The organism is Pseudomonas sp. F007, assembly GCF_057814275.1.
In genome coordinates, this window is sequence record NZ_JBVATA010000008.1 from 57,672 (window position 1) to 115,215 (window position 57,544).

The window sequence follows — 57,544 nt, forward strand, 5'->3', positions numbered from 1 at the left end:
TCCGGGCGCTGGTTCTTCGGGTCCCAGCGGTGCTGGTCGGAGCGGAAGGAGAAGACGCGTTCCTTGGCCCGGGATTTCTCTTCGTCGCGTCGTGCGCCGCCGAAGGCAGCGTCGAAACCATAGTGATCGAGTGCCTGTTTCAGGCCCTCGGTTTTCATGATGTCGGTGTGGATCTGCGAGCCGTGCTTGAACGGGCTGATGCCCATTTCGAGGCCGTCGGGGTTGGTGTGGGTCAGCAGGTCGACGTTGAGCTTGGCGACCATCTGATCGCGGAAGCGATACATCTCCTGGAATTTCCAGGTGGTGTCGACGTGCAGCAACGGGAAGGGCGGCTTGGCCGGGTAGAAGGCCTTCATGGCCAGGTGCAGCATCACCGCGCTGTCCTTGCCGATGGAGTAGAGCATGACCGGGTTGTCGGCTTCGGCGACCACCTCGCGCATGGCCTGGATGCTCTCGGCCTCCAGTCGTTGCAGATGGGTTAGCGTCATGAATTTTCCTCTCGCTTTTTGTTGTTGTCGGTGGTCAACGTACAACCGCGGCGAGTCGGACTTTTGCGCGAGTTGATGTTTTAACATCTGGCGCAACATCTGCAGCATGGGGTCGTGGGGCAGGGCCGGGATCGCTGTGGAGGGCGGGTTGTCAGGGGCCTGGTGCGCGGCGTGCTGGCTGATCTGGGTCGCCAGTTCGCGGGCACCGCTGAGCATCGCGCTGGCTTCGGGCAGGTGGAACAGCTGCAGGCGTTCGGCGTGTTCGCCGGCCCAACTGATGAAGCTCGCGGCGCGTTGCCAGTGCATGCCCGAGAGCAGGGCAAACACCTTGCGTTCGGCCGAGCGCGAGAGGCGCTCGAAGAACCCTTGCAGGTGCGGCGCGCGCAAGCTGTCTTCGTAAGGCAGCCAGAGCACCTTGCCGCGATTGCTCACTGCACGCAGGACGCCATGACTGAGTTTTCCCTGCTCGTTGCGCGCGCCGTAGTCGTCGATCCAGTGGATCTCGCCATTGTGCGTGCGCGCCTGTTCGAGGATGTCGCGGTAGGTGCTGCGCAACCATCGCTGCACCGCCGGTGAAGCATTGGCGATGCGTTTGCCCGGGCGTTCGGCATTCAACTGCCAGCGTTGCAGGTAATGGGCGGCGGTGCGTTCCGGCAAGTCGATACCGTGCAGATGCTTGACCAGCGCCTGCATCGCTTCCAGGTGCCAGAGCAGGAAGGGCAGTTGGTGTTGCTCCGGCGGTGTGCTGACCAGTAACTGATAGATCTGCTGTTCCTGCTCGGCGCTCAGGCTGCGGCCCTCACCGGGCTTGCGTCCGCGCTCGCGCACCGGCACAGCCGACCAGCCGCCAGCTTGCCAGGCTTTGTAGGCCGAAATGATGGTCGGCGAGGAAAGCCCGGTGTCCTGGCTGATGGCCTTGAGGGTCTTGCCGGCGATGCGCAGTTGCACGGCACGCAGGCGCAGGTGGTTGATCTGGGACACCGATAACGGATTGCCGTGGGACACGGGAGCTCCTGTTAAACATCCATTTGCGCAGTGGCGGGGGGGGTGGATGCCGGTACTGTTGCCGGTACCGCAAAAACGCGCATAGGCCGAACGGACCATGTGCCGAACAAAAACAGGAGAGGTTTGATGAATGAGTCAATGAGTGTGCTGCTGGAACAGGTCATCGCGATTGCTCGCCAGGCGGGCGAGTTGGTGATGGAGGTCTACGGTTCGGATTTCGCGGTGCGCGGCAAGCTCGATGCCTCGCCGGTAACCGAGGCCGATGAGCGGGCCGAGGCGTTGATCCTGCAGGCGCTGGCGCAGATCACGCCGATGATTCCGGTGATTTCCGAGGAGGCCGCCGCGGCCGGCCAAGTGCCTGAAGTCGGCCGGCGTTTCTGGCTGGTGGACCCGTTGGACGGCACCCGCGAGTTCATCAAGCGCAATGGCGAGTTCACCGTCAATATCGCCCTGATCGATAACGCCGAGCCGGTGCTGGGGGTGGTGCTGGCGCCAGCGCTGCAGCGCTTGTTCGCCGGTGCCCGAGGCTGTGGCGCCTTTATCGAACAGGCCGGGCAACGCCAGCCCATCCATTGCCGCACCGTGTCGGCAGAGGGCCTGGACGTGGTCGCCAGCCGTTCCCATGGCGATGCCGAGGCACTGGATAAATTCCTCGGCGGGCGCAAGGTACGCTCACTGAAAAGTGCCGGCTCATCGCTGAAAATCTGCCTGGTGGCGTGCGGCGAAGCGGACCTGTATCCGCGCCTCGGGCGTACCATGGAGTGGGATATTGCCGCCGGGCACGGGGTGTTGCTCGCGGCCGGAGGACAGATTCGCACCCTGGAGGGTGAGGTGCTGGGTTATGGCAAGGCTGGGCTGGATAACCCGCATTTTTATGCGCATGGCTTGTATTTGCAGGAGCTGTAGGCGCTGGCTTGTCGGGACGCCGCATCGCAGCGAACCAGACGCCTCGGTACGTCAGGGGCAACGCCTTCGCCGGCAAGCCGGCTCCTACAGTGGGTTTGGGTCGCTCGCAGATTCTGTGGTGCTTGCACAACCCCCTGTAGGAGCCAGCTTGCTGGCGAAAAACGTCAACGACAACGCGGATTGTCTGGGTGTACGCGGTGTCTGGGCAACCATCGCGAGCAGGCTCGCTCCTACAGTGGTTTTTGGGTCGGTCACAGGTTCTGCGGGGCATGCACAACCCCCTGTAGGAGCCAGCTTGCTGGCGAAAAACGTCAACGATAACGCGGATTGTCTGGATGTACGCGGTGTCTGGGCGACCATCGCGAGCGGGCTCGCTCCTACAGTGGGGATTGTGTCGGTCACAGATTCCGTGATGCTTGCACGATCCCTGTAGGAGCGAGCCTGCTCGCGAAAAACGTCAACGATTACGCGGGTTATCTGGGTGTACTCGGTGTCTGGGCAACCATCCCGAGCAGCGGAGCGCCATCCAGGTTTTACCGGGACAGATGCCCACTCAGGTCCCCGCTCATTTCCAGGTGTGAATAATCACGGAAACTGAAGCGCCAGATCCCGTCCACACACTCGAACTCATCCACATAGCGGCCGGCCGCAATAATCTGCAGCGGCAGGCTGTCAGTGGCCTGCAGCACCGTGTACGACGAACGCACGGTTGCCGTTTGTCCCGCCTGGTCAATCTCGATGATCGGGTTGCTGATGATGTGCTTGCTGCGCGGTGTGCCGCAGGGATACAGCTTCAGGCGCTGCTGCCAGATCCCCAGCAGGGCCTGGTGGTCGATAAACCCGTCATGGTTGTGCAACTTGATCCGCGCATGGCGGAACAGCTCGGCCGCGGCGACCAGTTGGCCGCTGTCCAGGTAGTCGGCATAGCGGTACAGCAGATTGCACAGCTCAATGGCGTTGTTGTTCATGAAGTCACCTCATAAAAAAGCCGCTGCGACCCGGGCAGGTGGCAGCGGCGCGATGGCTTGGAAGATCGATCAGGCAGTGACGCTGGCGTGGGCGTTGACCAGCGCCGCAGGCTGCCTGATCTGCTGCCGATAACGCGGCAGCGCCAGGGCCAGGAACACGCTGGCCAGCACCAGCATCGACACTGAGGCCGCCAGGGCATAGCGCAACGATTCACTGCCCAGGGTCGGAACGAAGAAGTCGCTGAGCATGCCGACGAACAGCGGGCCGACGCCGACGCCGAGCAAGGTCATGGCCATCACGAAAATCGCCGTGGCCTGGGCCAGGCGGGTCGCCGGGAACAGGTGGGTGATCGCGCTCAGGCACGGTGTCGCCCACCACACGCCGAAGAAGCCGAAGGCGCTGTAGAACAGGAAAGCTTGCGGCACCGCGGTGCTGCCGATATAGAACGCCGTGCCCTGGGGCCAGAGGAAGTAGGCGAGGGCGAACGGAATGCTGATCAGCGTGCCCAGCAGCGGTACGCCGATCTGCCAGCCGGCATCGCGCCGGGCCATGCGGTCGGTGAGTACGCCGCAGACCAGGGTGCCGATGGTCGAGCCGGTGCCACCGACCACACCCACCAGAAAGCCGGCCTGCTGCAGGTTGAGGCCGTGGGAGCGGATCAGAAAGCTCGGGCTCCAGGTGCCGATGGCGTAGCCGGCAATCGCCGCCGCGCCGCCGGTGAGCACCAGCCAGATGAACGAGGGCATGCGAAACAGCTCGACCAGGGTCGCCAGCCAGCCGTCCCCAGCCGCCACCGAATTGCTCACCGGCACCACCGTCTTGGGTGCGCGCACCGTCAGCAACAGCAGCAAGCCAAGGAAAATCCCCGGCGCGCCGATCAGCAAGAAGGCGTAGCGCCAACCGTGGTGCTGGGCGATCCAGCCACCGAGGCCGAGGCCGACAATCGCTCCCAGGCTGGAGCCGAGCATCAGGAACGCCAGCGCCGTGGAGCGGCGGTTGGCCGGGTACAGGTCCGAGACCATCGCCACCGACGGCGCCGTGCCGCCGGCCTCGCCAACCGCCACGCCGATGCGCGCCAGCAGCAGGGTCAGGAAGTTGCCGGCCATGCCGCAGAGCATGGTCATCAGGCTCCAGGCGATGCAGCTGAAGGCGATCACCGGCTTGCGCCCGACCCGATCCGACAGGCGCCCCAGCGGGAAACCGAAGACGGTATAGAACACCGCGAACGTCACCCCCGACAGCAGGCCGATACCGGTGTCGGAAATACCGAATTCAAGCTTCACCGGCTCGATCAGGATCGCCATCAACTGGCGGTCGATGTAATTGAACACATAGATGCTGGCGAGCACGAACAACGCGTAGTGCGTGCGCCATGTCACGGGGGGGGATTGGTTCACTGCGGGTGCTCCGGTTCTTGTTCTGGTGGTCGCGATGCTCGGTCGCCTGCGGTTTATTTTCATCGTCCATTCAGACCATTTTCGGCAGGTGGGGCCAACCGCCCGACACCATAGCCGACCTAGTCTTGTCGGACGATGTTTCGTGTCTGCCCAGCGTCAATCATTGCGCTCATCTTCGCTGGCGTGGCGAGTCCACGACAGCCTGCAAACAATAAGAAGCTGAGGAATTGCAATGAGCGTCTTGTTCGAGCCGGTCACCCTGGGTGAGCTGCAACTGGCCAACCGCATTGTCATGGCGCCCATGACCCGCAGCCGGGCCCTGGCCGATGCCGTTCCCGGCAGCGACATGGTCGAGTACTACCGCCAGCGCGCTAGCGCCGGGTTGATCGTCGCCGAGGGCACCGCGCCCTCCGCCAGTGGCCTGGGCTACTGCCGCACGCCGGCGATCTACAGCGTCGAACAGATGGCCGGCTGGCAACGGGTGACGGACGCGGTGCACGCCGAGGGCGGGAGCATTGTCCTGCAACTGATGCACGTCGGCCGTGCCGCCAGCCGCCACAACAAACCGCAAGGCGCGGCCACTGTGGCGCCGTCGGCACTGCGCGCACGGACCCAGGTGTTCAGCGACAGCCACGGCCTGGTGGATACCGACGAGCCCGAGGCGTTGAGCCTGCAGGGCATCCAAGAGGTCATCGAGGACTATCGCCAGGCCGCTTTGAACGCACGCCTGGCCGGTTTCGACGGGGTCGAGTTGCACTGCACCAGCGGCTACCTGCCGATGCAGTTCATGGCCTCGGGCAGCAATCAGCGCAACGATGAATATGGCGGCGATGCCCAGGGCCGGGTGCGCTTTGCCCAGCACGTGATCGAGGCCATGGCCAGCGCCATCGGTGCCGGACGCGTGGGCTTTCGCCAGTGCCCGGGCAACCCCTACAACGACATCGACGACCAGGACCCGGCCGCCACGGCTGCAGCCTTGTGTCAGGCAGTGGCGCACTTGCCCCTGGCCTACCTGCACATCATGCGTTCGCCGCTGGAGGGCCTCGATGCCTTTGCCCTGGCGCGTCAGCACAGCCCGCAACAACTGATTCTGAATGACGGTTTCGACGGTCCTTCGGCCAGCGCCGCCCTCGCGTCGGGCGAGGGGGCTGCCGTGTCGTTCGGTCGTCACTTTATTGCCAACCCGGACCTGGTGGAGCGCCTGCGCCATGGCCTGGCGCTCAGCCGCTTCGATCGCAAGACCCTGTACACCCCGGGCGCCGCCGGCTACTCGGACTACCCCGTCAGCCAGGAGCGTGCGTAATGAACCAGCAGCAATTACCCATCGGCCTGGTGAGTCATCCGGTCCCGCGCGAACACACTCAGGCGTTGCTCGACCAGCGCTCGGCCGCCGCCGGGCTGATCAAGCCCCGCGACCTCTACACCCTGGCCGATCGCCTCGAACAACAGGCCCTGGAGCAGGGCGAGCGGCCCCTGCTGATCTACGGCGAGCAGACCCTGAGCTACGCCGAGGTCGATGCGCGGGCCAATCAGATGGCTCACACCTTCTACGCCAACGGCCTGCGCGCTGGTGATGTCTGCGCCCTGGCCATGGAAAACCGTCCCGAGTTTTTCTGCAGCTGGTTCGGCCTGGTCAAGCTCGGGGTGGTGGTGGCGTTCATCAACACCCAGGTCAGCGGCAAGCCGTTGCTGCATGCGCTGCAGACCACCGAGGCCAAGGCCTTGCTGGTGGGCGAAGAGTGCCTGGCCAATATCCAGGCCACCGAGGGCATGCCGCAGCTGCCGTGCTGGCTGATTCGCGACAGTGAAAATCCCTGGAGCGGCGCTTTGCCCAAGGGTGTCGACGGGCATTTCGACAGCCGCCTTGCGCAAGCCCCGCGCACGGCGTTCCCGCGCGAAATTCGGGCGCACATCGAAGCGCAAACGCCGACCCTGCTGATTTTTACCTCGGGCACCACCGGCCTGCCCAAGGCGGCGCGCTACAGCCACATGCGCTGGATGTCCTCGGGTGACGTCATGCACGTGACCCTCAATGTCACCCAGGACGACGTGTTCTATTGCTGCCTGCCGCTGTACCACGGCGCCGCCGCTACCTCGGTGACGTCCACCGCGCTGCGTGCCGGTGCGGCGATTGTCGTGCGGCGCAAGTTCAGCGTGCGCGAGTTCTGGATCGATGTGGCGCGCTATCGCATCAGCATCTTCCAGTACATCGGCGAGATCTGCCGCTATCTGCTCAACCAGCCGGTGCGCGACGGCGAGCGCGAGCACAGCCTACGTTGCATGCTCGGCGCCGGGCTCGCGCCGGAGACCTGGCAGCGCTGGCTGGAGCGCTTCGGGCCGATCCAGGTGTTTGAAGGCTGGGGCGCCACCGAGGCGAACGCCGCGGTGATCAACGTCGACAACTATTTCGGCTCCTGCGGACGGGTGCCGGACTGGAACAAGACCAATCTTCGCCTGGTGCGCTATGACGTCGAGAACGACTGCCACCCGCGAGACGAGCACGGCTTCTATCAAGTCTGCAACGTCGGCGAGGTCGGCGAGGCCATGGGCTTTATTGTCGATCACCCAGAGATCGGTGGCGGGCGTTTCGAGGGCTACACCTGCAGCGAAGCCACTGAAAGCAAGATCCGCCGCAACGTGTTCCGCGAGGGTGATGCCTACTGGAGTTCCGGCGATCTGCTGCGCCAGGATGCCGACGGCTACTGCTATTTCGTCGACCGCATCGGCGACACCTATCGCTGGAAAAGCGAGAACGTCTCGACCCAGGAAGTGGCCGACGGCCTCGGCGATCTGCCGGGCCTGGAACTGATTAACGTCTACGGCGTGCAGGTGCCGGGTCAGGAAGGCCGTGCCGGCATGGCTGCGGTGCTGATGCAGGCCGGCTGCGAGTTCGATCCGGCGGCGCTGTTCGAGCTGGCCGATGCCCGCCTGCCGCGCTACGCCGCACCGGTGTTCGTGCGGGTCACCCAGGCCGCCGACCTGACCGCCAGCTTCAAGCTGCGCAAGGTCGATCTGCAACGCCAGGGTTATTGCCCTAACCGTTGCGCCGACCCACTGTTCATCCGCGACGAAGCCGCGCGCAGCTACGTACCGTACTCGGCAGAGGCCCTGGCCCGTGCCGGCCTCGCGCCTTTCGCGGTGACTAGCGATGACTGAGCTCGACGCCAACGGCCATGAACTGCGCGACGGTCTGCGCTATCCCTGGGTGCAGCCGCCGGCGTCGGGCCAGGCACGAGAGGTCGCGCCGGGCGTGTGGTGGCTGCGCATGCCGCTGCCGTTTCGCCTCGACCACATCAACCTCTACCTGCTGCGCCACGGCGACGGTTGGGTGGCGGTGGACACCGGGATGAACACCGAGCAGAGCCGGGAGGTCTGGGACCGGGTGCTGACGGAAGTCTGTGGCGGCCTGCCGCTACGGGCGGTGGTCTGCACGCACTTTCATTCCGACCATGCCGGCGTCGCCGCCTGGCTCAGCGAGCGTTTCCAGTGCCCGGTGTACATGACCGTCAGCGAGTTCCAGTCGCTGCACGTGCGCTTTCCCGCCGATCAGCCGCCGGGCTGGGACTTTCTCGATTTCTACCGCAAGGCCGGGGTCAGCGACGCGGACAGCCGCGAGATGTTCGCGGTGATGAGCAACGCGCATTTCCTGCCGGCGCCGCTCAATCATTTCCGTCGCCTGCAAGAGGGCAGCCTGCTGCAGATCGGTGGCCGCACCTGGCAGGTGGTGATCGGCCGGGGTCATTCGCCGGAGCATGCCTGCCTGTATGCCGCCGCCGATGGCTTGCTGATCTCCGGCGACCAGGTGCTGCCGCGTATCACCTCGACCGTCGGCGTGCACGCCACCGAACCCCTGGCCGACCCGCTGCGCGACTGGCTGCAGTCGATCGAGCAGCTGCGCGCCTTGCCCGACAGCGTGCTGGTACTGCCGGCCCATGAGCGTCCGTTTTTCAATCTGCATCAGCGCCTGGATCAACTGGAGGCCCATCACCAGGGCCACCTGGCGCAAGTGCTGGCCAGCTGTGACGAGCCGCGCACCGTGCTCGAGCTGATGGCCGTGTTGTTTCCCAGGCTGTCAGGGCGTTTCGACGAACTGATGGCCCTTGGCGAAACGTTGGCCCATGCCAACTACCTGGTGGCCGAAGGGTCGCTGCAGCGTGAGGAGGACCGGGGGCTTTATCGCTACCGGTGCGCGGTAAGGGGAGCGCGCAAGGCTTCTGCGCTCAAGGTGTTTTGAGCCGGTTGCACGGCGCCAGTGTTGAACAGTCCAGGCAGCCACCCGGCTGCCGTTGAGGAGAGTCAGTGTGATCAACAACAACAAAAATAACTCCAGGGTCATCGTTTCAGGCGTGTTTCAGGTCAGCGGTATCGCGGCGGCCATGGCGCTGGCGTCGAGCCCGACCTGGGCCGGCGACACCCTTGAATTCGACAACGGCCTGACCATGGACTGGGCAGTGACCACCAGCTACGGCATCGGCGTACGTACCGCCGATCAAAGCCGTCGGCTGCTGTCGGTCAACGCTGACGATGGCAACCGCAACTTCGACCAGGGCGGGCTGACCACCAACCGTGTCGGCGCCCTCGGCGAGCTGATCCTGCGCAAGGACAACTACGGTGCAGTGGTGCGTGGCAGTACCTTCTACGACGACGTCTATCACCAGGAAAACGACAACGATTCGCCGTCCACGGTGAACAAGACCGGGCGCAACGACGAGTTCACCAGCGACACCCGCTACTACAGCGGTGGCCGTACCCGTCTGCTGGATGCCTATGTGTTCAGCGGCTGGCGTTTCGACAACGACACCATGCTCGACGTCAAGGCCGGCCGCCACATCGAGTCCTGGGGCGAGAGTTTGTATTACCCGGGCGTCAACGGCGTGCAGAACCCTTCCGACGCGGTCAAGGCGGCGCAGCCCGGGGTCGAGGTCAAGGAAGTGCTGTTGCCGGTGGGCCAGTTCTCCGGCTCGTTCCGCCTCAATCCGCAACTGACCTTCGGCGCCTACGTGCAGTACGAATGGAAGGGCACCGAACTGCCGCCGGTGGGCAGCTACCTGTCGAGCAGCGACGTGGTCGGCCCGGGTCGCGAGTTCATCTACGCCAACGGCCAGAAGATCGCCTATCGCGGTACCGATGACCCGAGCGACAGCGGCCAGTGGGGCGTGCAGGTGCGCTATCGTCCGGTGCCGGCCCTCGAGCTGTCGCTGTTCCACATCAACTATCACGACAAGAACCCGGCCACTGCGCTGGTCGGCTACAACCCGCTGCCGGTCGGTGGTGGCCTGCTGGCCCTGGCGTCCAACGGCTATCGGATCAAGTACTTCGAAGACATCAAGCTGACCGGTGTCAGCGCCTCGACCAAGATTGGTGATGTGCAGATCGGCGGCGAATGGTCGTACCGCGACGGCGTGCCGGTGATGGTCAATACCGGCCTCGGCGCGGTGCCGGCCAAGGGCAAGGGCCAGCAAATGCAGATGTCGGCGATGCGCATCCTCGGCGACCGCCCATGGGCCAGCCAGACCACCCTGACCGCCGAAATCATTCGCACCCAGGTGGACAGTGTCGAGGCGACCTCGGCGGCGCCGAATCTGCAGGGCCTCAACCTGCTGCCCTCGGTGGCCGGCCTGGTGGCGCCTTCCGATGACTACACCTTCAGCACCCCCAGTGGCTGGAAGACCAAATCCTCCAGCGCCTACACCGTCGGCGCCTCGTTCAGCTATCCCGGTGTGGCCCAGGGCTGGGACCTGGAAGTGCCATTCAGTTTTTCCAACGTGTTCAGCGGTGCCACGCCCATGGGCGGCAGCATCGCCGGGGTCGCCGGCGATCGCCGCCTGAGCGCCGGCACCACCTTCAAGTACCTGGGTAACCTGGAACTGGGCCTCAAGTACATCGCCTACCTCGGCGAACCGGACCCGATCAAGCGTCCCTTCGCCGACCGCGACTACGCCACCTTCTCGGCGAAATACAGCTTCTGATCGACCTTCGGGCCCGTGCTGCGTTGGCGGGCCCTCCAATCATTCTGTCATTGCCGCAGCCCGGCGCTGCGGCAGGGAGGCACCATGGGACTCAAAGGACACGCGGCCATTGTCGGCAGCGCGCAATACAAACCGGAAAAGTACGCCACCGCGCCGAAGATGTTCCATCTCGAGCAGGTCGCCGACCTCGCGGCCCAGGCCCTGCGTGATGCCGGGCTCAAGGCTTCGGACCTCGACGGGCTGGTGATCAATGGCCCGCACTTTCACGAAGCCTCGGTGTTCGTGCCGGCGATGGCCGCCGAATACCTGGGCCTGCGCCTGAACTTTGCCGAAGTGGTCGACCTCGGTGGTTGCACTTCAGTGGGCATGGTCTGGCGTGCCGCTGCGGCGATCGAACTGGGTCTGTGCCAGGCGGTGCTCTGTGTGATTCCGGCGCGCATGGCGCCGTTCGGTCCCGACGAAGACCCGAGCTGGATGGCCCGCTCGATGCGTTTTGGCGGGCACAGCACAGCCTTCGGCGCCCCCGAAGCGGAGTTCGACCTGCCGTACGGGCACATGGGCCAGAACACCGGTTACGCGATGATCGCCCAGCGCTACGCGGCGCAGTACGCCTACGACCAGCGGGCGATGGCGAAGATCGCCGTCGACCAGCGCACCAATGCCCTGGCCAACCCCCAGGCGATGTTCTACGGCCAGCCGCTGACCATCGAGCAGGTGCTGGCGAGCAAGATGGTCGCCGATCCGCTGCACGTCCTCGAGATCGTCATGCCGGTGGCCGGCGGCGCCGCGTTGATCATCACCAGCAAGGAAGTGGCGGCGCGGGCACGCAAGCGTCCGGCCTTTATTACCGGGTTCGGCGAGCACCTGGCGTTCAAGTCGCCGTCCTATGCCGAAGACATGCTCAACACCCCGATTGGCCCGGCCTCGCGCCAGGCCTTTGCCATGGCCGGGCTCAAGCCCAGGGACATGGATGCTGCGCAGATCTACGACTGCTACACCATCACCACCTTGCTGACCCTGGAAGATGCCGGATTCTGCGGCAAGGGCGAGGGCATGGCGTTCGTTCGCGAGCACGACCTGACCTGGCGTGGTGATTTCCCGATGAACACCCATGGCGGGCAATTGAGTTTCGGTCAGTCGGCCTCGGCCGGTGGCATGAGCCAGGTGATCGAGGCGGTGACGCAGATCGCCGGTACCGCCGGTGAACGCCAATTGGGTCGCTGCGACAGCGTCTACGTCTCCGGCACCGGCGGCGTGATGAGCGAGCAGGGCGCATTGATTCTTCAGGGAGCATAAGCACATGTCCAACAACAAACCGATGCCGGTCGCCACGCAGATTTCCGCTCCCTTCTGGGAAGGCCTGAAGGCGCGCCGCCTGTTGATCCAGCAATGCAATGCCTGCAATCACTGGAACTTCTACCCGCGCCGGCATTGCCCCAAATGCCTGGAACATGACCTGGCCTGGCGCGAAGTCGACGGCACTGCGACGCTCTACAGCTACACCGTGACGCGCATCGCCACCTTGCCGGACTTTATCGATGAGATGCCGCAGAAACTGGCGGTGGTCGAGTTGGCCGAGGGCGTGCGGATCAATACCAACCTGGTCGGTCTCGACGAGGATGAGATCAGGATCGGCATGGCGCTGCAGCCGGTGTTCGCCGAGGTGGATGCCAAGGGCAATCGACTGTTGCGCTTTACCGGGGTGGACCAGGATGCAGCCAGTCTTGAAGCGCTGTCGGGGCAGGACAGCGAGCCGGCACCGGTGGCAGCCGAGCAGTCGGCGGCGCGGCAGGTCGATATGAATGACGGCCCGGCGTTGCAGGCGTTGGTCAGCGAGCAGTACAGCGACTGGAGCAATGTGGTGGTGGTCGATCAGGCGCTGATCGATGCGTTTGCCCAGCTCTCGGGGGATGACTACTGGATCCACACCGACCCGGAACGCGCACGCCTGCAAAGCCCGTTCGGCGGCACCATCGCCCATGGCGCCCTGGTACAGGTGCTGCAGTCGCGGATGAAACTGGCACTGGGTTTCGAGATCAGCGGCTTCACCACCCAGATCAACTACGGCTCCGACCGCCTGCGCTTCCCGGCACCAGTGCCGGCCGGCTCGCGCATCCACTCGCGGGCGCGGGTGAAGAAAGTTGAAGTGCTGCCGCGGGGCACCCAGCTGACCCTGGAGTTGAATATCCATGTGGTCGGGCAGGATCGGCCGTCGGTGATCAATGATCTGGTGATCCTGTATATCGCGTGATCCTGCGGGTTATCCCGGATTCTGTAACCGCCCCCAATCCCTGTAGGAGCTGGCTTGCCAGCGAAAAAACCTGAGGGCGCCGCGTACATTCAGACAGCGCGCGCCATTGTTGACGTTTTTCGCGAGCGAGCTCGCTCCTACAGGGGAGCCGGGTACACCCCGGATTCCCTGACCGCCCGCGATCCCCGTAGGAGCTGGCTTGTCGGGTCGCCGCATCGCAGCGAAGGCGGAGTGTCAGGCGAAGCAGTTGTTAAATGTGCCGGCCTCTTCGCTGGCAAGCCAGCTCCTACAGGTTTCGGGTCCATTCCGACACACGCCCTTTGCATAAGCCATTTGGACGATGTGCCCCCCCGGCCTTGCGCCGACTATCACAGCACAGGCATGCCCTAGCGCTTGCCCTGGCGCCTGACAAGAACAAGAGGATTTGGCCCTATGACTTGCCCCCTGCACGCGTGCCCAGCACAGGAGCGTCGCCCATGCGCTCGGTGATCGGTTACATCGTCTGCCTGATGGTCGCCCTGACCATTGGCTACACCTTTTCCCCGAAAGCCCCGCCCCAGGCCGAAGTGTTGGCCATGCGTCCGGATCGGGTGCAGATCAATGGCCTGCTCAATCTCGGCGCACGGGTGGTGGCGGTGGGCGAGCGCGGCAGCATTCTGCTCAGTGACGACCAGGGTGTCAGTTGGCAGCCGGCCAGCGTCGCCACCCAACGCAACGCCACCTTGACCGCCGTGGTCGCCCTCGACGCCAAGCGCTTGCTGGCGGTCGGGCATGATGGCTGGATCCTGCGTTCCGAAGACGCCGGCAGCAGTTGGCGCGAGATCCGCTACGACAGCGACCTCGGCGAGCCACTGCTGGGCATCTGGAGCGCCGGTGGCGACAACGTCATGGCCTTCGGCAGTTTCGGCAAGTTCTACCAATCGCTGGACGCCGGGCAAAGCTGGACCGCGCTGCCCCTGGACATCGACAGCGCCCACTTGAACAGCATGGCCGGTGGCGACGATGGCCGACGCATGCTGGTGGGCGAACAGGGCCTGGTCTTGCGCACCACGGACGCCGGCCAGCATTGGCAGACGTTGCCGGCGTTCTACAGCGGCTCGCTGTTCGGCATCGTGCGCCTGAGTGCCACTGACTGGGTGACCTACGGCATGCGCGGGCATGTCTTCGTCAGCCACGACTTTGGCGACAGCTGGACGCCAATCAATGTCGGCAACCAACTGCCGCTGTACGGCCATGCACTGCTGCCCGATCACTCGGGCCTGGTGATTGTCGGCGCCGGCAGTTCCGTGGTGCGACTCAACGCCAAAGGTGCGCTGGTGGGTGTCGAGCGCCTGGCCGGGCTCGGCACCTTGACCTCGGTGACGGTGGTGGGCTCGCGCCTGCTGGTCGGCGGTGAGCGCGGCGTATTGCAGGGAACAGGTGGCAGCGTGGCTGCCCGAGTGGCTACTCAGGCCACCCAGTGAAGGAGAAACGGGCAATGAATCAAGGCAAACACTGGGTGACGCGCAGCGTCGATACCTGCGCCGATTACCTGATGGCCTGGCGCAAGGGGCTGCTGTTGCTGTTCGTCCTGGTGACCCTGGGCCTGGGCTACAGCGCCACCCACACGCAACTGGACCCGGGCTTCAACAAGCAGATTCCGGTGCGCCATGACTACATGATCAATTTCCTCAAGTTCAGCCGCTACTTCACCGGCGCCAACCGATTCTTGGTCAGCGTGCGCTGGAAAGGCGAGGGCGACATCTACAACGCCGAGTACCTGGAGACCCTGCGCAAGGTCACCGACGACGTGTTTTTCATCTCCGGGGTCAGCCGCCCCAGCGTGACGTCGCTGTTCACCGCCAACGTGCGTTACATCGAGATCACCGAGGAAGGGTTCTTCGGCGACGTGGTGGTGCCGCCGCGTTTCAGCGGCACTCCTGAAGACCTGGCGCAGGTGCGCAGCAACACCGCCGCCTCGGGCCAGGTCGGACGCCTGGTCGCCAACGACCTCAAGTCGGCGATGGTGCGTGCCGACCTGCAGGACATCGACCCCAAGACCGGCCAGGCAGTGTCCTATGTCGACATCGCCAAGCGCCTGGAGGAGATCCGCGGCAAGTACAACAGTGACGACATCGAGATCAACATCGTCGGCTTCGCCAAGCTGGTGGGCGATGTGGTTGAAGGGTTGAACACGGTGATCGGCTTCTTCGTGGTCGCCTTCGTCATCACCGGTCTGCTGCTGTGGTTGTACTCGCGTTCGCTGCGCCTGACCGTGGTCGCGCTGGTGGTTGCGCTGCTGCCGGTGGTCTGGCTGCTCGGGTTGTTGCCACTGCTGGGCCTGGGTATCGACCCGATGTCGATCCTGGTGCCGTTCCTGATTTTCTCCATCGGTGTGTCCCACGCGGTGCAGATGACCAACGCCTGGAAGCAGGATGTGCTGGCCGGCAATTCGTCGCGGCAGGCGGCACGTTCGGCGTTCTGCAAAATCTTCATTCCCGGTTCCCTGGCGTTGTTGATGAACGCCCTGGGTTTCGCGGTGATCATGCTGATCGATATTCCCATCGTCCATGAACTGGGGGTCACGGCCTGCATCGGCGTGATGCTGATGATCATCACCAACAAGCTGATGCTGCCGATCATCATTTCTTATCTGCGCCTGGAACCCGGCCTGTTGCGCCGTGCGCAGGCCAAGCCCCAGGGCCGGCATCGCCTGTGGTGGCGGCTGTCGGCACTGGCCGAGCCGGGGCCGGCGCTGGGGGTGTTTGCCATCAGCCTGTTGTTGCTGGTGGCCGGGGCCTGGAAAGCCCGCGACCTTGCCGTGGGCGATATCGGTGCCGGTGCGCCGGAGTTGCGTGCCGATTCACGCTACAACCTGGACAATGCGAAGATCATCGGCAGCTATTCGATCGGCCTCGACGTGATGTCGGTGTTCGTCCAGGTCAAGGGCGTCGACGAAGGTTGCCTGTCGCCGGCGGTGATGCGTGCGGTGGAGGCCTTCGATTTCCGCATGCGCACCGTGGCTGGCGTGCAGTCGATCCAGAGCGTGGCGGACATGGGCAAGCGGGTGATTGCCGGCAACAACGAAGGCAACCCGCGCTGGGCCGCAATCCCCGGTTCACCCCGGGGCCTGAGCCAGGGCGCACGGGCCTATGTGCCGGATGACGGGCTGGTCACCGACGGTTGCCAGCAGATGCAGATCCTGGTGTTCCTCGCCGATCACGAAGGCAGCACGGTCAGCCATGCGATTGCCGAGGCCAAGCGGATCATTGCCGAAGTCAGCTCGCCCGAGGTGGAATTTCTCCTCGCCGGCGGCAACGTCGGGGTGATGGCGGCCTCCAACGAAGCGGTGAAGCGCGCCGAGGTCATCATGCTCGGGGCGCTATTCGGATCAGTGGCGCTGTTTTGCTGGCTGACCTTCTTGTCGATCCGCGCGGTGCTGTGCATTCTGGTGCCGCTGGCGATTGTCGCGATCCTCTGCAACGCCCTGATGACCCTGCTGGGAATCGGCCTCAAGGTCGCGACCTTGCCGGTGATGGCGCTGGGTGTGGGGGTGGGGGTCGACTACGGGATTTACCTGTACGAACGGATCCAGCACGAAATGCTGCGCGGCGCGAACCTGCGCGAAGCCTTCTACGAAGCCATGTGTCAGCGCGGGACGGCCGCGGTGTTTACCGCCGTGACCATGTCCATCGGCGTCTGCACCTGGGCCTTTGCGCCGCTGAAGTTCCAGGCCGACATGGGCGTGCTGCTGTCGTTCATGTTCCTGGTCAATGTGTTGGGGGCGATTTTCCTGCTGCCGGCGCTGGCCGCCTGGTTCAACCGCGGACGGCCGTTGGTGACCCAGCGCGAGCGTGCAGCGGCGCCGGCACAGGGGCATTTTCCGCTGAAAAACAGTCCGGCGGCGCGGGACTGAAGGTCACTGAAAATAAACCGCGCAGCCTCTTGTGGACTGCGCGGGTGCTGGAGAAACTGGGGCCGGTCCCGTAGCGGGCCACCCCGGCAAGATGCGACTTGAGAGGGGTGCCCCGAGCGCCCCCGGGTCGAAATTATAAAAATAATAAGGGGAAGGCCATGTCCTTGCCCGTGCGAGGTAAAGGCTATGCAGAATGCGCTCTTGACCCATGAAGCCCTGGCGAGTGTCGGCCTGGACCTCACGCGCTACAACGAGTTGGTGGGGGAGATCTACGACGGTGCGCTGGAACCCAAGCGCATGGCGCATGCCCTGCGCAGTTTTCTCAAGCTGTTCGACGCCAATTTCGTCACCCTGATCCTGCGGGTGCCGGACCAGCCTGATACCGGCTTGATGATCATCGTCGGCGAGATCGAAGGCGCCGGTGAAATCAACTACATGACCTACCCGCAGACCAATTCGCCGTTCGGCAACCAGCCGCTGGACCAGGTGTTCACGGTGGACGACATCATGACCGCCGCGCAGTGGGAGCAGCACGGCTACTTCAAGACTTTCTGCGGCCCCCATGACGTGTACCACCTGATGGGCGCCGATATCTCCACCCCGGACGGCGGCAAACTGCGCTTTCGCATGACCCGGCCCAAGCGCTTGCCGAACTTCAACGGCCATGAGCGGGCACTCTGCGCCAGCTTCCTGCCGCACCTGCGCCGTGCCTCGCAACTGCATAACCTGCTGGATCGCAGCGAGTCCCTCGGCGAGTTGTACTCCCAGGCCATCAGTCGCCTGTCGGTGGCGACCCTGGTGCTAGACGAGAGCGGCAGCGTGCTGCAGAGCAACCCGGTGGCCGAGGAAATCCTCGCCCGCTCCGACGGCCTGAAGCTGGTGGGCGGGCGCCTCGAGGCGACCTATCCGAGCGACAACCGCGAACTGCAACGGCTGATTCGCAGCGCCTTCGACCCGGATGCGCCAAAAGGAGCCGACGCGATGTCGGTGACTCGGCCTTCGGGCCTGGTCAACCTGGGGGTGGTGGTCGAATCGATTCCCAGCCTCGACTGGGCCGAAGAGAAGGGCCAGCCGGCCGCGCTGGTGTACATCCGCGATGCGTCGAGCAAATCCCTGGCCAGCGAAGTGGTGACCAAGCAGCTGTTCAACCTGACTCGCGCTGAAACCGCGCTGGCCATGGAACTGGCCAACGGTTTGTCGCTGGAGGAGGCCGCCGAGGTCCTCAACATCCGTCGCAATACGGCGCGGGCGCATCTGCGTTCGATTTTCTCGAAGACCGGTGTGCGCCGCCAGACCGAGCTGGTGCGGATCATGCTCAACAGCGTGGTGGCCCTGGGCAAACCCAAGCTGGCGTTGAAGGTGGTGGATAAAATCAAGGTGCCGCCGCCCAAGCTGGCGGTACCGGTCTACCGCCAGGCCTGATCCTGCCTGTCCGGCGCCGGGCGGTCCCGCCCGGTGTCGCGCCGTTTTTCTAGTCTGCCCGGACGATGCCGCCGCGTGATCGCCCTGTCGATACTGGGTGGACCCCTCACGGAGAATAACCATGCCTACAACAGCTATCACCGGCAGCGCCTCGGGCATCGGCGCCGCGGTTGCCGCCGCCCTGCGTGCCGCCGGGCACCAGGTCATCGGGATCGATCGTGGCAATGCCGAAGTGCTTGCCGACCTGTCGACTGCGGCAGGTCGCGATGCGGCCATCCACCAGGTCCTTGAACTCAGCGGCGGGGTGCTTGATGGCCTGATCTGCTGTGCCGGGGTCGGCGTCACGGCGCCCAACTGCGGGCTGGTGCTGGCGGTCAATTATTTTGGTGTCAGCCAGTTGCTCGAGGGGCTGCAGGGCGCCCTGGGCCGTGGTCAACAGGGTGCGGCACTGGTCATCGGTTCGGTGGCGGCGACCCATTGCGGGCCGGATGGCCAGCCGCTGATCGAGGCCATGCTCGGCGGAGATGAGCAGCAGGCACTGGCGTTGGCCAACAGCCTCGGTCAGCCCCATGTGGCCTATGCCGCGTCGAAAGCTGCAATCACCCAACAGGCCCGGCGCCTGGCGGTGGAGTGGGGCGGGAAGGGGCTGCGACTTAATGTGGTAGCGCCGGGCGCGGTGGAAACGCCGCTACACCAGGCGTCGCTGGACGATGCCCGGTTCGGCCAGGCGACCCGGGATTTTGTCGCACCGCTGGGACGTGCCGGTCGCCCTGAAGAGATCGCTGCCGTGGTAGCTTTCCTGCAATCGCCGCAGGCGTCGTTCGTCCATGGCAGCGTGGTGTTTGTCGATGGCGGCATGGACGCCATGGTCCGCGCCGCGCGCTTCTGATAAGGAATCTGCATGAACAAGGTGGCATTCATTACCGGCGCCAGCCGGGGTATCGGTCGCGAAGCAGCGCTGGCGTTTGCCCGCGCCGGGTTCGACGTGGCCATCAGCGCGCGCACGCTGAATGAGGGCGAGCAACATGAGCATGCCCTGCGCGACGCCGCCGGGGCGCCGTTGGCCGGCAGCCTCAACGGCACCGCCGAGGCCTTGCGCGAGCTGGGTTGCCGGGTGCTGGTGGTGCCGATGGACTTGCTCGACAGCACCTCGGCCCTCGCGGCCTGCGCAGCGGTGCTGGCCGAGTTTGGCCGAATCGATGTGTTGATCAACAACGCGATCTATCAGGGCAGCGACCTCAACGCCAGCTTCATGGACCTGCAGCCGCAGACCCTGGAGCGGATGTTCCAGGGCTACATCCTGACCCCGTTCCTGCTGACCCGGGCTGTGACCGAACATATGGTGACGCGCGGCGGCGGGGTGGTGATCAACGTCACCTCCGGCGCTGGCGAGAGCGATCCACCGGTGGCGGCGGGCAAGGGGGGGTGGGGCTATGCCTATGGCGCGGGCAAGGCGGCGGTGTCGCGGTTGTCCGGGGTGCTGACCACCGAGTTGGGGGCCCAGGGTGTGTGTGCCTATACCTTGAATCCAGGGGTCGTCACCACCGAAGCGCTGAAGGCAACCATCGGCGACAAGGGCCTGATCGCCCTGCGCGCCGGCAGTGCCCCGCCCGAAGTACCGGCCGCGGTCATGCTGTGGCTGGCCACCGCCGACCAGGCTCCCGAGTTTCAACGGCGGACCATTGCGGCGCAGCCGTTTGCGCTGGAGCAGGGGATTGTGGCTGATTGGCGATGAGGATGACGCGATGCGGCTGATGGCCGCATCGCGAGCAAGCTCGCTCCTACAGTGGATTTTTGCTCGATCTCAGATCCTGTGCTGCCTGCAGAACCCTGTAGGAGCTGGCTTGCCAGCGAAGGCGGTAGACCGGTCGCCATCATCAGCGCCTGGGACACCCACATCGCGAGCAAGCTCGCTCCTACAGTGGATTTTTGCTCGATCACAAATCTTGCGGTGCCTGCAGAACCCTGTAGGAGCTGGCTTGCCAGCGAAGACGGTAGACCGGTCGCCATCATCAGCGCCTGGGACACCCACATCGCGAGCAAGCTCGCTCCTACAGTGGATTTTTGCTGGATCGCAGATCTTGCGGTGCCTGCAGAACCCTGTAGGAGCTGGCTTGCCAGCGAAGACGGTAGACCGGCCGCCATCATCAGCGCCTGGGACACCCACATCGCGAGCAGGCTCGCTCCTACAGTGGATTTTTGCTCGATCTCAGATCCTGTGCTGCCTGCAGAACCCTGTAGGAGCTGGCTTGCCAGCGAAGGCGGTAGACCGGTCGCCATCATCAGCGCCTGGGACACCCACATCGCGAGCAGGCTCGCTCCTACAGTGGATTTTTGCTCGATCGCAGATCTTGCGGTGCCTGCAGAACCCTGTAGGAGCTGGCTTGCCAGCGAAGGCGGTAGACCGGTCGCCGTCATCAGCGCCTGGGACACCCTCTTCGCGAGCAGGCTCGCTCCCACAAAAGCCCATCAAACTGCCCTAGAACCGATACTTCGCCGACGCCGTGATGCTGCGGGGTGCGCCGTAGGTCAGGGCGCCGTAGGCGTCGAAGACGTCGAAGTACTTCTGGTCGGTGACGTTGTCGGCGTTGAGCTGGGCCGAGAGGTTGTCGGTGATTTCGTAGCGGGCCATCAGGTTGACCAGGGCGTAGGCGTCCTGCTGGATCTTCTCCTGGTTGCCGGCCGGGTTGGTGGCGTAGGTGTAGATCGAATCCTGCCAGTTGACACCGCCGCCGATGGTCAGCTTGTTGAACGCGCCGGGCAGGCGGTAGGTGGTGAAGGTGCGCAGCAACCTGGTCGGGTACAGGGTGTTGACGTTGTCGCCCTTGGCATCTTCGGCGGTGAACTGGGTGTAGCCCACCGAGGCATTCCAGTCGGTGGCCAGTTCGCCCGAGACTTCCAGCTCGAAGCCCTTGCTGGTGGCGCCTTCGCTGGCTTCATAGGCGTAACCGCCGACCGGATTGTTCGGGTCGATCAGCACGCCGGTGCTCTGCCCGAGGTTGTCCTGCTTGATCTGGAACACCGCCGCCGAAGCGTTCAGGCGACCATCAAAGTACTCACCCTTGAGACCAATCTCCGTGCTTTCGCCGACAATCGGATCGAGCACCTGGCCGCTGCTGTCGCGCACCGATTGCGGCAGGAAGATTTCGGTGTAGCTGGCGTAGGCCGAGAGGTTCTCGGTGAGGTCGTAGACCACGCCGGCGTACGGCGTCAGCTCATGGTCGACGTCGATCTTGCTGACTTCCGAGTAGATGTCATCGCTGGTCTTCTCGTACCAGCTCTCGCGGGCGCCGAGGATCACTTTCAAGTCGTCGGTGACGTTCAGGCGGGTCGCCGCGTACAGGCCTTTCTGCCGGGTCTCGCTGTAGCCGTACTCGCTGCGTGGGGCCCAGGCCGGCTCCGCGAAGTCGCCGTTGTAGGCGTCGAAGTTGGCCACGCCGCCGAAACCGGATTGTGCCACATGGGTATCGGCGTCGAATTTCTGCTTGCTGTCGACGTAACCGAAGGCCAGCTCGTGCTCGCGACCGAGGAAAGCGAACGGGCCGTTGAAGCGGATGGCGTAGTCGTCCTGGGTGGTCTCGGTCATGTAGCGCGCCGGGAACGAGTCCATGCCCGAACTGCCGTTACGCCCTGGGTTACCCGACAGGTACAACAGCGCGGAATCACTGCTGCGCTCGCCACGGTTGTAGCTGAGGTTGACCTGCCAGTCGTTGGCGAAGGTGTGGTCGAGGTTGACGAAGTAGGTGTCGTAGGTGGTGTCCCACTTGCTCCATTTCGCCGAGGTGGTCTTGGAACGGCTCCAGTTGGTGCGACCGCCGTCGGCGTACCAGACCGGCAGGCCGCCCCACATCGGTGAATCGGCGTTGCTTTCCTGGTGGCTCAGGCCGAACCACAGGGTGGTGTCGGGCGTCAGGTCGATGTCCATGGTGCCGTACAGCGTCTGGCGCTTGGTCGAGTTCATGTCGATCCAGCTGTCGCCTTCAGTGCTCTCGGCCACCACACGGCCACGAATCGTGCCTTCCGGGTTCAAGGCCGAAGACACATCGCCTTCCACGCCATAGGTGTCCCAGGTGCCGCCGCTGAGTTCCAGCGAACCCGTGAGCGCCGAGCTGCTGGCGCGCTTGCGCACCATGTTCAGCGACGCCGAAGGGTCGCCGGCACCGGTCATCAGGCCGTTGGCGCCGCGCACCACTTCAACGCGGTCGTACATCGCCAGGCTGCTGAAGATTTCGCCGCCACTCCAGGGTTGTTCGTAGATGGTCGGCACGCCGTCGATCATCAGCGAGTTGAGCTCGAAACCCCGGGCGTTGAACTGCGCACGGCTGGTTTCGTAGCGGTTGACCGAGACCCCGGTGGCGTTGTTCACCACATCGAGAATGGTCTTGAGGTCCTGGTCCTGGATGCGTTGCTGGGTGACGACGCTGACCGACTGCGGGGTTTCACGCAGGGACATGCTCAACGGCGTGGCGGTGCGCGCGGCTTCGGTGGTGTAGGAGTGGCTGTCCTCGGTGACCGCATTGGGTTCACGTGTGGCTGTCTCCGTGACAGCGATAGGGGCCAGGGTCACAGAGCTTCCAGTCTCTGTCTGTTCCGCCGCCTGGGCGAAAGGCGCAGTGCAAACGATGCCGGCTGCCAGCATGTGGATGGCGAGCGCCAGCGGGCGCATGGCCAGGGGCGAGCGCGACAATTCGGCGGAGTGTGAACGCGAGAGCAGTGGAAGGGACATTCGGACTCACATTATAGGATGGTGTTATTTGAGAATTACTGTCATACGCAAATGTAAGTAAATGCTTAAAGCGCTTTGTGCGCATTTGAGAATAAATATCAGGCGTGTCGATTCAGCAGCACTCGTGGCGGCGTCCGGGGCGCCGCCACGAACGGATTACTCAGCCTTGAATGAACGCCAGCAGGTCGGCGTTGATCACCTCGGCGTGGGTGGTCGGCATGCCGTGGGGCAGCCCCGGGTAGGGCTTGAAGGTCGGGTGCTTGAGCAGTTTGACCGACAGCGGCGCGGAGTCGGCGAACGGCACGATCTGGTCATCCTCGCCGTGCATCACCAGGGTTGGCACCTCGATGGCCTTGAGGTCCTCGGTGAAGTCGGTCTCGGAGAACGCCTTGATGCAGTCGTAATGGGCCTTCGCGCCGCCCATCATGCCCTGGCGCCACCAATTGTTGATCGCCCCCTGCGAAACCTCGGCCCCGGGGCGATTGAAGCCGTAGAAGGGGCCGGTCGGCACATCGAGGTAGAACTGCGCACGACCCGCCACCAGCGCTGCGCGGAAGCCATCGAAGACTTCCAGCGGCAGGCCACCGGGGTTGCTCGCCGACTGCACCATGATCGGCGGCACCGCGCTGATCAGCACCGCCTTGGCCACCCGTCCCGGCTTGGCCCGGGCGGTGTAGCGTGCGACCTCGCCACCGCCGGTGGAGTGGCCGACGTGGATCGCGCCCTTGAGGTCGAGGGCATCGGTCAGGGCGATGACATCGGCGGCGTAGGTGTCCATTTCGTTGCCTTGCCAGGTCTGGGTCGAGCGTCCGTGTCCGCGGCGGTCGTGGGCAATCACCCGGTAGCCCTTGAGCAGGAAGAACATCATCTGCGCGTCCCAGTCGTCGGCGCTCAGCGGCCAGCCGTGGTGGAACACGATGGGTGTGGCGTCTTTCGGGCCCCAATCCTTGTAGAAAATCTGCGTGCCGTCCTGGGTGGTGATGAAGGTCATGGCGGTGATTCCTTGTGGTCGGGTGTGGGTTGGCCGCCGGCTATTGCAGCCGACGGACGCTGACGCGTACCGATTCCTCAGGAGCATGGGCAAAGTGGGTACGTGGGTCGCCGTGGGGCAGGCGACCGGAAGCGGGCGCCTGAAAAGGGTAGTCGCTGGTGGGTGGATGTCACGCCACCCGCGACTTTGGTCTAAACCCCCGGACAGCCGGCACTGCGCAACGCCTGCAGCAAGGTCGCGGCATCCAGCCCCGGCACGCGATGGCCGTTGCCTTCGACGGTGTCTGCCGCCAACAGCGCATTGATGATGGCTTCCTCGACGGCTTCGGTGGCCGCCAGAAACAGCTCGCTGATGTGGTCGTTGTTGACCATCCGCAGATTGTCGGTAGTGGGTGCGCCCTTGCGCTCGTAGGCGGCGGGCGGCACCTGGTTGCCGGTGGCGAAGGCGATGAACAGGTCGCCGCTCTGGTCTTCGTTGCCACCGCCGGTGCGGGCAATGCCCAGGCTCGCGCGCTGGGCCAGGCGCGTGCACTGGTGGGGCAGCAGCGGGGCGTCGGTGGCCAGGCAGACCACGATCGAGCCCATGCCGGGGTGCGGGAGATCGGCCTTTACGAAGGGCGAGTCGCGCTGTTCCAGGTAGCGCCCGACCGGGTAGCCGTCGACCCGTAATTCGCGGCGCTTGCCGTGGTTGGCCTGGACGATCGCACCGACGGTCCAGCCGCCTTGCTCGCTGCCCAGGCGCCGCGAGGCGGTGCCGATGCCGCCCTTGAATTCATGGCAGACCATGCCGCTGCCACCGCCCACCGCGCCTTCGGCGACCGGCCCGGACTGGGCGTTTTGCGCCGCTATGGCCACGTGTTCGGCTGTGACGTGGAAGCCGTTGATGTCGTTGAGCAGGCCGTCGAAGGTTTCCATCACCACCGGCATGTTCCAGTAGAGGCGGCCGTCGTCCGGTTGCTGCTGGCGATCCAGGGCGATCAGCGCATCGCGCACCACGCCGACGCTGTGGGTGTTGGTGAAGGCGATGGGGCTGGTCAGCAAGCCGGCTTCGCGAATCCATTCAAGGCCGGTGGCGTCGCCGTTGCCGTTGAGCACGTGGACCCCGGCAAAACACGGCTGCTGGCCGGTGGAACCGGGGCGCGGCTCGATCAGGGTGACGCCGGTGTGGATGTCGCGACCTTCCGCGCTGCGGCCGCGCACGTCACAGTGGCCGACCCGCACACCGGGCACATCGGTAATGGCATTGAGCGGGCCGGGCTGCAGTTGGCCGAACTGGATCTTCAAATCGCGGGCCCGTGGCCGTGTTGTCTGGTTCATCTTGGTTCTCGTATTCAAGGGATGTCGGGGCAGGGCGCAGGCTCAATTGCCGGTCTTCACCGCGCTCCAGACGCGGGTGCGCACGCGCTCCATTTTCAGCGGCAGCGGTTCCAGGGCGAACAGGGTGTCGAGCACGGCCTTGGACGGGTACACCCCGGGATTGTCGCGAATGCTCGGGGTGACCAGGGCCGTGGCGTCCTTGTTGGCATTCGGGTAGCTCAGGTAGTTGGACGACTCGGCGATCACCTCGGGGCGCAGCATGTAGTTGATAAAGGCCAAGCCTTGTGCCGGGTTCGGCGCGTCGTTGAGCTGGACCAGGCTTTCGACCCAGACCGGCGCACCTTCGCGGGGAATGCTGTAGACCAGCTTGCGTTGATTGCCGGCGGCCTCGGAAGCTTTCTGCGCATCGGCGACGCCACCGCTCCAGCCGAGCACCACGCAGATATTGCCGTTGGCCAGGTCGGTGATGAATTTCGAGGAGTCGAAGTAGGTGATGTGCGGGCGCAATTTCAGCAGCAGCGCCTGGGCCTTTTTATAGTCTTCGGGATTGCTGCTGTTGTAGGGCAGGCCGAGGTAATGCAGGGCAATCGGCACGATCTCGTTGGGCGCGTCGAGCATCGCCACGCCGCATTGGCTGAGCTTGGCGAGGTTGTCTTCCTTGAAGATCAGGTCCCAGGAATTCACCGGGGCCTGGTCGCCGAGCAGTTGCTTGACCTTGTCCGCGTCATAGCCGATGCCGGTGGTGCCCCACAGGTACGGCGCGGCGTATTGGTTGTCCGGGTCGTTGCGTTGCAGCTTGGCGAGGATCTCGGGATCGAGGTGCGACCAGTTGGGCAACTGGCTGCGGTCGAGCTTTTTCAGCACCCCGGCGCCGATCAGGTTCGGCAGCAAGTCGGCGCTGGCGACCACCACGTCGTAGCCGCTGCGCCCGGCCATCAGCTTGCTCTGCATCACATCGCTGTTGTCGAACACGTCGTACACCGAACTGACGCCGGTGTCCTGCTGGAACTGCTTGAGGGTGTCCGGAGCAATGTAGTCATACCAGTTGTAGATGTGCACCACCGGTTTCGCCGCGTCGGCGGCGTGGGCGCAGGCGAGGCCGAGACTGAGCAGCGGGATCAGCGCCCGTTGCACAAAGCGTGGGGTGTTCATAGCGGTGCTCCAGGGTGGGGGATCAGCAGTTCGCGGCGTCCGTCGGCGTGTTCGATCATCTCGCCGGGCAGCTGCAGGCGACGTTCTTTCAGGTAGTCGTAGTCATGGCGGGCGCTGTGCAGCAGGTCCAGGTCAAGCTCGATGACCTGGCGGCATTCCTCGGCGCCGGCTTCGAACAACAGCCGACCGTGGGGATCGACCACCGCACTGCCGCCGACGAATTCCAGACCGTCACTGCTGTCGCCGACCCGATTGACCATCACCGCAAAGGCCTGGTTTTCCTGGGCGCGGGCCATGATCGCGGTGTGATGCACCGGGCCGTAGGGGCGCATGTTGCCGTTGGTCACCAGGATCAGTTCGGCCCCCAGTTGTCCGAGGGCGCGGGCGCTTTCCGGGAACTCGATGTCGTAGCAGATCAGCAGGCCGACGCGGATGCCTTTCCACAGTACGCTGCTGTAGCGATCACCGGCGCTGAACAACTTGCCTTCGTCGAGCCACAGGTGGGTCTTGCGATAGCGCAGGGCGACCCCTTGCGCGGTGATCAGCAGCGAGCTGTTGTAGAAGCGTTCGCCCTCGCGCTCGGCAATCCCGATCACCACGTCGACCTGATGCTCGCGCACGGCATTGATGATCGCCTGCACGCTCGGGCCATCGACGGTCTCGGCGACGTCGGCCAGTTGTCCGGCATCGGCGAAGCCCATCAGGTGGGTCTCGGGGAACACCAGCAGGTCGGTGTCGGCGGCACAGGAAGCGATGGCCTGCACGGCGCGCTTCAGGTTATAAGCGGTATCGCCATCGCGACCGCCAAGTTGTACCAGTTCGATCTTCATCGGCATCCTTCGACCCGTGGGGTGGGCGGGCAATCGCTGCCGGGTCTTGGCGTCAGTATGCAGAGCGGGAAAATCCCGACCAATCACATCGATGGGGTAACCCCATAGGGGTAGACAGGTGAATATCAGCTTGCAGGACATGGCCTGGCACCAGGCAATCGGCGGCCTGGTGGAGGCGCTGGACCGGCCGAATTTCTGGCTGGCGCTGGTGCGCGTGCTAGACCATTACATCCCGGCGGACAGTTGGGTGGTGCTGGTCTACAGCCAGGGCCGGCCGCAGGTGCTGGCGGAAAGTCCGGGCAAGGATGGCGGCGCCGATCCGCTGTTCCAGGACTACCTCAAGGGCCTGTACCAACTCGATCCGTTCTACCTGGCCAACCGCGAGGCGCCCCACAGTGGGGTGTTCTGGCTGGCCGACGTGGCGCCGGAGTGTTTCGAGCAGACCGATTACTACCAGCGTTATTTCCGTCTCAACGTGGTGGCCGATGAGGTCCACGTCAACGTCCAGCTCGATGACCAGCGCACCCTCAGTCTGTCGCTGGGCAGCGAGACGCGCTTCGACCCACCGCAGATGGCCTTGCTCAACCTGATCAAGCCCTGGCTCGCCGGGCTGATGCGCCAGCGCATGGCTTTCGAAAGTGAAGTGCTGGAGCAGGCCACGCCGACGCGCCAGAGCTGGGAAAACTGGCTGGCCCCCAGCGACCTGCAGCTGGAATCACCCCTCACCAGTCGCGAGCTGGAAGTCGCCCGGCTGCTGCTCAGCGGCTGCTCGAACAAGGAAATCGCGCGCAAGCTGACGATCTCCGCCGAGACGGTGAAGGTTCATCGCAAGCACATGTACGGCAAGCTCGGGATCAAGTCGCAGACCGAGTTGTTTGCGCTGTTTTTGCGCGCGCAGGGGTAGGGTTACACCCCCTGTAGGAGCTGGCTTGCCAGCGAAAAACGTCAACGATAACGTGCGCTGTCTGAATATACGCGGCGCACACGGGTTTTTCGCTGGCAAGCCAGCTCCTACAGGTTGGGGCGTTGATGATCAGGCCGCCGGCACCAGCACGCCCTTGCGCACATGATTGACCGTCAGCCCCAGTCCGCCGCCCACCAGCAGGATCGCCGCCATCACGTACATCGCCGCCTGGGTGTTGCCGGTGACCTGGGTCAGCCAGCCGACGACGATGGTGCTGAAGAACCCGGCGACGTTGCCCAGGGTGTTGATCAGCGCCACCCCGGCGGCCGCTGCGGCACCGCTGACCACGGCCGCCGGCAAGCCCCAGAACACTGGCAGGCTGCTGATCATTGCGGCGGTGCCGATGATCAAACCGAGCATGCCCAGTACCAGGTTGTCGCCAAACAACGTGCCAAAGGCTACGCCCAGGGCGCCGATGGTGGCGCAGATCGCCAGATGCCAACGGTACTCACCACGGCGGTCCGAGCTGCGGCTCACCAATACCATGCTCACTGCGGCGGCGGCGTAGGGCAGGGCGCTGAGCACGCCGATGGCCCAGGGTTGTTGCACGCCGCTGTTGCGGATGATGGTTGGCAGCCAGAAGCTGATCACGTATTGCCCCAGCACCAGGCAGAAATACACCGCGCCCAGCAGCCAGATCTGCGGGTTGAGCAGACCGTCGCGCAGGCGATGGCTTTGCTTGGTCGCGGCCTCGCGGTCGATGGCGGCCTGCATGCCTTGGCGTTCCTCGGGCGTCAACCAGTGGGCATCGGCGATGCGGTCACGCAGCAGGAAGAACACCGCAGCGGCCAGCCCGACGGCGGGCAGGCCTTCGATGACGAACAGCCATTGCCAGCCGGCATAACCCTGCACACCATCGAGGTGCTGCAGGATCAGCCCGGAAATCAGCGAACCGAACAGGCTGGAAATCGGCAGGGCCATGATGAACAGCGCGGTCATCACCCCCCGGCGCTGACTGGGAAACCAGGTGGTGAGGTAGAAAATGATCCCGGGAAAGAAACCGGCCTCGGCGATGCCGATCAGCAGCCGCAGCACGTAGAAGGTCATGGGCGTTTCGATGAACATCATCGCCGCCGACAGCAGGCCCCAGGTCACCATGATCCGGGCGATCCAGCGCCGGGCGCCGAAGCGGTGCAGGGCGATGTTGCTGGGGATCTCGAACAGCAGGTAGCCGATGAAGAAGATTCCGGCGCCGAGGCCGTACACCGCCTCGCTGAACTTCAGGTCGTCGAGCATTTGCAATTTGGCGAAGCCGACGTTGACCCGGTCCAGGTAAGCCACCAGGTAGCACAGCACCAGCAGCGGAATGATCCGCCAGGCGGTCTTGCGGTAGGCCGATTCGAGCGCGGCGTCGGGCAGGGTGCCCGGGGGCGTGGCAGTCTGTTGCATGGCAAGCCTCATTATTGTTGTTGTCGAAGCAATGGCTGGAACGGGGTCAGGACGGGTCGATCAGGCGGGTCGCCGGCCATTCGCCGGAGCGGCACATGTCGCGCACCACCTGGCCGATCAGGGCGCTGATCAATTCGCGCAATTTGCTGCTGGGCAGCGCCTCGCAGACGCAGATGCCGAGGGTGCGGAACATCACCCGCGGGGTGATCGGGTGGGCTACCAGGCGGCCTTCGGCGACTTCGCGCAGGGCCAGGTTGAGCGGCATGATGCTCGGGCCGATGCCGGCTTCCACCGCACTCTTGAGGATGTGCACCGAGTTGACTTCCATGGCCACCCGCGACGGCGGCAGCTGTTGCTCGGCCAGGGCCTGGTCGACAAAGGCGCGGGTGCTGTGGCTGTGGGCGCGGCTGGGAAACACCAGCGGTTGCGCCACCGCCTCGGCCAGGGTCACGTCGCCAGCGGCCGGCATGTCGGGGGCATCAGCACGGTGGATCAGGTAGAAATCTTCCTCGATCAGCGGGCTGAAGCTGACTTCCGACGGCAGGCCGATGCGGGTGAACAGGGCGATGTCGACTCGGCCGCGCACCAGTTGATCCACCAGGTTGCCGGTGAGCTCTTCATTCAAGTGCAGTTGCACTAGCGGGTAGGTGCGGGCCACGGCTTGCAGCAGAGGCAGGGCGAGAATGGTCGCGACGCTTTGCGGCAACGCCACCACGATCGAGCCGCTGAGGGCCGCCGCATCGGGATTGACCGCCGCCTTGGCCGCGTCCAGTTGCTTGAGCATGCCCTGGGCGTATTCGTAAAAGACCTTGCCGGCTTCGTTGACCAGGATCCCGCTGTTGCTGCGATGAAACAGCTGCGCACCGAGCTCGGCTTCGAGCGCCGACATCTGTTTGCTCAGGGCCGACTGCACCACATGAATGTCCCGCGAAGCCCGGGACAGACTGCCGGCGTCGACCACCGCGATGAAGTATTTGAGTTGCCTGATTTCCATGAGCGTTCCTGCTGCAGCGGGGCGGTTGCGGTCACTCGGCCGGCGTGCCACGGGCGAAGATCTTGCCCGGGTTCATCAGTTGCCGGGGGTCGAGGGCGGCCTTGATCGCGGCCATGATAGCCACCGCGTGCGGCCCGTGCTCCTGCTCCATGAAGCCTTGCTTGGTCAGGCCGATGCCGTGCTCGCCGGTGCACGAACCCTGCATCGCAATCGCCCGCTCGGCCAGGCGGTGGGCGACGTCTTCGGCGCGCTGTATCTCGTCCGGATCATTCGGATCGACGAGGATCACCGCATGAAAGTTGCCATCGCCGACATGCCCGAAGATCGGCGCCAGCAGGCCGTTTGCCTGAAGATCGGCGGCGGTGGCCTCGATGCATTCGGCCAGGCGTGAGATCGGCACCACGGCGTCGGTAGTCAGGGTGCGGCAGCCGGGGCGCAGGGCGGTGGCGGCGAAGTAACCGTCGTGCCGTGCCTGCCACAGGCGGCTGCGGTCTTCGGGATGGACTGCCCAATCGAAGTCCTGGCCGCCGTGTTCGTCGGCGAGCATGCGGACCATGTCCACTTGTTCCTTGACCCCCGCTTCGGAGCCGTGCAGCTCGAAAAACAACGACGGTGCTTCGTGCAGACTGGTCTTGCTGTAGGCATTGAGCGCGCGGACGGTGAGGGTGTCGATCAGTTCGATACGGGCAATCGGCACCCCCAGCTGAATGGCCTGGATCACCGTGCGCACCGCCTGGTCGACGCTGGGGAAATTGCACACGGCGGCGCAGATCGCTTCCGGAATCGGGTGCAGCTTGACCGTCAGTTCGGCCACCGTGGCCAGGGTGCCGCCGGAGCCGATCAGCAGGTGCCCGAGGTCATAGCCCGCCGAGGATTTACGTGCGCGACCACCGGTGTGCAGCACGCGACCGTCAGCCAGCACCGCGGTCATCGCCAGCACGTTTTCGCGCATGGTGCCGTAGCGCACGGCGTTGGTACCCGAGGCGCGGGTCGCGGCCATGCCACCCAGCGACGCATCGGCACCGGGGTCGATGGGGAAGAACAGGCCGGTGCCGTGCAGGGCAGCGTTCAGTTGTTTGCGGGTCACACCGGGTTGCACGGTGACGTCCATGTCGTCGATGCGCACTTCAAGAATCTGGTTCATCGCCGACAGGTCGATGCACACCCCGCCATGCACCGCGTGCACCCAGCCTTCCAGGGAACTGCCGCTGCCGTAGGGAATGATCGGCACCCGGTAGCGATGGCAGGCCTGCTGTACGGCGACGATTTCGTCCAGATGATTGACGAAGGCCACGGCTTGCGGGGGCATCGGGTCGAGGGCGGAAATGTCGCGGCCATGGTGTTCACGGACACTGGCGGAGGTGCTCAGGCGAGAGCCCAGCAACTGGCTCAACTCAGCGAGCAGGGCGTCGGGCAGGGGCGGGAAAATAGGCGTGGCGGTGGGCAGCATCGAGCGGTCTCCAGTCTTATTGTGCCTCGAGGCGGTCAGGTGCCGGACCCGGGGAGGGGGAGTTGTCCATATCCTAGCTGCATGGCGAGGGTGTCGGTCGTGCAGAATAGAGATGGTGCTATCGCGGCGGCAGATGACGGGAGGCTTGGTCCACGCGTGTCGGACTTGTCACTGGACCCTGTCAGCGGGCCGAGATATCGTGCGCGACGCGCTGTTCTCGCCATCGATGAATGAAAGGATTGTTCATGCAAGTTGTGTTGAAAAGTCGGCTGTTTGCCGTGTTGATCGGTGTGCTGTTTATCCTGTTCGATCAGTGGGTCAAGGTGCAGGCGCTGGTCAAATTGTCCTCCGAGAGCTTCCGCTTTGGCGGTGATACGGCCTGGCTGGACGTTGCCTTGAGCCTGAATCCAGGGGCGTTTCTGAGCCTGGGGGCGGGTCTCGATCCGCAGGTCAAGCAGCTGATTTTCATTGTGGGCGTGGGTGCGGTGGTGGTCTGGGCCACGTGGTGGTCGCTGGCGCGCTGGGTGACCACGCCGCTCAAGGCGGCAGCAATGTATTTCATCGCCCTGGGCGGCGCGTCGAACCTGATCGACCGGGTATTTCGCCAGGGGCATGTGGTGGATTACCTGGTGCTGAACCTCGGCCCGTTGCACACCGGGGTGTTCAACATAGCCGATATCGCGATCATGGTCGGGGCGGGGGTGTTGTTGTTGGCGGAGATCAGGAAGGGGCGGGGGTAGGGCTGGCACCACTGTAGGAGCTGGCTTGTCGGGCCGCCGCATCGCAGCGAAGAGGGTATGTCAGCCACCGATGATGCCGGCTGTGCCACCGCCTTCGCCAGCAAGCTGGCTCCTACAGGGGATTTAGCAGTCGGGGAGTCAGCCCAGATTGCGCTTCAACTCGGCAATATGCTCCGGGCCGATGCCGCAGCAGCCGCCGATCATGCTCAGGCCGCGTTGCTGCCAGTCGCGGGCCCATACCAGGTAGCCGGCCGGATCGAGGTCGGCGCGCAGTTCGTCGAGGCCGTCGTTGGCCTTGGCTTCCTTCGGTTGCGGCGGGAAGGCGTTGGCGTAGGCGCCGATGGCGATGTCCTGGCCCAATTGGCGGATGATCGACTGCGCGACGTCCACGGCGTCGCCGATCACCTCCGGCTGACTGCAGTTGAACAGCACCGCCGCGACGCCCAGTTTGGCGACCGCCTCGATGGCCTCGGCCACCGGCTCACCGGAACGCAGGCGCGGGACTTCGTCGACCTCTTCGTCACGCAGGGTGAAGGACACCCAAAACGGCTTGCCATCCGCCGGCAGCAGGGCGTGAATGGCCTGTACCTCGGCGATCGAGCTCTGGGTTTCCGCCAGCCACAGGTCGACATGGGGTGCCAGGCCTTGGAGCAGCGGCGTGAGGAGTTCCGCGACCCGTTCCGGCTGGAACAGATCGGGACGGTAGGAACCGAACAACGGCGGCAGCGAACCGGCGACCTTGACCGGTTGAGGGGCAGCGTCCGCCGCCGTGCGCGCCAGTTGCCCGGCGGTGGCGGCGAGCGCCAGGCCTTCGCGGGCGAAGCGCTCTTCACCGATATGGAAGGGCACCACCGCGTAGCTGTTGCTGGTGATCACCTCGGCCCCGGCGGCGATGAATGCGGCGTGCACGCCAATCACTTTGTCGGGTGCTTCGCTCAAGGCCAGTGCCGACCACTCGGGCTGCCTGAAAGGTGCGCCGCTGCGCTGCAATTCACGGCCCATGCCGCCATCGAGAATCACCATTGGTCCCGCTCCCATATAACTTTTTCAGAGGTTCTTATGAACAAAATTCACTTTGTTCTTGCTGCTTATAACTATTAAATACCTTGAATTAAATTTCAAATAATTTTCAGGTATTTGCATGCGTTTACCTTCCTTGTTGGGCGCGGGTCTCGTCGTACTCGCTGCAGCGTCTCAAGCTTTCGCCGGTGCCACCCTTGATCGCGTCGAATCGCGCAAGGAAGTGGTCAACGTGCTGATGGAGAGCTACCCGCCATTCTCCTTCCTCAATGAGCAAAACCAGCTCGACGGTTTTGACGTCGACGTGGCCAAGGCGGTCGCCGAGAAACTGGGGGTCAAGCTGCGCCTGGAAACCCCTTCCTGGGACGTGATTGCCGCCGGTCGCTGGAGCGGTCGCTACGATATCTGCATCTGCTCGATGACCCCGAGCAAGGCGCGGGCCGAAGTGTTCGATTTCCCGGTGGAGTACTACGCATCGCCGGCGGTGATCGTGGTCAACGCCAAGGACGAGCGCATCCATTCGGCCAAGGACCTGAACAACCTCAAGGTCGGCCTCACCAGCGCCTCCAGCTATGAGAGCTACCTGAACAAGAACCTGGTGATCGAAGGCGCCGAAGAGCAGAAGATCGACTACCCCTTCGACGCGGTACAGATCGCCCCCTATGACACCGACAACGTCGCCTTCCAGGACCTCGGCCTCGGCGCCGGTGTGCGCCTGGACGCGATCCTCACCAACCTGGTGACCGCGCAACCGCGCCTCAATCAGGACCAGCGCTTCAAGCTGGCCGGTCCTGCGCTCTACGAAGAACCGAACTCGGTGGCCATCGAAAAGGGTGATCCAGAGTGGGACGCGAAAGTGCGCCAGGTGTTCGCCGAGCTGAAGGCTGACGGCACCCTGGCCAAGCTGTCGCAGAAATGGATCGGCGCCGACATCAGCAAATGAGTGCTCCCCAACCCCCTCTGAAACCCGTCGCCGCGTCGACGGGTTCGCGCCTGCCCGGCTTTCGCGTACGCCTGTACCTGACCTGGCTGGGGCTGTTCGTGATGTTCGTCGCGTTCTTCCTCAGCTTCGATTTGAAGTTCTCGATCATCGTCGAGAAATTCCCCTACCTGGCCGGTTTCAAACTCGGCCCCAACGGGTTCCTGCAAGGCGCGGCGCTGACGTTGTTCCTGTGCCTGTGCTCGATGCTGGTGTCGGTGCTGCTGGGCTTTGCCGCGGCGTTGGCCCGACTATCCAGTAGCGCAGTGCTGGTGGGGATCGCCAGCTTCTACACCTCGTTCTTTCGTGGCACGCCGCTGCTGATCCAGATCCTGCTGATCTATCTCGGCCTGCCGCAGTTGGGCCTGGTGCCGGGGGCGATCAGCGCCGGGATCATCGCGTTGTCGTTGAACTATGGCGCCTACCTCAGCGAAATCTTCCGCGCCGGCCTGCTCGGCGTCGCTCGCGGCCAGAGCGAAGCGGCGCTGGCGCTGGGCATGCGCCCGCGACAGATCCTCTTCAGTATCATCCTGCCGCAAGCGATGCGGGTGATCATTCCGCCGACCGCCAATCAGTTCATCTCGATGCTCAAGGACTCCTCGCTGATCTCGGTGATGGGCGTCTGGGAAGTGATGTTCCTCGCCCAATCCTATGGCCGCTCCAGCTACCGCTACCTGGAAATGCTGACCACTGCCGCGGTGATCTACTGGGTGCTGTCGATCTCCCTGGAGTTGATCCAGGCCCGGCTGGAAAGGCGTTTCGGCAAGGCCTATCAACGTTAGGGACGCGTTGGCTGTGATGCTGCAGGCGGTGTGCGCATTTTTGCCGGGCTAGCGCCTATGGACTCCTGCTAGGCTTGCGGGGGCTTGCCCTCTGAAGTGCCACGGGAAACCAAATCTCAATGGGTAGAATGTCGCCATCCTCCATCGGCCTGCGTGGCCTGATTCTAATCTTCGTCCTGATAGCCGTCATGGCCACGCTGTGCAACAGCCTGGTGGTGGCCTATGGCGTGCAACGTGACGCGTTGGTGCATTCGGCGCTTGAGGCCAATCGGGCGTACGCGTTCAAAGTCGCGTCGAGCATCGATGCCTTCCTGCGTTCAGTGCAAGAGCGGTTGAAATACAGCAGCCAGTTGCTCGGGCGCGATTTTGCCAACCTGCAGGTGCTCAAAGCCGAAGCCGTTCGCCTGCAGGCCCAGGACTCGGAAATGGACACCCTGGTGATCGTCGATGCGGCTGGGCGAATCCTCCAGTCCCACCCCGATCTGCCCCAGGTGGGCAAGGAAGTTTCCTTACCCGAACTGAAACGAGCGCTGGCGGCGCGCAGGCCGATGGTCAGCCACGCCGACACGGGGGCCAATGGCAAACTGATCGTCATCGTTTCCCAGCCAATCTTTGCCGCCGATGGCCAGTACCTGGGCATCGTCGCCGGCTCCATCGCCCTGGAAAAGCGCGGGGTGATGCTCGATCTGATTGGTGCCCATCAACTTGACGGCACCTTCGCCTTTGTCGCCGATGCCAATCGCCGCCTGTTGTATCACCCCGACCACCGCCGGATCGGCGAAGTGCTCGGCACCAGCGCAACGGTCGACGCGGCCTTGGGTGGCGAACAGGGTGAGATGCAAGCCATCAATTATCTGGGTGTGCCGATGTTGGCCGGCTACGCGCCGGTGGTCGAAGCGCAGTGGGCGGTAGTCGCCCAGCAACCACGTGCCGACGCACTGGCACCTCTGGGCAAGTTGACCCGTGACATGCTGCTGAAGATTATTCCCGCCGGTGTACTCGGCTTGCTGCTGATCTGGGTCGCAACCCTGCTGATCAGCCGGCCGCTGCGCCAACTGGCCCGGCATGCCGAGGACCTCTCGGCCCCCGAGGCTGCCGAGCAACTCAGGGGCATCAATGCCTGGTACGCCGAAGCCACTGCGATTCGCCAGGCGCTGCTGGTGGGAGTGGGGCTGTTGCAGCAGAAAATCGGCACCCTGAGCCAGGCGGCTGACAGCGATGCGCTGACCGGTCTGGCGAACCGCCGCGCCATGGATGCCGCGCTGAGCCGTCTGGATCAGAGTGATGCGAGGTATGCCGCGTTGGCCCTGGATATCGATCACTTCAAGCGGGTCAACGACACCCACGGCCACGATATGGGCGACGTCGCCCTGAAAAGCGTCGCGCAGATAATCGCCCATTGCTCTCGTAGCGGTGACCTGGCGTGCCGTGCCGGGGGGGAAGAGTTCTGTCTGTTGTTGCCCGATACCACGCTCGACACCGCCAGCGAAATTGCCGAACGCATCCGCGCGACGATCGCCAGCACGGCGATTCCGACGGTGGGGCTATTGACCATTTCCATCGGTGTCGCCTGTCGCGGCGTCGACGCGCCGAGCTCGAGCGTGATCCTCAAACAGGCGGACGAGCGTCTGTACCTGGCCAAGCAGCAGGGGCGCAACAGAGTGGTGGCGCAGCACGGCGGGCAATGAAGCGGCGGTGACTCCCCGGCGCAGCGGCCGGGGAGCAGCGGGGGGAGGGGCTTAGCGGAACGCCGGGACCACGTGCTTGATGAACAACTCCAGGGACTTTTTCTTTTCCGCGTGGGGCAAGCTGTTGTCACACCAGAAGCTGAACTCGTCGACGCCCAGTTCCTGGTAGTACTGGATGCGCGGAATGATTTCTTCCGGGGTGCCGATCATCGCGGTCTTGTGCAGGCTGTCCAGTTCGAACTCCGGGCGGCCGGCGAATTTTTCTTCCGGGCTCGGGTCGAGGAAGCCGTTGACCGGGGTCACTTTGTTGCCGAACCAGGCATCGAAGGTGCGGTAGAACTTGCTGATTGCCTTGGCACCGACTTTCCAACCTTCAGGGTCGTCAGCGGTGTGCACGTGGGTGTGACGCAGCACCATCAGTTGCGGACGCGGCACGTCCGGGTTGTTGTCGAGGGCGGCCTGGAATTTGTTCTTCAGGTCGAGGACTTCTTCGTCGCCCTTCATCAGCGGGGTGACCATGACGTTGCAACCGTTGGCCACGGCGAAGTTGTGCGAATCCGGATCGCGGGCGGCAATCCACATCGGCGGGTTCGGCTGCTGGATCGGCTTGGGGACGCTGGTTGAAGTGGGGAATTTCCAGATGTCGCCGTCATGGGCGTAGTCGCCCTTCCACAGGGCACGCACCACCGGGACCATTTCGCGCAGGGCCTGGCCGCCGCTGGACGCAGGCATGCCGCCGGCCATGCGGTCGAACTCGACCTGGTAAGCGCCACGGGCCAGGCCGACTTCCATGCGGCCGTTGCTGATCACGTCGAGCAGGGCACACTCACCGGCGACCCGCAGCGGATGCCAGAACGGCGCGATGATGGTGCCGGCGCCGAGGTGGATGGTGGTGGTCCTGGCCGCGAGGTAAGCCAGCAGCGGCATCGGGCTGGGCGAGATGGTGTATTCCATGGCGTGGTGTTCGCCGATCCACACGGTGTTGAAACCACCGGCTTCGGCCATCAGCGTCAGCTCGGTCAGGTCTTCGAACAGCTGGCGGTGGCTGACGCTTTCGTCCCAACGTTCCATGTGTACGAACAGGGAAAATTTCATGACGCTTACCTCGGATCTCTTGTGGTCGCCCCATCGACTGCGAGGCTGTTGGTTATTGGTATACCATAATACGAAATGTCTGCAAGCTTAATTGCAGGTCTGTTCTTTGTAGGAGCGAGCTTGTCGAATCGTCGCACCGTCGCGAAGGTCGTTAACGATAACGGGCCCTTCCTGATTTAACGCGGCGTTCTCGAGTCCTTCGCGGGCAAGCCCGCTCCTACAGGGGGTGTTGATTGCCTGAGCGTTCAGGCCGGAACCGGCAGCGCCCCCATCTTGCCGTGGCAGTACACCAGCGGCGCGGCGGTCTGTTGCGGGACGATGAGGTTCTTCACCGCGCCGACCATGATCGCGTGATCGCCACCTTCGTATTCGCGCCACAGCTCACATTCGATGACTGCCGTTGCGTTGGCGAGGATCGGGTTGCCCAGTTCGCTCAGGGTCCATTCGATGCCCTGCGCCTTGTCCTTGCCCTTGCGCGCGAAGGCATAGGCTTCGCTTTGCTGGCCGCCGGAAAGGACGTGGATGGCGAAGCGTTTGTTCTTGATCAGGACCGGATAGGAGTCGGAGCTGTAGTTGGGGCAGAACAGCACCAGGGCCGGGTCCATCGACAACGAGCTGAAGGCGCTGGCGGTCAGGCCGACGATCTGGCCGTCGTCATCCAGGGTGGTAATGACGGTCACGCCGGACGGGAACGAGCCCATGACTTGTTTGTAGATGGCGGCATCGATCATTGGACGGTCCTCGAGGGATAAAGCGTGGTTTTTATGTGCTTGTAGGTCTGATGGTATACCGTAATACATCTTATGCAAGGTCTTTTTGGCTGATCCGATAAACGTAGCTTCTTTTTGTTCGGCTCAATGTTTACGCGGCTTTCAGCGAATTGCTGGGGGTCTTCAGCGTGCGCAATTGCAGATCAGATGAGCTTTCAAACGCCGGAGCAGTCTTGTGAAAAGTTTGGAATACCATAATATGGCTCGCATCTGAGGGGCGGCCAGAGAGTCCCCCCGGTTTGGCTTCGTACAACGATAAGAACAGACAAACTCGAGTTCATGCATATGTCCCAGATGTCCCGGCAAGATCCGTTGATCGAGAATCACACGGTCGACTACGTTCCTCTCGCAGAGCGCCATGGGAAGGCCCGCGATCTCTTCACCCTGTGGTTCAGCACCAACATTGCCCCACTGCCGATCGTCACCGGCGCGATGGTGATCCAGGTGTTCCATCTGGATTTGTGGTGGGGCCTGCTGGCGATTGTCCTCGGGCATATGGTCGGCGGCCTGGTGATTGCCCTGGCCTCCGCCCAGGGACCGCGCATGGGGATTCCGCAGATGGTGCAGAGTCGCGGCCAGTTCGGGCGCTACGGTGCGCTGTTGATCGTGTTCTTCGCGGCGTTGATCTACGTTGGCTTCTTCATTTCCAACATCGTCCTGGCGGGCAAATCGATCGTCGGCATCGCGCCTTCGGTGCCGGTGCCGGCGAGTATCCTGATCGGCGCCCTCAGCGCGACGGCCATCGGGGTGATCGGCTATCGCTTCATCCATACCTTGAATCGGATTGGCACCTGGGTCATGGGCAGCGCCTTGCTCGCTGGCTTCCTGTACATCTTTGCCCATGAACTGCCGGTCGACTTCTTTACCCGCGGTGGCTTCAACCTGTCGGGTTGGTTGGCCACGGTGTCGCTGGGGATCATCTGGCAGATCAGCTTCTCGCCCTATGTCTCGGACTATTCGCGCTACTTGCCGGCGGATATCGGTATCGCCCGGCCATTCTTCGCCACTTACCTGGGCGCGACCCTGGGCACCATTCTGTCTTTCAGTTTTGGCGCGGTGGCGGTGCTGGCGATGCCTGAAGGCACCGAGGCGATGAGCGCAGTCAAGGAGTCCACCGGCTGGCTGGGACCGATCCTGATGGTGCTGTTCCTGCTCAACATCATCAGCCACAACGCCTTGAACCTGTACGGCGCGGTGCTTTCGATCATCACCTCGATCCAGACCTTCGCCAGCCAATGGACCCCGAGCATCAAGGTGCGGGTGGTGTTGTCGAGTGTGGTGTTGGCGGGCTGCTGCCTGGTGGCGCTGGGCGCTTCGGCGGATTTCATCTCGCAGTTCATCGGCTTGATCCTGGCGCTGTTGCTGGTGCTGGTGCCGTGGGCGTCGATCAACCTGATCGACTTCTATGTGATCAAGCGCGGCCACTATGACATTGCCTCGATTTTCCGCGCCGATGGCGGGATTTACGGGCGTTTCAATCTGCATGCGATCGTCGCGTATTTCATCGGGATCATTGTGCAGTTGCCGTTTGCCAATACTTCGCTGTATGTCGGGCCTTACGCCAACCTGGTGGAGGGGGCGGACCTTTCGTGGCTGGTGGGGTTGTTGGTGACGTGCCCGCTTTACTATTGCCTGGCGACCCGAGGGCAGGCGTGCAGCAGCCGGATGGCGCGCTTTGGTTTGACTGATTGAGAGGTGCGCGTGGCTGATGAGCCGCCGTTGCCTGCGGCGGCTCGATCAGTTGTACAGTGACCTGTCAGTGCCAGTGCTCAGACCTGCGCATGCTCCCCCAGGAAGCCCAGCAGATGACCGATGAATTCATCCGCCGCTTCCTCCATCACAAAGTGCCCGCAGTCGTTGATGATCGCACCGCGCAGGTTGCTGGCGTGGGGCTTGAGCGTCAGCAGCGGCGCATCCCGCGTGGCGTGTTCGGCGCCGATCGCCAGTACCGGCATATGCAGCGGGCGCAATGCGCGCTGCTGGTTCTGGCGGATGGTTTCGGGGATGGCGCGGTAGTAGGCGAATCCGCCGCGCAGGCCGCCGGGTCTGGAGTAGGCCTGGATGTAGGTGGCGGACGCGACGGCGTGGCGCTTGAAGGCCCAGCGATCGAACATGAAGTCGAGGTAGGCGGCTTCTCGTCCGCCGATCAGCATTTCGGGCAGGTCGCGCACCTGATTGAACAGGAAGTGCCAGAGAAAGATGTTTTCCTCGGGGGCGACGAAGATCGGTGGCGCCTCGGCCAGGCCGGGGATGACCGCCTCGGTGACCGCCAGGGTGCGCACGGCTTCAGGGTGGTCGCAGGCCAGGGCGTAGGCGATCCACATGCCGACATCATGTCCTACCAGGTGATAGCGGCTGAACCCCAGTTGCGCCATGACCTGATGCAGGGTGCGGGCGACACTGCCGGTGTCATAGCCCTGTTCGGGGCGATCGGAATCGCCGAGGCCGGGCGGGTCCACGGCAATCGCCCTATAGCCCTGCGCTGCCAAAGCCTGCATCACATGCCGCCAGGCGTACCAGGTTTGCGGCCAACCAGGCACCAGCAGCACCGGCTCGCCGCTGCCGGCGACCACGCAATGAATGCGCTGGCCCTCGATGCGCACGTAGCGGTGGGTGAAGTCAGTGGAGTCTACGGCCGGGTTCATGGGCGTGCCTTTGCGTGTGTGTTATCCGGGGTGATGCCCAGCATCGACTGGATTTGTCGCGAGTCGACCGGCGCACCGGCGAAGTCGTCGAACACGCGGTCGGTCACATGAATGATGTGCTGGTTGATAAAGGCCACGCCTTCACGGGCGCCGTCTTCCTGGTTCTTCAGGCAGCACTCCCATTCCAGGGTGGCCCAGCCTGGGTAGTCGAACTGCGCGAGTCTGGAGAAGATCCCCTTGAAGTCGACCTGGCCATCGCCCAGTGAACGAAAGCGCCCGGCGCGGTCGGCCCAGTCGCTGTAGCCGCCATAGATACCCTGGCGGCCGCTCGGATTGAACTCGGCATCCTTGACGTGAAACATGCGGATGCGCGCGTGGTAGAGGTCCAGGTAGCTCAGGTAATCGAGTTGCTGCAGCACGAAATGGCTCGGGTCGAAGAGAATATTGCAGCGCGGATGGTGGCCCACCAGGGCGAGGAAGCGGTCGAAGCTGGTGCCGTCGTGCAGGTCTTCGGCGGGGTGGATCTCGTAGCAGAGGTTGACGTCCAGCTCGTCGCACAGGTCGAGGATCGGCCGCCAGCGTTTGGCCAATTCGTTGAACGCCGCATCAATCAGGCCCTCGGGTCGCTGTGGAAAGGGAAACAGGTACGGCCAGGCCAGCGAGCCGGAAAAGGTGCCCAGTTCGCTCAAGCCAAGGCGCGCCGAGGCACGCACCGCCAACTTCATTTGCTCGATCGCCCACTCGCTGCGCGCCTGCGGCTGGCCGAGCAAGTGCGCCGGAGTGAAGGCATCCCACAGGGCGTCGTAGGCCGGATGCACCGCCACCAACTGGCCGTAGATATGGCTGGTCAATTCGCTGATCTGCAGCCCGTGCTCCGCCAACGTGGCCTTGATTTCGTCGCAGTAGGCCTGGCTGTGGGCGGCCTGCGCGACATCGAACAGGCGTGCATCCCAGGCGGGAATCTGCAGCGCCTTGAAACCCTGGTCCGCCGCCCACTGGCTGATGTTCGCGAGGCTGTCGAACGGCGCTTGCGCACTACTGAATTGTGCGAGGTGAAGGCTGGGCCCGTGGATGGTTTTCATCGTTTCACTCCATTGTTTGTCGATCGACAAAGAATAGGGGCGAGTGCTCTGAAGCGTCAAGTCGATTTGCGTTAAGATGCGCATTCTCGATTTTCAGGCGAAACCAAATGGCAGGGCGACCACGGGAGTTCGACAAGGGGCAGGCGCTGGCCAAGGCCATGCAAGTGTTCTGGGAACACGGCTACGAAGGCACCAGCATGTCGACGCTGGTCAGCGCGCTGGGCATCGCGTCGGCGCGGATTTACGCCGCGTTCGGCAGCAAACAGCAGTTGTTCGAGCAGGCAGTCGCGCTGTACGAAGCAGGTGAGGGCGGCTTTGCCGACCGGGCCCTGGCGTCGGCGGATATCACCCAGGCGATGCGGCAAATGCTCTGCGCTGCCGTCGACACCTACACCCATGAAGGCCGGCCTCGTGGCTGCCTGGTGGTCAGCGCAGCCAACAGTGTGGCGCCGGAAAATGCGCCGGTGCTGGCCTGGCTTGCGGAGCATCGGCGCCAGCGTACCGAGTCGATCATCCAGCGCCTGCAAGCAGCCAGCGACGCCGGACAGTTGGCCGAAGGCAGCAACGTGCGGGCGCTGGGCAATTGCTATGCAACCGTGCTCCACGGCATCTCGATCCAGGCTCGCGATGGTGTGTCGAAGGCGCAACTGCTGGAGGCGGTGGATGTGGCGCTGGGCTTGTTGCCGTTGGCCGACTGACTCTGCACCACGGCAGTTATCGCGTTTCCTAAATGAATCATTGAGTTACAGCGTTGTCATATGCAGTGTTGAGCGCTGACTGGAGCAGTTCCGGCTCAGTGCCAACGATCTCTGTAGCCATGACCATTCAGGACGTTCAAATGAAGCGCGCAGTAACGATGATTCTGGCCATTTCCAGTGTGCTCCTGCTGGCAGGGTGTGCTCATCACTGGGACGATGGCGACAGGCATGGACGCGATTATGACCGTGATCATGGTCGTCGATACGACCGTGGGGACGACGATGATCAAGGTTACAGCCGTCGCTTTGAGCGTCGCGACTACGATCGTTACCACCGGCAATACCGCGACCGGGATGACCGGGACGACTGATACTTCTGCCACTCCTTCCAGGGCGGACTCTTCACCGCCCTGATTGCGCTTTGCGTTAAAGGCTAACTCTGCCGATCAATATCCCGGCGCAGCACCACCGCCGTGGTGATGTCTTCCACACTTTCATGACTGGCAACCGCGTCCCGAACCCTATTCAGGTCGTCGATGGTCCGCGCTTCGACTTCGATCACCAGGTCGAGTTGGCCGCTGACCGAGGACACCCGGCGCACCTGGGAGTTTTGCGCGAGCAGGTCGAGCAGGCCCATGGCCGGAGTGCGCTTGAGGCTGACCAAGAGGATGGCGCGGATCACGTGGGCGTCGATCTCGCCGATGTCGGCGCGGTAGCCGCGGATCACGCCGCTACGTTCCAGGTTGATCACCCGCTCGCTGGTGGCGCTGCGTGACAGGCCGATTCGCGCGGCCAGTGCCTTGAGGGCAATGCGCGCTTCTTTGGAAAGTATCTCGAGTATTTCGCGATCTTTGCTGTCCAGGTCACGCATCCCGACTTCTCCTTTTTGCTACCGAAATTGTGCCGGTCGATTCCGACAATATGCAGGCTGAAGTCGACCGTATACCTACTGCCGTCCCAGGCGTTGCGTGCCAAGCTATCTGAAAAAAATGGCTTGGAAAACAATTACCATGACAAACCTCTCGCATCCTGCCCCGCAGTTCTCCACCGGGGATGCCGAAAAACTCGGTGAGCAGTTGTTCAACGTAATCGGTACGGCAACGCCGCTGGATGGCGAGCGCGACCGCAACTACCGGTTGAAGACCGAAACCGACGGCGGCTGGATCCTGAAAGTCGTCAATGCCTCCGAACCGCGGGTCGAAAGTGAGTTTCAGACGGCGTTGCTCAGTCACCTCGCCAGCCACAGCCCCGAGCTCAACGTACCGTTCTTGAAGAAGAGTCGTGAAGGTCAATTCCTCGCGTCGGCCGTCGCGGCTACCGGCGAGCAACATGCGGTGCGTCTGGTCAGTTGGCTGCATGGCACGCCGCTGGCCGAGGTCACTCGCACCCCAGCGTTGATGCGCAGCCTGGGCCAGGCATTTGGTGCCGTGGACCGCGCGCTGCAGGGCTTCATGCACCCTGGTGCGGTGCGCGATTTCGACTGGGACTTGCGCCATGCCGCGCGTTCACGCTCGCGCCTGCACTTTGTCCAGGACCCGACAAAACGCGCGATCCTCGAACGCTTCATCGATAGCTTCGAGCAGAACGTGCAACCGAAGCTGGCCCGTCTGCGCACGCAGATCATTCACAACGACGGCAACGACTGGAACATCCTGGTCGACGCCGAGGATCAGCAGAAAGTCTCGGGGATCATCGATTTTGGCGACGCGGTGCACACCGTGCTGATCGCCGAAGTCGCCATCACCTGCGCCTATGCGGTGCTCGACATGGAGGATCCGATCGGCGCGGCCGCGGCGCTGGCGGCCGGGTTCCATGAGCAGTACCCGCTGCGGGCGGAGGAGCTCGACGTGCTGTTCAACCTGATCGCCATGCGCCTGGTGACCAGCGTCACCCTGTCCGCCTCGCGCTCCGACCGCACCGAGGACAATCCGTACCTGGCCATCAGCGAAGCACCGGCCTGGCGCCTGCTGGAAAAAATGGACCGGATGAACCCGCGCCTGGCGACGGCTATCCTGCGCAAGGCCTGCGACTTCGATGCCATCGAGGGGGCCGGAGCGATTCGCCGCTGGGTGGCGCAGAACAGCAGGTCCTTTGCCGACATCGTGCGCCCGTCGGCGGCGAGCATGAACAAGATGATCGCGCCGTTTGGCGATGCCTCCCATGTGATGACCATCGCGTCCGCCGAACAGCGTCCCGGCGAGGCAACAAAGTGGTGGGAGGATTTTTCCGCCGAGCACAAGGTGCCGCTGGGCATCGGACCCTGGGGCGAAGCGCGCACTATCTATACCGACACGGCCTTCGAGTCGCGTTTCATTGAGGGCCAGCGGCGGATCATTCACCTCGGCGTCGACTTGATCATGCCTGCCGGGACGGCGCTGTACACTCCGGTCGCCGGGGTGGTGCAGAGCGTCGAGGTCGAGCGCGAACCGCTGGGTTACGGCGGTGTGATCATGCTCAAACACTCGCCCGAGGGCTGCCCGCCGTTCCTGACCTTGTGGGGCCACATGGCCCATGAAGCCCTCGACCGTCTGCAACCAGGCGACTCTCTGGAAGCCGGCGCGCTGGTCGGGTACATGGGCGCCGATACGGAAAATGGCGGCTGGATTCCCCATGTGCATTTCCAGATGTCCACCGACATCGGGTTGCAAGCCAGCGAATTCATTGGCGTCGGCGAAGTGGCCTATGTCGACGTCTGGGCCGACCTGTTCCCCGACGCCTCGACCCTCGCCGGTATCCCGCCGGAGACCTACAGCCAGGACGGCCGGAGCAAGGCCGAGATCGTCGCCAGGCGCAAGGAAATCCTGCTGCCCAACCTGTCGATTTCCTATTCGGATCCGATCAAGTTCGTGCGTGGCGATGGGGTCTGGTTGATCGACAACGTTGGCCGGGCGTATCTGGATTGCTTCAATAACGTCTGCCACCTCGGCCACTGCCACCCGGATGTAGTCGACGCCCTGTCGCGCCAGGCGGGGCGGCTGAACACCAACACCCGCTACCTGCACGACCATATTGTCGAGTACGCCGAGCGCCTCACCGCGACCTTGCCGAAAGGCCTGGCGGTGGCGTCTTTTGGCTGCTCGGGCAGCGAAGCCAACAGCCTGATGCTGCGCATGGCGCGCAATCACACCGGGCGCGACGAGGCGATCGTGCTGGATTGGGCCTACCACGGCACCACCCAGGAACTGATTGACCTGAGTCCTTACAAGTACAAGCGCAAGGCCGGCAAGGGCCGGGCTGCGCATGTGTTCGAGGCAGCGGTGCCGGATCCGTATCGGGCGCCGGACGACTGGGCGTTCGAGGACATGGGCAAGCGCTTTGCCGAGAGCGTCGCCGAGCAGATCGACAGCATGCGCAGGCAGGGCAGGGCGCCGGCGTTCTTTCTCGCGGAGTCGATTCCCAGCGTCGCCGGGCAACTGTTCTTCCCCGAGAACTACCTGAAAGAGGTGTATGCCATGGTCCGCGCGGAAGGCGGCGTGTGCCTGGCCGACGAAGTGCAGGTCGGTTTCGGTCGTGTCGGCAGCCACTGGTGGGCGTTCGAAACCCAGGGTGTGGTGCCGGATGCAGTGTCCATGGGCAAGCCGATCGGCAACGGCCATCCGATGTCGGCGGTGGTGACTACCCGTGAAATGGCCGACAGCTTCAACAATGGCATGGAGTACTTCAACACCTTTGCCGGCAGTCCGGTGTCCTGTGCAGTGGGGTTGTCGGTGCTGGATGTGATCGAGCGTGACGACCTGAAACTCAACGCGCTGACCGTGGGCAACTACCTGCTCGACGGTTTCCGCAAACTGCAGCAGCGCTACGAGGCGATAGGCGATGTGCGCGGCCAGGGGTTGTTTCTCGGGATCGAACTGGTCACTGATCGCAAGACCAAAGTGCCGGCAACCCAACTGGCGAAAAAGGTCGCGGATGGGGCCAGGGAGCGGGGAATTCTGATCGGCACCGAAGGCCCGTTCGACAATGTGCTGAAGATGCGCCCGTCGATGATTTTCAGCCGGGCCAATGCGGACTTCCTGTTGGAAGTTCTGGATGAGAGTTTCGGGGCGGCGTTGCGCTAATCCCCTCTGTAGGAGCTGGCTTGCCATCGAAACACCTGAGAGCGCCGCGTTCATTCAGAATGCCGGCGTAATCGTTAACGTTCTTCGCTGGCAAGCCAGCTCCTACAATGGTTTGTGGAGCATGCGGAATATGTGTTCGACCGCCAAACCCCTGTAGGAGCCAGCCTGCTGGCGATAGCGGTCGTTCAATCAGCCATGATGCTGGATGTGCACACCGCCTCAACCAATCGCCGCCAGGCACCGCTCAAAAATATCCAACCCTTCTTCCAGCACTTCCAACTCAATGGTCAGCGGTGCCAGCAAGCGGATGATGTGCCGTGACTTGCCGCTGGGCATCAGCAGCAAACCGTTGTTTCTGGCGCTCTCCAGCAACTGGGCAAGGACCGCGGTGGCGGGGGCGCCTTCGGGGGTGATCAGTTCGATGCCGCGCATCGCGCCGACACCGGTCAGCCTGCCCAGGTAGGGCGAAAGCGTGTTCCGCTGCCAGGCCTGATAACGACTGACGATCGCCTGTTCCTGGCGTTCGCCCCAGGCCGACAGGTTGGCGTCGCTCATTTCGTCGAGGGTGGCCAGGGCCGCCGCACAGGCGATGGGGTTGCCCGAATAGGTGCCGCCGAGGCCGCCTTTGGGCAAGGTGTCCAGCAGGGATTTTTTACCGACCACCGCGCCCAGTGGCAGGCCGCCGGCGATGCTCTTGCCGAGCAGGATCAGGTCCGGTTCGATCCCCAGGCGGCTGAAGGCAAAGCGCTGCCCGGTACGGCCGAAGCCGGACTGGATTTCATCGGCAATCAACAGAATGCCGTGCTCGTCGCAGAACTTGCGCAGCGCTTGTGCGAACAGCGGATCGAGGGCGAGAAAGCCGCCTTCGCCCTGCACCGGTTCGAGGATGAAACAGGCCACTTCGTTGACGTCGATCTCGACACTGAACAGGCGATCCATGGCCTTCAGCGCTTGCTGCGCGGTCACGCCATTGTCCGCACTCGGGTAGGGCAGGTGATAGACCGGGCCCGGCAAGACACCGACGCGCTGCTTGTAGGGCGCGACTTTGCCGTTGAGGTTGAGGGTCGCCAGGGTGCGTCCGTGGAAGCCGCCATCGAAGGCAATCACCGCGGTCCGTCCGGTCGCGGCGCGGACGATCTTCAGCGCATTTTCAGCGGCCTCGGCGCCGCTGTTGGTCAACATGCCGCTGACCGGGTAGGACACCGGGATGAACTCGGCCAGGCGTGCCATGAATTGCTTGTAGGGCAGGTGCGGCGCGGCATTGAACGCGTAGTGAGTCAGGCGCGTGGCCTGGCTGCACACCGCTTCGACAATCTTCGGGTGGCAATGACCCAGGTTGAGCACGCCGATGCCGCCGATGAAATCGATGTAGCGCTTGCCGTCGGTGTCCCAGACCTGGGCATTGCTGCCGTGACTCAGGGTCAGCGGATGGACGATGGCGATGGACTCACTGATGGACGCTTGAGGCATTTTTCGCTTCCTGGCTGCAGGGGATTTTTGCCCCATGAAAGCGAGGATCGCCCACTCACCACAAGCGAAAAGAAATGCCTCTGTCATTCCATAAACTATTGAACGCGGCGCTCGCACGACATCCGTGCAAAGGCCCTCGCCAGTGCTCTGCAACAGGGCTTTTGCCTTGCACACGACATAGTGTCGGCCAACTCCGGCAATGTGTCAGGCAGGCTGACACCTTGCTGGGTGCTTTCCACAATCGGCTATGCAAGACTTTTTCGTGAAGGCTGGGTAACAAACCCTCGAAAACCACATAATTATTCTTCCAAGGTGCCATCCAATGCTGACTAAAAAGCTCAAGGGTCTGATCGTCGCTTCCACCATTGCAGCCTCCGCGCTGTTCGCCACCTGCGCCGTGCACGCAGATGATCTGCAGTCGATCGAGAATGCCAAAGAGATCCGCATCGCCATGAGCGGGCAATATTCACCCTTCAGCTTTGCCAACGAGCAAAACCAGATTGTCGGCTTCGACGCCTCCATCAGCGAAGCGCTGGCTGAGCGCCTGGGGGTCAAGGTGAAGATCATCACCACGCCATTCGACGGGATCATCGCCGGGCTGCTGGCGAAAAAATACGACGCCATTGTCGCGTCGATGACCATCACCCCGGAACGCCAGAAAGCCGTGGATTTCGTCGGTCCCTACTACCGCGCCGGGCGCACCATCGTGGTCAAGGAGAATTCGGCGATCACCAGCCTGGATCAGCTCAAGGACGTCACGGTCGGCGTGACCCTGGGCGACGCCCACGACAAATGGGCGCGGGCCCGCGGCGACCTCAAGGTGCGGACCTATAAGGGCCTGCCGGAAATGCTCGTCGACCTCGATGCCGGGCGCATCGATGCGCTGGTGATGGACAGCGTGCCGGTGCTGGTGGCGGTCAAGCAGACCGGGCAGAAGGTACGCATCATCACCCCGCCCGCGGGCGAAGGCAGCATCGAAGACATGGGCATCGCCCTGCGCAAGAACAACCCCGAACTCAAGGCGAAGATCGAGACCGCGCTGGCCGATATGCTCGCCGACGGCACATACGAAAAGATTTCGATGCAGTGGATCGGCAACGATATTCGCTGATTCGCATCGACGCTGGCCCGGGCGCAAGCCGGGCCAGGCAAGCTGACTTTTCCGAGTGTTCCCATGGACCTGACCCTGATACAGCGCACCTTTCCGTTTTTCCTCGAGGCGGCCTGGATCACCGTGCAAGTCTCCGCACTGGCACTGCTGCTGGGTTTGCTGGTGGCGATCGTGCTGGTGGCCGGGCGCTTGTCCACGGTGTTCCTGGTTCGTTGCCTGGCACGCCTGTACATCAGCGTGTTCCGCGGCACCCCCTGCCTGGTGCAGTTGTTCATCATCTACTTTGGCGGGCCGCAGATCGGCCTTGAACTGGAACCGTTCACCGCCGGTGTGCTGGGCCTTGGCCTGAACATTGCCGCCTACATGGCCGAGTCCATTCGCGGTGCCATTGCCAACGTCGACCCCGGCCAGATGGAAGCCGCGCGCTCCATCGGCTTCGGCCGCCACCAGACCCTGTGGCTGGTGACCCTGCCGCAGGCCGCCAAGTTGATGATTCGCCCGCTGGGGGTCAATGCCGTTGCACTGATCAAGGGGTCGGCCCTGGTGTCGACGATTTCGGTGGTCGAGCTCTCCTACACCGCCCAGCGTTTCATCAGTTCAACCTACAAGCCGTTTGAAATTTTCCTGGTCTCCGCGCTGCTGTATATCGTGATGGTCTACTCGGTTCGATACCTCGTGGACTACCTCGATCAGCGTTTCGCGGCCAGGTGAGGGTATTCAGATGCAAGGTCTAGATCCAAGTATCATCGCGCCGTATTCCGAGTTGCTCGCCACCGGCCTGTGGTGGACGGTGGTGATGTTTGTCAGCTCCGGCATCCTGAGCCTGCTGGCCGGCGTGGCCTTTGCGCTGATCGTGCTGTATGCGCCGAAAATCGTCGCGTTGCCGGTGCGCGTCATCACCTGGTTGTTGATGGGCACCCCGCTGCTGTTGCAGCTGTACCTGATCTACTACGGCCTGGTGCAGGTGGGGATCGATATACCGGCGCTGCTGGCCGGGATCATCGGCCTCAGCCTGCACTTTGCGGTGTACAACGCCGACGTGATTCGTGCCGGGGTGGTGGCGGTGGACCCCGGGCAGATCGAAGGCGCGCGCTCCATCGGCCTCAGCCGTGGCCAGACCCAGCTTTACATCGTCGTGCCCCAGGCGTTGCGCAAGACCCTCGCGCCGCTGGGCAACAACCTGATTGTGCTGCTCAAGGACACGTCCCTGGTGTCGATCATCGGGATTGCCGAGCTGGTGTACAGCGCCCAACTTGCCGTGAGTGAAACCTACAGTCCGTTCGAGTTCTATCTGGCGGTCGCGGTTATTTACTATGCAGCCAACCTTGTTCTGGAAGCCGGCCTGCATCTTTTTGAAAAAAAGGTAGAGATGTCACGATGATCAGCGAAAAAAGCATGGTTGAAGTGAAGGGGGCCCGCAAGGCGTATGGCGCGCTGGAAGTCCTCAAGGGCATCGATCTCTCGGTGGCGCGCGGACAGATCATCGCCATCATCGGCCCCAGTGGCTCCGGCAAGAGCACGCTGCTGCGCTCGATCAATCACCTGGAAGTGCTCAACGACGGCGAGATCTGGCTCGACGGCGAGCAGGTCAATCGGCCGCTGAAAGGCCGGGCGTTTGAACAACACATCAATGCGGTGCGTCAGCAGATGGGCATGGTGTTCCAGCACTTCAACCTGTTCCCGCACCTGACCGTGTGCGAAAACATCGCCCTGGGCCCGATCAAGCTCAAGGGCCTGACGAAAAAGGCCTCCCGTGAGTTGGCCATGGAGTACCTGTCCAAAGTCGGGCTGGCGAACAAGGTCGATGAATACCCGTCGCGCCTCTCCGGCGGGCAGAAGCAGCGGGTGGCGATTGCCCGGGCATTGGCGATGCAACCGAAGGTCATGCTGTTCGATGAAGCCACCTCGGCGCTGGATCCGGAGTTGGTGGAAGAGGTCAACCAGGTGATGAAGCAACTGGCCGCCGAGCACATGACCATGTTGATCGTCACCCACGAGATGGGTTTTGCCGGCGAAGTCGCCGACCGCATTGTGTTCATGGACGGCGGGGTGGTGGTCGAGGAGGGTGCGCCCCACGAGATTCTGAAAAACCCTGCCCAGGAGCGCACCCGAGCGTTTTTGAAGAAGCATCTGCACGACCGATAGGCTTCATCTCTCCCCTGCGATTCTGCGTCTGGTGCCAGGCGAGTCATTGCCATGACTCGCCTGGCGCTGCCTTCAGCCTCCTTTCTTGCTTCGTGATCTGACTGCACCGCCGGTCGGCTTTTCCCTGCGCCGCTTGAACCCTCGTCTGAACGGGTCTAGCTTTCTGATGTGGGAAAATATCCCACATACAGAATTCAGCAGCACAAACACAGAACAGTTCCTGATTCGATAGAGCGTTCCTCGCGGTAAATGACTGGGAGATGGCTGATGCAGACGAACAAGATATTCAAGAAAGCGCTGTTGGTGATGGCGATGGGCGGTGTGCTCTCGGCAGCCACGGTGTTGATCCCGGACTCGATTTCCCATGACTCCAGCGCCTACGCCAAAGACGGTGGCGGTGGTGGGCACGGTGGTGGTGGCGGTGGTGGCGGTAGTGGCGGTGGAGGCGGAGGCGGTAACGGTGGAGGCCACGGCGGTGGTGGCGGGGGTAACGGCGGTGGTGGCGGTGGCGGTGGTGGTAACGGCGGTGGACACGGCGGCGGTGGACACGGCGGCGGTGGCGGTAACGGCGGCGGAAGCGGAGGTGGAGGCGGCCATGGCGGAAGTGGAGGCAGTGGCGGCGACGGTGGTGGTCATGCTGGTGGCGGCAGTAGCGGCAGCGGGCATAGCGGCAGTGGTCATGGTGATGCAGGCCAGGGGCAAGCCGGAAACTCCAACTCCGGACGCAGCAGCAATCACGCAGAGGCTGGCGATGATCACGGTAATCACGTTGGTGGTGAGCCCGGTGACGATCATGGCAATCATGTTGGCGGTGAACCCGGAGATGATCATGGCAATCATGTTGGCGGCGAGCCTGGTGACGACCGTGGCAATCACGTGGGTGGCGAGCCTGGTGATGACCGTGGCAATCATGTGGGTGGCGAACCGGGGGATGACCGCGGCGTTCACGTCGGCGGCGAACCGGGGGACGACAACAGCAGGAGCTGATTGAAACCAGGCACGTGTTTCCAGGTAGCGGCGGGGAAAAAATCGTATGGGATTTTTTCCCGCGTCGCTATACTGGGGGTATCTCTCAAGGAATGTGTTGAATGCACTCGCCCACTCTCCCTCCCGCACTGATCAGGGCCCTGCGCCAGGTGATGCGTCCCCTGGTGCGCCTGATGCTGCGCAAAGGCGTGACCTTTTCGGTGTTCGTCGACCTGCTCAAGGAGGTCTTCGTCGAGGTGGCGGATCGCGAGTTTCGCCTGGATGCCAAGCCACCGAGCGACAGCCGGATCAGCCTGCTCACCGGTGTCCATCGCAAGGATGTGCGGCGCCTGCGCAAGGACGACGACTCGGCACTTGAGGCACTTGCTGAAAACATCACCCTCGGCGCGCAACTGGTCAGTGTCTGGGCCAACAGCAAGCCGTTCTGCAAAAGCGCCGGCAAGACCCTGCCGTTGCCACGGCTGGCCAGCGTCGGCGGCGACTGCTCCTTCGATGCGCTGGTGGCGAAAGTCAGTACCGATATCCGTGCCCGCGTGGTGCTCGATGAATGGTTGCGCCTGGGCGTGGTGCGCCTCGATGAGCAGGACTGCGTGCACCTCGAAGCCGAGGCATTCGTGCCGCAGAAGGGCTTCGACGAGAAGGCCGGGTATCTGGGGCACAACCTCGGTGACCATGCCAATGCCGCGGTGCACAACGTGAGCGCCGACGGCCGGCCATTCTTCGAACGTAGCGTGCACTATGACGCCCTGTCCCCGGCCAGCGTCGAGACCTTGCGCCAGGCGGTGAGCAACGAGGGATCGCAACTGCTGCTGGGCTTCAGCAGCATGGCCGCCGATCTTGAAAACAGCGATTGCGGAAAAATCGATCAAGCTCAGCGCATCACCATCGGACTTTATTTCTACACTGAGCCTACCGATCCCACTTCCTTGCCGGCTGCCGACTGATGATCTTTTCTGCGTGTCGTCTGCGTTTGTTTGTCCTCGCTCAGTGCCTGGCATTGCTCGTGGGGATTCCGACGTGGGCGCAGGCAGCGCCGGCCTGTGTCAGTCGCGATGAAATTGGCATGGCCGGCGCGTCGCAGCTGCAGGCCCCCGGCGGGATTGGTGGCACCGGCGCCAAACCGGGAGGCGCCGGCGGCACGGGCATCGACAATGGTGGCGTCGGTGGCACCGGCGCCCCCTCCCAACAGCGCCCCGGCGGCATCGGCGGCACGGGCGCGGTGGCTGCAGGCGTCGATAGCCCGCTGATCTACCACGACAATGGCGGCGTTGGCGGCACGGGCGCGCCGATCCAGCAGCCGGGCGGCATCGGCGGTACCGGCATCGTCGGCACCATCACCGGTTTCGCTTCGATCTGCGTCAATGGCATGGAAGTGCATTTTGGCAAGGACGTTCCGGTGAGCGAGAACGGCGTTGCCGCCGACAGCGCGCACCTGGCGATCGGTCAGGTGGTGGCCGTGGAAGCCTTCTCCACCAAGCGCGGGCTGCAGGCTGGACGCATCGCCATCCTCAACGTCTATGAAGGCCCATTGACCGGGCTGCCGAACGCCTCGCAACCGTTGCGCGTCATGGGCCAGCCAGTGCGCCTGGCGGCCGGCGCGCGGGTCGCCGAAGGGCTACGCCCGGGCGAACCGGTGCGGGTCAGCGGGCTGCGCAATGCCAATGGCGAAGTGGTTGCCAGTCGCATCGAGCGGGCGCCGGGCCTCAAGGAGGTCAGCGCGATTGGTACGGTCGACCGCACGGGCACCCTGCAAGGCTTGAAACTCGGCACCCGGGTCGCGCCGGCGCAGGAAGTGCTGGTGCGCGGCCAGTGGTCCGGTCGCCAGTTGGAAGTGGCGCAAAGCCGTCCGGACCCAAGCACGCCGTTTGCCGGCCGGGTCCGCGAGGCGGTGATCGAAGGCCTGGTGCAAGGGCGTCAGGACCGGCGCCTGGTGGTCGGTGGCTTCAACGTCACTCTGGAGCGCGGCACGCTGTTCAGTGGCGAACCGTCCTCGGCGCTGGAAATCAATCAACGGGTACGGGTCACCGGGGTCTTCAACGGCGCCCGGGAAGTGCGCGCGACGCGTGTCGAATTCCAGCCTGAGCGTGCCGAGGTCTCCAGCCGTGGCCACAGCGGACGCGACAACCGCTCGGACGACGACCTGGAGCAGCGCAGCGATCAATCGGGTTCTTCAGGTTCTTCGGGCGACGACAAGCGCGGACACGGCAGCGTCGACAGTGGTGATCGGCGCAGCGACAGTGGCCGTGACGATAGCCGAGACGACAGCGGCAGCAACAGCGGCCGGGACGATCGAAGCGGCAGAAGCGGTGGCGACGACAGGAGCGATCGGATCGACAACAGCGGTAGCGGCAAGTCGGAGTCCATCGACCGCTCGGGTAAATCGGAGAAGGTCGAGAAAGTCGAGCAGCCGGAGAAGGAAGACCGCAGTGGGCCGTCTGATCGGGTTGAGAAAGTGGAAAAGGTTGAGAAGGTAGAAAAGGTAGAGAAGGTCGAGAAAGTCGAACGACCGGAGAAGGTGGAAAAGGTCGAGAAGGTTGAGCGGCCGGAAAAGGTCGAAAAGGTGGAAAAGATTGAACGGCCGGAGAAAGTGGAAAAGGTGGAGAAGGTAGAACGGCCGGAGAAGGTAGAAAAGGTGGAAAAGATTGAGCGGCCGGAAACCGTCGAGAGGGTGGAGAAGGTTGACCGACCGGAGAAGGTAGAAAAAGTGGAAAAGATTGAACGGCCGGAAACAGTGGAGAAGGTAGAGAAAGTTGACCGGCCGGAGAAAGTGGAAAAGGTGGATAAGGTTGAAAAAGCGGAAAAGATTGAGAAGTAGGATGTTCCTGATGTGCTGCGCAGCGTGGGGTCATTTGGACATCCTCATCCCTGCCGAAATGCTAGCTCGCTCTACTGTGGGAGCGAGCCTGCTCGCGAAGGCTATTTGTCGGTGTACATATCCATCCCCGCAGAAACGCAATCTGTGGAACTGGCTTGTCGGGCCGCTGCATCGCAGCGATGGCTGACTGCTCAGTAAACGTTCGCCTCAATGTAGGAGCTGGCTTGCCAGCGAAGGCTTTCTGTCGGTGTGGACATCCATCCCTGCAGAAACTCAATCTGTGGGAGCTGGCTTGTCGGGCTGCCGCATCCAGCGATGGCTGACTGACGGTGTACATATCCATTCCTGCGTTAACGGCCGCTTATGGATTCGCCCTTACGGCTGATCCCTAACCTCTGAGTGCAGCGTTAGATCCTTAGCTGCACGAACGGTATACAAACTTAAACAGAGACCCATCCTACACACCAAACCGAAACGTCTGATTCCATCCGTTATCCCCTTCATGAAAGCCTTCCTGCGCTTCATCGAGGGTAGGAATAGTCCTCCCACGACACTGAAAAGGTCCAGGGAGGTCTGAGTTTTGTCCGATAAATACCGCGTTTTTCACAACCACACCCTCGAAATCCACCGGCTCCAGGCCAAGATCGACCTCCTCACCTTCGACGGCGAAGAAGGCCTCAGCCGGCCCTTTCTCTACACCCTCGAATTCACCAGCGATACGCGGGACATCGGCGTCGAAGAGGTGCTCAACAAGCACGCCTGGTTCAGCCTGTATGGGCCGCCGGAAGACAGTTATTCAGGCTTGCGGGTCATCGAACACAAGCCCGCACGCACCCTGTACGGGATCATCACCGGCTTCCAGCGCCTCTCCGAGTCCACCACACTGACCCGCTATTCGGTGACCCTGGAACCGCGCCTGGCCCTGGCCGGACGCGGCAAGCAGTACCGGATCTACCAGGACCAGTCGGTGCCGGAGATCGTCAAAAGCATCCTCCTCAGCCGCCACGACATGGAGCATTTCGACTGCCCATTCCGCCTGGTGCACGAGTACCCGCGCCGCGAACAGGTGATGCAATACAACGAAAGCGACCTGGATTTCATCCATCGTCTGCTGGCCGAAGTCGGCATCTGGTACCGCATCGCCAGCCATCCGACCGTGCGTCGCGACGTGGTGGAATTCCACGATGAGCAGAAGGGTTATGAGTTCGGCATCAAGCTGCCGTATCACCCCCTGACGGGCCAGAGCAACGACAAGGACCGCCTCTGGCACCTGCAGGCCCGCCACCAGGTGGTGGAAAAACACATCACGTTCCGCAGCTACAACCCGCTCGATGCGCGCGCCTAC

Annotated in this window: 47 protein-coding genes (2 of these 47 only partly in view); 29 read left to right on the forward strand and 18 right to left on the reverse strand. The window is 63.4% G+C overall.

What is annotated here, in order from left to right:
* Positions 1–1,592 carry the 5' portion of a sulfate adenylyltransferase subunit CysD gene (gene cysD, locus ACZYR5_RS20470; RefSeq protein WP_489091261.1) on the reverse strand. The gene continues 412 nt to the left of window position 1, outside the view, so only the first 1,592 of its 2,004 coding nucleotides appear in the window; it begins with the start codon at positions 1,590–1,592; its stop codon lies off the left edge, out of view.
* A 27-nt stretch (positions 1,593–1,619) separates the two neighbouring features.
* Here cysD and cysQ point away from each other — a divergent pair, with 27 nt between their 5' ends.
* Positions 1,620–2,399, forward strand: a complete 780-nt coding sequence (gene cysQ, locus ACZYR5_RS20475; protein WP_489091262.1) for a 3'(2'),5'-bisphosphate nucleotidase CysQ — start codon at positions 1,620–1,622, stop codon at positions 2,397–2,399.
* Between the two features lie 533 nt (positions 2,400–2,932).
* Here cysQ and ACZYR5_RS20480 read toward each other — a convergent pair.
* Together ACZYR5_RS20480 and ACZYR5_RS20485 are read right to left on the reverse strand one after the other, a co-directional pair.
* The gene (locus ACZYR5_RS20480) at positions 2,933–3,367 is read right to left on the reverse strand and encodes a nuclear transport factor 2 family protein (protein WP_489091263.1); all 435 of its coding nucleotides are present in this window, start codon (positions 3,365–3,367) and stop codon (positions 2,933–2,935) included.
* Positions 3,368–3,436: 69 nt separating this feature from the next.
* A complete protein-coding gene (locus tag ACZYR5_RS20485; protein WP_489091264.1) occupies positions 3,437–4,765 on the reverse strand; it encodes a spinster family MFS transporter in 1,329 nt (442 codons plus the stop codon).
* Between the two features lie 232 nt (positions 4,766–4,997).
* Here ACZYR5_RS20485 and ACZYR5_RS20490 point away from each other — a divergent pair, with 232 nt between their 5' ends.
* The 11 genes from ACZYR5_RS20490 to ACZYR5_RS20540 all read left to right on the forward strand — a co-directional run bounded on the left by ACZYR5_RS20490 (position 4,998) and on the right by ACZYR5_RS20540 (position 20,037).
* A complete protein-coding gene (locus ACZYR5_RS20490; RefSeq protein WP_489091265.1) occupies positions 4,998–6,068 on the forward strand; it encodes an alkene reductase in 1,071 nt (356 codons plus the stop codon).
* On the forward strand, positions 6,068–7,921 hold the full coding sequence (locus tag ACZYR5_RS20495; protein ID WP_489091266.1) for a long-chain-acyl-CoA synthetase: 1,854 nt from the start codon (positions 6,068–6,070) through the stop codon (positions 7,919–7,921). The genes ACZYR5_RS20490 and ACZYR5_RS20495 overlap by 1 nt, the downstream gene beginning before the upstream one ends.
* A complete protein-coding gene (locus ACZYR5_RS20500; protein ID WP_489091267.1) occupies positions 7,914–8,999 on the forward strand; it encodes an MBL fold metallo-hydrolase in 1,086 nt (361 codons plus the stop codon). Before ACZYR5_RS20495 ends, ACZYR5_RS20500 begins: the two co-directional genes overlap by 8 nt.
* Positions 9,000–9,066: 67 nt before the next feature.
* The gene (locus ACZYR5_RS20505) at positions 9,067–10,734 is read left to right on the forward strand and encodes a DUF1302 domain-containing protein (protein ID WP_489091268.1); all 1,668 of its coding nucleotides are present in this window, start codon (positions 9,067–9,069) and stop codon (positions 10,732–10,734) included.
* Between the two features lie 84 nt (positions 10,735–10,818).
* Positions 10,819–12,030, forward strand: coding sequence for a thiolase family protein (locus tag ACZYR5_RS20510; protein WP_489091269.1), 1,212 nt, complete (start codon positions 10,819–10,821; stop codon positions 12,028–12,030).
* 4 nt (positions 12,031–12,034) lie between these two features.
* Entirely contained in the window at positions 12,035–12,985 is a 951-nt protein-coding gene (locus ACZYR5_RS20515; protein WP_489091270.1) for a bifunctional OB-fold nucleic acid binding domain-containing protein/MaoC family dehydratase, read from the forward strand.
* Between the two features lie 476 nt (positions 12,986–13,461).
* Positions 13,462–14,448 (forward strand): WD40/YVTN/BNR-like repeat-containing protein, encoded by a 987-nt coding sequence (locus ACZYR5_RS20520; protein WP_489091271.1) that lies wholly within the window; start codon positions 13,462–13,464, stop codon positions 14,446–14,448.
* Positions 14,449–14,462: 14 nt separating this feature from the next.
* Positions 14,463–16,880 (forward strand): efflux RND transporter permease subunit, encoded by a 2,418-nt coding sequence (locus ACZYR5_RS20525; RefSeq protein WP_489091272.1) that lies wholly within the window; start codon positions 14,463–14,465, stop codon positions 16,878–16,880.
* Between the two features lie 186 nt (positions 16,881–17,066).
* Positions 17,067–18,302 (forward strand): helix-turn-helix transcriptional regulator, encoded by a 1,236-nt coding sequence (locus ACZYR5_RS20530; protein ID WP_489091273.1) that lies wholly within the window; start codon positions 17,067–17,069, stop codon positions 18,300–18,302.
* A gap of 121 nt (positions 18,303–18,423) precedes the next feature.
* Complete coding sequence (locus tag ACZYR5_RS20535) at positions 18,424–19,191, forward strand: SDR family oxidoreductase (protein ID WP_489091274.1); 768 nt, start codon at positions 18,424–18,426, stop codon at positions 19,189–19,191.
* Between the two features lie 12 nt (positions 19,192–19,203).
* Entirely contained in the window at positions 19,204–20,037 is an 834-nt protein-coding gene (locus ACZYR5_RS20540) for an SDR family NAD(P)-dependent oxidoreductase (protein ID WP_489091275.1), read from the forward strand.
* A gap of 744 nt (positions 20,038–20,781) precedes the next feature.
* Here the strand turns inward: ACZYR5_RS20540 and ACZYR5_RS20545 are convergent.
* The 5 genes from ACZYR5_RS20545 to ACZYR5_RS20565 all read right to left on the reverse strand — a co-directional run bounded on the left by ACZYR5_RS20545 (position 20,782) and on the right by ACZYR5_RS20565 (position 27,317).
* Positions 20,782–23,028 carry a TonB-dependent siderophore receptor gene (locus ACZYR5_RS20545; protein WP_489091276.1) on the reverse strand — a complete coding sequence of 749 codons (2,247 nt, stop codon included), beginning with the start codon at positions 23,026–23,028 and terminating at the stop codon, positions 20,782–20,784.
* 160 nt (positions 23,029–23,188) lie between these two features.
* The gene (locus ACZYR5_RS20550) at positions 23,189–24,019 is read right to left on the reverse strand and encodes an alpha/beta fold hydrolase (protein ID WP_489091277.1); all 831 of its coding nucleotides are present in this window, start codon (positions 24,017–24,019) and stop codon (positions 23,189–23,191) included.
* Positions 24,020–24,210: 191 nt separating this feature from the next.
* Complete coding sequence (locus ACZYR5_RS20555) at positions 24,211–25,335, reverse strand: DmpA family aminopeptidase (protein WP_489091278.1); 1,125 nt, start codon at positions 25,333–25,335, stop codon at positions 24,211–24,213.
* 42 nt (positions 25,336–25,377) lie between these two features.
* Entirely contained in the window at positions 25,378–26,487 is a 1,110-nt protein-coding gene (locus tag ACZYR5_RS20560) for a polyamine ABC transporter substrate-binding protein (protein WP_489091279.1), read from the reverse strand.
* On the reverse strand, positions 26,484–27,317 hold the full coding sequence (locus ACZYR5_RS20565; protein ID WP_489091280.1) for a carbon-nitrogen hydrolase family protein: 834 nt from the start codon (positions 27,315–27,317) through the stop codon (positions 26,484–26,486). Before ACZYR5_RS20565 ends, ACZYR5_RS20560 begins: the two co-directional genes overlap by 4 nt.
* 118 nt (positions 27,318–27,435) lie before the next feature.
* Between ACZYR5_RS20565 and ACZYR5_RS20570 the strand changes: the two genes are divergently transcribed.
* Positions 27,436–28,221, forward strand: a complete 786-nt coding sequence (locus ACZYR5_RS20570) for a helix-turn-helix transcriptional regulator (protein WP_489091281.1) — start codon at positions 27,436–27,438, stop codon at positions 28,219–28,221.
* A gap of 129 nt (positions 28,222–28,350) precedes the next feature.
* Here ACZYR5_RS20570 and ACZYR5_RS20575 read toward each other — a convergent pair whose 3' ends face one another.
* The 3 genes from ACZYR5_RS20575 to ACZYR5_RS20585 are packed head-to-tail and all read right to left on the reverse strand — an operon-like array spanning position 28,351 to position 32,114.
* On the reverse strand, positions 28,351–29,670 hold the full coding sequence (locus ACZYR5_RS20575; protein WP_489091282.1) for an MFS transporter: 1,320 nt from the start codon (positions 29,668–29,670) through the stop codon (positions 28,351–28,353).
* 46 nt (positions 29,671–29,716) lie between these two features.
* Complete coding sequence (locus ACZYR5_RS20580; protein WP_489091283.1) at positions 29,717–30,664, reverse strand: LysR family transcriptional regulator; 948 nt, start codon at positions 30,662–30,664, stop codon at positions 29,717–29,719.
* A gap of 31 nt (positions 30,665–30,695) precedes the next feature.
* Positions 30,696–32,114 carry an FAD-binding oxidoreductase gene (locus ACZYR5_RS20585; RefSeq protein WP_489091284.1) on the reverse strand — a complete coding sequence of 473 codons (1,419 nt, stop codon included), beginning with the start codon at positions 32,112–32,114 and terminating at the stop codon, positions 30,696–30,698.
* 245 nt (positions 32,115–32,359) lie between these two features.
* Between ACZYR5_RS20585 and ACZYR5_RS20590 the strand changes: the two genes are divergently transcribed.
* On the forward strand, positions 32,360–32,854 hold the full coding sequence (locus ACZYR5_RS20590) for a signal peptidase II (protein ID WP_489091285.1): 495 nt from the start codon (positions 32,360–32,362) through the stop codon (positions 32,852–32,854).
* Positions 32,855–32,992: 138 nt separating this feature from the next.
* Here ACZYR5_RS20590 and ACZYR5_RS20595 read toward each other — a convergent pair whose 3' ends face one another.
* Positions 32,993–33,877 (reverse strand): homocysteine S-methyltransferase family protein, encoded by an 885-nt coding sequence (locus ACZYR5_RS20595; RefSeq protein WP_489091286.1) that lies wholly within the window; start codon positions 33,875–33,877, stop codon positions 32,993–32,995.
* 118 nt (positions 33,878–33,995) lie between these two features.
* Here ACZYR5_RS20595 and ACZYR5_RS20600 point away from each other — a divergent pair, with 118 nt between their 5' ends.
* The 3 genes from ACZYR5_RS20600 (at position 33,996) to ACZYR5_RS20610 (ending at position 37,323) form a co-directional block, all read left to right on the forward strand.
* Positions 33,996–34,817: an ABC transporter substrate-binding protein gene (locus ACZYR5_RS20600; protein WP_105755766.1), complete on the forward strand. Its 822-nt coding sequence runs from the start codon at positions 33,996–33,998 to the stop codon at positions 34,815–34,817.
* The gene (locus ACZYR5_RS20605; protein ID WP_489091287.1) at positions 34,814–35,635 is read left to right on the forward strand and encodes an amino acid ABC transporter permease; all 822 of its coding nucleotides are present in this window, start codon (positions 34,814–34,816) and stop codon (positions 35,633–35,635) included. The genes ACZYR5_RS20600 and ACZYR5_RS20605 overlap by 4 nt, the downstream gene beginning before the upstream one ends.
* A 119-nt stretch (positions 35,636–35,754) precedes the next feature.
* Positions 35,755–37,323, forward strand: a complete 1,569-nt coding sequence (locus ACZYR5_RS20610) for a diguanylate cyclase (RefSeq protein ID WP_489091288.1) — start codon at positions 35,755–35,757, stop codon at positions 37,321–37,323.
* A 51-nt stretch (positions 37,324–37,374) separates the two neighbouring features.
* Here the strand turns inward: ACZYR5_RS20610 and ACZYR5_RS20615 are convergent, their stop codons facing one another.
* Positions 37,375–38,418, reverse strand: a complete 1,044-nt coding sequence (locus ACZYR5_RS20615) for an LLM class flavin-dependent oxidoreductase (protein ID WP_489091289.1) — start codon at positions 38,416–38,418, stop codon at positions 37,375–37,377.
* A 245-nt stretch (positions 38,419–38,663) separates the two neighbouring features.
* Complete coding sequence (locus tag ACZYR5_RS20620) at positions 38,664–39,149, reverse strand: flavin reductase family protein (RefSeq protein WP_027618402.1); 486 nt, start codon at positions 39,147–39,149, stop codon at positions 38,664–38,666.
* Between the two features lie 324 nt (positions 39,150–39,473).
* Here ACZYR5_RS20620 and ACZYR5_RS20625 point away from each other — a divergent pair, with 324 nt between their 5' ends.
* Positions 39,474–40,880, forward strand: a complete 1,407-nt coding sequence (locus ACZYR5_RS20625; RefSeq protein ID WP_489091290.1) for a purine-cytosine permease family protein — start codon at positions 39,474–39,476, stop codon at positions 40,878–40,880.
* Between the two features lie 77 nt (positions 40,881–40,957).
* On the opposite strand, the gene ACZYR5_RS20630 is transcribed toward ACZYR5_RS20625, so the two are convergent.
* Positions 40,958–41,833, reverse strand: a complete 876-nt coding sequence (locus ACZYR5_RS20630; protein ID WP_489091291.1) for an alpha/beta fold hydrolase — start codon at positions 41,831–41,833, stop codon at positions 40,958–40,960.
* Positions 41,830–42,915, reverse strand: coding sequence for a sugar phosphate isomerase/epimerase family protein (locus tag ACZYR5_RS20635; RefSeq protein ID WP_489091292.1), 1,086 nt, complete (start codon positions 42,913–42,915; stop codon positions 41,830–41,832). The genes ACZYR5_RS20630 and ACZYR5_RS20635 overlap by 4 nt, the downstream gene beginning before the upstream one ends.
* A gap of 107 nt (positions 42,916–43,022) precedes the next feature.
* Here ACZYR5_RS20635 and ACZYR5_RS20640 point away from each other — a divergent pair, with 107 nt between their 5' ends.
* Together ACZYR5_RS20640 and ACZYR5_RS20645 are read left to right on the forward strand one after the other, a co-directional pair.
* On the forward strand, positions 43,023–43,613 hold the full coding sequence (locus ACZYR5_RS20640) for a TetR/AcrR family transcriptional regulator (RefSeq protein ID WP_489091293.1): 591 nt from the start codon (positions 43,023–43,025) through the stop codon (positions 43,611–43,613).
* A 119-nt stretch (positions 43,614–43,732) separates the two neighbouring features.
* Positions 43,733–43,984, forward strand: a complete 252-nt coding sequence (locus ACZYR5_RS20645) for a hypothetical protein (protein ID WP_489091294.1) — start codon at positions 43,733–43,735, stop codon at positions 43,982–43,984.
* 62 nt (positions 43,985–44,046) lie between these two features.
* On the opposite strand, the gene ACZYR5_RS20650 is transcribed toward ACZYR5_RS20645, so the two are convergent.
* Complete coding sequence (locus tag ACZYR5_RS20650) at positions 44,047–44,484, reverse strand: Lrp/AsnC family transcriptional regulator (RefSeq protein WP_027618337.1); 438 nt, start codon at positions 44,482–44,484, stop codon at positions 44,047–44,049.
* Between the two features lie 139 nt (positions 44,485–44,623).
* Here ACZYR5_RS20650 and ACZYR5_RS20655 point away from each other — a divergent pair, with 139 nt between their 5' ends.
* Positions 44,624–47,671 carry an aminotransferase class III-fold pyridoxal phosphate-dependent enzyme gene (locus ACZYR5_RS20655; protein ID WP_489091295.1) on the forward strand — a complete coding sequence of 1,016 codons (3,048 nt, stop codon included), beginning with the start codon at positions 44,624–44,626 and terminating at the stop codon, positions 47,669–47,671.
* A gap of 219 nt (positions 47,672–47,890) precedes the next feature.
* Here the strand turns inward: ACZYR5_RS20655 and ACZYR5_RS20660 are convergent, their stop codons facing one another.
* Complete coding sequence (locus ACZYR5_RS20660; RefSeq protein WP_489091296.1) at positions 47,891–49,141, reverse strand: 2-aminoadipate transaminase; 1,251 nt, start codon at positions 49,139–49,141, stop codon at positions 47,891–47,893.
* A 322-nt stretch (positions 49,142–49,463) separates the two neighbouring features.
* Between ACZYR5_RS20660 and ACZYR5_RS20665 the strand changes: the two genes are divergently transcribed.
* From ACZYR5_RS20665 to ACZYR5_RS20700, 8 genes are all read left to right on the forward strand, one after another.
* Positions 49,464–50,252, forward strand: coding sequence for an ABC transporter substrate-binding protein (locus tag ACZYR5_RS20665; RefSeq protein WP_489091297.1), 789 nt, complete (start codon positions 49,464–49,466; stop codon positions 50,250–50,252).
* A gap of 63 nt (positions 50,253–50,315) precedes the next feature.
* On the forward strand, positions 50,316–50,963 hold the full coding sequence (locus ACZYR5_RS20670) for an amino acid ABC transporter permease (RefSeq protein ID WP_489091298.1): 648 nt from the start codon (positions 50,316–50,318) through the stop codon (positions 50,961–50,963).
* A 10-nt stretch (positions 50,964–50,973) separates the two neighbouring features.
* Positions 50,974–51,633, forward strand: a complete 660-nt coding sequence (locus tag ACZYR5_RS20675; RefSeq protein WP_489091299.1) for an amino acid ABC transporter permease — start codon at positions 50,974–50,976, stop codon at positions 51,631–51,633.
* Positions 51,630–52,397, forward strand: a complete 768-nt coding sequence (locus ACZYR5_RS20680; protein WP_489091300.1) for an amino acid ABC transporter ATP-binding protein — start codon at positions 51,630–51,632, stop codon at positions 52,395–52,397. Before ACZYR5_RS20675 ends, ACZYR5_RS20680 begins: the two co-directional genes overlap by 4 nt.
* Before the next feature lie 267 nt (positions 52,398–52,664).
* Complete coding sequence (locus ACZYR5_RS20685) at positions 52,665–53,384, forward strand: hypothetical protein (protein WP_489091301.1); 720 nt, start codon at positions 52,665–52,667, stop codon at positions 53,382–53,384.
* 101 nt (positions 53,385–53,485) lie between these two features.
* Positions 53,486–54,328 carry a DUF6502 family protein gene (locus tag ACZYR5_RS20690; protein ID WP_489091302.1) on the forward strand — a complete coding sequence of 281 codons (843 nt, stop codon included), beginning with the start codon at positions 53,486–53,488 and terminating at the stop codon, positions 54,326–54,328.
* Positions 54,328–56,199, forward strand: a complete 1,872-nt coding sequence (locus ACZYR5_RS20695; protein WP_489091303.1) for a DUF5666 domain-containing protein — start codon at positions 54,328–54,330, stop codon at positions 56,197–56,199. The genes ACZYR5_RS20690 and ACZYR5_RS20695 overlap by 1 nt, the downstream gene beginning before the upstream one ends.
* 580 nt (positions 56,200–56,779) lie before the next feature.
* Positions 56,780–57,544, forward strand: the 5' portion of a protein-coding gene (locus ACZYR5_RS20700; protein ID WP_489091304.1) for a type VI secretion system Vgr family protein. The gene runs 1,617 nt beyond the window's last position; 765 of the gene's 2,382 nt are visible here — the first part of the coding sequence; it begins with the start codon at positions 56,780–56,782; its stop codon lies beyond the right edge, outside the window.

Excerpts from the sequence above, each read along its gene's own strand:
- cysQ (WP_489091262.1), top strand. The coding sequence starts at position 1,620 with ATGAATGAGTCAATGAGTGTGCTGCTGGAACAGGTCATCGCGATTGCT.
- ACZYR5_RS20480 (WP_489091263.1), bottom strand. The coding sequence starts at position 3,367 with ATGAACAACAACGCCATTGAGCTGTGCAATCTGCTGTACCGCTATGCC.
- ACZYR5_RS20490 (WP_489091265.1), top strand. The coding sequence starts at position 4,998 with ATGAGCGTCTTGTTCGAGCCGGTCACCCTGGGTGAGCTGCAACTGGCC.
- ACZYR5_RS20495 (WP_489091266.1), top strand. The coding sequence starts at position 6,068 with ATGAACCAGCAGCAATTACCCATCGGCCTGGTGAGTCATCCGGTCCCG.
- ACZYR5_RS20500 (WP_489091267.1), top strand. The coding sequence starts at position 7,914 with ATGACTGAGCTCGACGCCAACGGCCATGAACTGCGCGACGGTCTGCGC.
- ACZYR5_RS20510 (WP_489091269.1), top strand. The coding sequence starts at position 10,819 with ATGGGACTCAAAGGACACGCGGCCATTGTCGGCAGCGCGCAATACAAA.
- ACZYR5_RS20515 (WP_489091270.1), top strand. The coding sequence starts at position 12,035 with ATGTCCAACAACAAACCGATGCCGGTCGCCACGCAGATTTCCGCTCCC.
- ACZYR5_RS20520 (WP_489091271.1), top strand. The coding sequence starts at position 13,462 with ATGCGCTCGGTGATCGGTTACATCGTCTGCCTGATGGTCGCCCTGACC.
- ACZYR5_RS20525 (WP_489091272.1), top strand. The coding sequence starts at position 14,463 with ATGAATCAAGGCAAACACTGGGTGACGCGCAGCGTCGATACCTGCGCC.
- ACZYR5_RS20530 (WP_489091273.1), top strand. The coding sequence starts at position 17,067 with ATGCAGAATGCGCTCTTGACCCATGAAGCCCTGGCGAGTGTCGGCCTG.
- ACZYR5_RS20535 (WP_489091274.1), top strand. The coding sequence starts at position 18,424 with ATGCCTACAACAGCTATCACCGGCAGCGCCTCGGGCATCGGCGCCGCG.
- ACZYR5_RS20540 (WP_489091275.1), top strand. The coding sequence starts at position 19,204 with ATGAACAAGGTGGCATTCATTACCGGCGCCAGCCGGGGTATCGGTCGC.
- ACZYR5_RS20545 (WP_489091276.1), bottom strand. The coding sequence starts at position 23,028 with ATGTCCCTTCCACTGCTCTCGCGTTCACACTCCGCCGAATTGTCGCGC.
- ACZYR5_RS20550 (WP_489091277.1), bottom strand. The coding sequence starts at position 24,019 with ATGACCTTCATCACCACCCAGGACGGCACGCAGATTTTCTACAAGGAT.
- ACZYR5_RS20555 (WP_489091278.1), bottom strand. The coding sequence starts at position 25,335 with ATGAACCAGACAACACGGCCACGGGCCCGCGATTTGAAGATCCAGTTC.
- ACZYR5_RS20560 (WP_489091279.1), bottom strand. The coding sequence starts at position 26,487 with ATGAACACCCCACGCTTTGTGCAACGGGCGCTGATCCCGCTGCTCAGT.
- ACZYR5_RS20565 (WP_489091280.1), bottom strand. The coding sequence starts at position 27,317 with ATGAAGATCGAACTGGTACAACTTGGCGGTCGCGATGGCGATACCGCT.
- ACZYR5_RS20575 (WP_489091282.1), bottom strand. The coding sequence starts at position 29,670 with ATGCAACAGACTGCCACGCCCCCGGGCACCCTGCCCGACGCCGCGCTC.
- ACZYR5_RS20580 (WP_489091283.1), bottom strand. The coding sequence starts at position 30,664 with ATGGAAATCAGGCAACTCAAATACTTCATCGCGGTGGTCGACGCCGGC.
- ACZYR5_RS20585 (WP_489091284.1), bottom strand. The coding sequence starts at position 32,114 with ATGCTGCCCACCGCCACGCCTATTTTCCCGCCCCTGCCCGACGCCCTG.
- ACZYR5_RS20590 (WP_489091285.1), top strand. The coding sequence starts at position 32,360 with ATGCAAGTTGTGTTGAAAAGTCGGCTGTTTGCCGTGTTGATCGGTGTG.
- ACZYR5_RS20595 (WP_489091286.1), bottom strand. The coding sequence starts at position 33,877 with ATGGTGATTCTCGATGGCGGCATGGGCCGTGAATTGCAGCGCAGCGGC.
- ACZYR5_RS20600 (WP_105755766.1), top strand. The coding sequence starts at position 33,996 with ATGCGTTTACCTTCCTTGTTGGGCGCGGGTCTCGTCGTACTCGCTGCA.
- ACZYR5_RS20605 (WP_489091287.1), top strand. The coding sequence starts at position 34,814 with ATGAGTGCTCCCCAACCCCCTCTGAAACCCGTCGCCGCGTCGACGGGT.
- ACZYR5_RS20610 (WP_489091288.1), top strand. The coding sequence starts at position 35,755 with ATGGGTAGAATGTCGCCATCCTCCATCGGCCTGCGTGGCCTGATTCTA.
- ACZYR5_RS20615 (WP_489091289.1), bottom strand. The coding sequence starts at position 38,418 with ATGAAATTTTCCCTGTTCGTACACATGGAACGTTGGGACGAAAGCGTC.
- ACZYR5_RS20620 (WP_027618402.1), bottom strand. The coding sequence starts at position 39,149 with ATGATCGATGCCGCCATCTACAAACAAGTCATGGGCTCGTTCCCGTCC.
- ACZYR5_RS20625 (WP_489091290.1), top strand. The coding sequence starts at position 39,474 with ATGTCCCAGATGTCCCGGCAAGATCCGTTGATCGAGAATCACACGGTC.
- ACZYR5_RS20630 (WP_489091291.1), bottom strand. The coding sequence starts at position 41,833 with ATGAACCCGGCCGTAGACTCCACTGACTTCACCCACCGCTACGTGCGC.
- ACZYR5_RS20635 (WP_489091292.1), bottom strand. The coding sequence starts at position 42,915 with ATGAAAACCATCCACGGGCCCAGCCTTCACCTCGCACAATTCAGTAGT.
- ACZYR5_RS20640 (WP_489091293.1), top strand. The coding sequence starts at position 43,023 with ATGGCAGGGCGACCACGGGAGTTCGACAAGGGGCAGGCGCTGGCCAAG.
- ACZYR5_RS20645 (WP_489091294.1), top strand. The coding sequence starts at position 43,733 with ATGACCATTCAGGACGTTCAAATGAAGCGCGCAGTAACGATGATTCTG.
- ACZYR5_RS20650 (WP_027618337.1), bottom strand. The coding sequence starts at position 44,484 with ATGCGTGACCTGGACAGCAAAGATCGCGAAATACTCGAGATACTTTCC.
- ACZYR5_RS20655 (WP_489091295.1), top strand. The coding sequence starts at position 44,624 with ATGACAAACCTCTCGCATCCTGCCCCGCAGTTCTCCACCGGGGATGCC.
- ACZYR5_RS20660 (WP_489091296.1), bottom strand. The coding sequence starts at position 49,141 with ATGCCTCAAGCGTCCATCAGTGAGTCCATCGCCATCGTCCATCCGCTG.
- ACZYR5_RS20665 (WP_489091297.1), top strand. The coding sequence starts at position 49,464 with ATGCTGACTAAAAAGCTCAAGGGTCTGATCGTCGCTTCCACCATTGCA.
- ACZYR5_RS20670 (WP_489091298.1), top strand. The coding sequence starts at position 50,316 with ATGGACCTGACCCTGATACAGCGCACCTTTCCGTTTTTCCTCGAGGCG.
- ACZYR5_RS20675 (WP_489091299.1), top strand. The coding sequence starts at position 50,974 with ATGCAAGGTCTAGATCCAAGTATCATCGCGCCGTATTCCGAGTTGCTC.
- ACZYR5_RS20680 (WP_489091300.1), top strand. The coding sequence starts at position 51,630 with ATGATCAGCGAAAAAAGCATGGTTGAAGTGAAGGGGGCCCGCAAGGCG.
- ACZYR5_RS20685 (WP_489091301.1), top strand. The coding sequence starts at position 52,665 with ATGCAGACGAACAAGATATTCAAGAAAGCGCTGTTGGTGATGGCGATG.
- ACZYR5_RS20690 (WP_489091302.1), top strand. The coding sequence starts at position 53,486 with ATGCACTCGCCCACTCTCCCTCCCGCACTGATCAGGGCCCTGCGCCAG.
- ACZYR5_RS20695 (WP_489091303.1), top strand. The coding sequence starts at position 54,328 with ATGATCTTTTCTGCGTGTCGTCTGCGTTTGTTTGTCCTCGCTCAGTGC.